General features: G+C 68.3%; 34 protein-coding genes. 13 read left to right on the plus strand and 21 right to left on the minus strand.

Features of this window, described 5'->3' with window-relative positions:
* Window positions 1-126 precede the first annotated feature (126 nt).
* Genes AUL34_RS10530 through AUL34_RS10565 form a run of 8 tightly spaced genes read right to left on the minus strand, consistent with a single transcriptional unit; the run spans window position 127 to window position 8,339 of the window.
* Window positions 127-1,506, minus strand: a complete 1,380-nt coding sequence (locus AUL34_RS10530; protein WP_082653297.1) for an FAD-binding oxidoreductase — start codon at window positions 1,504-1,506, stop codon at window positions 127-129.
* Window positions 1,503-2,285 (minus strand): nitrilase-related carbon-nitrogen hydrolase, encoded by a 783-nt coding sequence (locus AUL34_RS10535; protein WP_061933676.1) that lies wholly within the window; start codon window positions 2,283-2,285, stop codon window positions 1,503-1,505. Before AUL34_RS10535 ends, AUL34_RS10530 begins: the two co-directional genes overlap by 4 nt.
* Complete coding sequence (locus tag AUL34_RS10540) at window positions 2,285-3,067, minus strand: ABC transporter permease (protein ID WP_061933677.1); 783 nt, start codon at window positions 3,065-3,067, stop codon at window positions 2,285-2,287. Before AUL34_RS10540 ends, AUL34_RS10535 begins: the two co-directional genes overlap by 1 nt.
* Window positions 3,064-3,924, minus strand: a complete 861-nt coding sequence (locus AUL34_RS10545) for an ABC transporter permease (protein ID WP_061933678.1) — start codon at window positions 3,922-3,924, stop codon at window positions 3,064-3,066. Before AUL34_RS10545 ends, AUL34_RS10540 begins: the two co-directional genes overlap by 4 nt.
* Window positions 3,921-4,958, minus strand: a complete 1,038-nt coding sequence (locus tag AUL34_RS10550) for an ABC transporter ATP-binding protein (protein ID WP_061933679.1) — start codon at window positions 4,956-4,958, stop codon at window positions 3,921-3,923. Before AUL34_RS10550 ends, AUL34_RS10545 begins: the two co-directional genes overlap by 4 nt.
* Before the next feature lie 42 nt (window positions 4,959-5,000).
* Complete coding sequence (locus tag AUL34_RS10555; protein ID WP_156420878.1) at window positions 5,001-6,086, minus strand: PotD/PotF family extracellular solute-binding protein; 1,086 nt, start codon at window positions 6,084-6,086, stop codon at window positions 5,001-5,003.
* A gap of 22 nt (window positions 6,087-6,108) precedes the next feature.
* Window positions 6,109-7,161, minus strand: a complete 1,053-nt coding sequence (gene speB / locus AUL34_RS10560) for an agmatinase (protein ID WP_061933680.1) — start codon at window positions 7,159-7,161, stop codon at window positions 6,109-6,111.
* Window positions 7,158-8,339, minus strand: coding sequence for an aminotransferase (locus AUL34_RS10565; RefSeq protein ID WP_061933681.1), 1,182 nt, complete (start codon window positions 8,337-8,339; stop codon window positions 7,158-7,160). The genes speB and AUL34_RS10565 overlap by 4 nt, the downstream gene beginning before the upstream one ends.
* A gap of 132 nt (window positions 8,340-8,471) precedes the next feature.
* Here AUL34_RS10565 and AUL34_RS10570 point away from each other — a divergent pair, with 132 nt between their 5' ends.
* Window positions 8,472-9,401, plus strand: coding sequence for a LysR family transcriptional regulator (locus AUL34_RS10570; RefSeq protein ID WP_244492521.1), 930 nt, complete (start codon window positions 8,472-8,474; stop codon window positions 9,399-9,401).
* A gap of 37 nt (window positions 9,402-9,438) precedes the next feature.
* Here AUL34_RS10570 and AUL34_RS10575 read toward each other — a convergent pair whose 3' ends face one another.
* The 5 genes from AUL34_RS10575 to AUL34_RS10595 all read right to left on the minus strand — a co-directional run bounded on the left by AUL34_RS10575 (window position 9,439) and on the right by AUL34_RS10595 (window position 15,549).
* Entirely contained in the window at window positions 9,439-10,359 is a 921-nt protein-coding gene (locus AUL34_RS10575) for an AraC family transcriptional regulator (protein WP_192845730.1), read from the minus strand.
* Between the two features lie 260 nt (window positions 10,360-10,619).
* Window positions 10,620-11,423: an ATP-binding cassette domain-containing protein gene (locus AUL34_RS10580; RefSeq protein WP_061933684.1), complete on the minus strand. Its 804-nt coding sequence runs from the start codon at window positions 11,421-11,423 to the stop codon at window positions 10,620-10,622.
* A complete protein-coding gene (fhuB, locus tag AUL34_RS10585) occupies window positions 11,423-13,423 on the minus strand; it encodes a Fe(3+)-hydroxamate ABC transporter permease FhuB (protein ID WP_244492522.1) in 2,001 nt (666 codons plus the stop codon). The genes AUL34_RS10580 and fhuB overlap by 1 nt, the downstream gene beginning before the upstream one ends.
* Window positions 13,420-14,304 (minus strand): ABC transporter substrate-binding protein, encoded by an 885-nt coding sequence (locus AUL34_RS10590; RefSeq protein ID WP_061933685.1) that lies wholly within the window; start codon window positions 14,302-14,304, stop codon window positions 13,420-13,422. Before AUL34_RS10590 ends, fhuB begins: the two co-directional genes overlap by 4 nt.
* An 84-nt stretch (window positions 14,305-14,388) precedes the next feature.
* Window positions 14,389-15,549 carry a YihY/virulence factor BrkB family protein gene (locus AUL34_RS10595; RefSeq protein WP_061933686.1) on the minus strand — a complete coding sequence of 387 codons (1,161 nt, stop codon included), beginning with the start codon at window positions 15,547-15,549 and terminating at the stop codon, window positions 14,389-14,391.
* 190 nt (window positions 15,550-15,739) lie between these two features.
* On the opposite strand from AUL34_RS10595, the gene AUL34_RS10600 reads away from it, so the two are divergent.
* The 6 genes from AUL34_RS10600 to AUL34_RS10625 all read left to right on the plus strand — a co-directional run bounded on the left by AUL34_RS10600 (window position 15,740) and on the right by AUL34_RS10625 (window position 21,836).
* On the plus strand, window positions 15,740-16,909 hold the full coding sequence (locus AUL34_RS10600) for a zinc-dependent alcohol dehydrogenase (RefSeq protein WP_061933687.1): 1,170 nt from the start codon (window positions 15,740-15,742) through the stop codon (window positions 16,907-16,909).
* Between the two features lie 265 nt (window positions 16,910-17,174).
* On the plus strand, window positions 17,175-17,621 hold the full coding sequence (locus AUL34_RS10605; protein WP_082653299.1) for a helix-turn-helix transcriptional regulator: 447 nt from the start codon (window positions 17,175-17,177) through the stop codon (window positions 17,619-17,621).
* Window positions 17,622-17,698: 77 nt separating this feature from the next.
* Entirely contained in the window at window positions 17,699-18,088 is a 390-nt protein-coding gene (locus AUL34_RS10610) for a YbaN family protein (protein WP_244492523.1), read from the plus strand.
* Between the two features lie 142 nt (window positions 18,089-18,230).
* Window positions 18,231-19,181, plus strand: coding sequence for a substrate-binding domain-containing protein (locus AUL34_RS10615; RefSeq protein WP_061933689.1), 951 nt, complete (start codon window positions 18,231-18,233; stop codon window positions 19,179-19,181).
* Window positions 19,182-19,242: 61 nt separating this feature from the next.
* Window positions 19,243-20,826, plus strand: coding sequence for a sugar ABC transporter ATP-binding protein (locus AUL34_RS10620; RefSeq protein ID WP_061933690.1), 1,584 nt, complete (start codon window positions 19,243-19,245; stop codon window positions 20,824-20,826).
* Window positions 20,823-21,836 carry an ABC transporter permease gene (locus AUL34_RS10625; protein ID WP_061933691.1) on the plus strand — a complete coding sequence of 338 codons (1,014 nt, stop codon included), beginning with the start codon at window positions 20,823-20,825 and terminating at the stop codon, window positions 21,834-21,836. Before AUL34_RS10620 ends, AUL34_RS10625 begins: the two co-directional genes overlap by 4 nt.
* A gap of 16 nt (window positions 21,837-21,852) precedes the next feature.
* Here the strand turns inward: AUL34_RS10625 and AUL34_RS10630 are convergent, their stop codons facing one another.
* The 3 genes from AUL34_RS10630 to AUL34_RS10640 form a co-directional block, all read right to left on the minus strand.
* A complete protein-coding gene (locus tag AUL34_RS10630) occupies window positions 21,853-24,978 on the minus strand; it encodes an efflux RND transporter permease subunit (RefSeq protein WP_061933692.1) in 3,126 nt (1,041 codons plus the stop codon).
* A 6-nt stretch (window positions 24,979-24,984) separates the two neighbouring features.
* A complete protein-coding gene (locus AUL34_RS10635) occupies window positions 24,985-26,151 on the minus strand; it encodes an efflux RND transporter periplasmic adaptor subunit (protein ID WP_061933693.1) in 1,167 nt (388 codons plus the stop codon).
* Between the two features lie 200 nt (window positions 26,152-26,351).
* Entirely contained in the window at window positions 26,352-26,888 is a 537-nt protein-coding gene (locus AUL34_RS10640) for a MucR family transcriptional regulator (RefSeq protein ID WP_061933694.1), read from the minus strand.
* A 241-nt stretch (window positions 26,889-27,129) separates the two neighbouring features.
* Between AUL34_RS10640 and AUL34_RS10645 the strand changes: the two genes are divergently transcribed.
* On the plus strand, window positions 27,130-28,347 hold the full coding sequence (locus AUL34_RS10645) for an MFS transporter (RefSeq protein WP_082653300.1): 1,218 nt from the start codon (window positions 27,130-27,132) through the stop codon (window positions 28,345-28,347).
* A 180-nt stretch (window positions 28,348-28,527) separates the two neighbouring features.
* Here AUL34_RS10645 and AUL34_RS10650 read toward each other — a convergent pair whose 3' ends face one another.
* The 3 genes from AUL34_RS10650 to AUL34_RS23005 all read right to left on the minus strand — a co-directional run bounded on the left by AUL34_RS10650 (window position 28,528) and on the right by AUL34_RS23005 (window position 30,835).
* On the minus strand, window positions 28,528-29,193 hold the full coding sequence (locus tag AUL34_RS10650) for an OmpA family protein (protein ID WP_061933695.1): 666 nt from the start codon (window positions 29,191-29,193) through the stop codon (window positions 28,528-28,530).
* Window positions 29,194-29,434: 241 nt separating this feature from the next.
* On the minus strand, window positions 29,435-30,466 hold the full coding sequence (locus AUL34_RS10655; RefSeq protein ID WP_061933696.1) for an aspartate-semialdehyde dehydrogenase: 1,032 nt from the start codon (window positions 30,464-30,466) through the stop codon (window positions 29,435-29,437).
* A 243-nt stretch (window positions 30,467-30,709) separates the two neighbouring features.
* Window positions 30,710-30,835 (minus strand): hypothetical protein, encoded by a 126-nt coding sequence (locus AUL34_RS23005; protein WP_274532652.1) that lies wholly within the window; start codon window positions 30,833-30,835, stop codon window positions 30,710-30,712.
* 244 nt (window positions 30,836-31,079) lie between these two features.
* Between AUL34_RS23005 and AUL34_RS10660 the strand changes: the two genes are divergently transcribed.
* A complete protein-coding gene (locus AUL34_RS10660; protein ID WP_061933707.1) occupies window positions 31,080-32,735 on the plus strand; it encodes an MFS transporter in 1,656 nt (551 codons plus the stop codon).
* A 73-nt stretch (window positions 32,736-32,808) separates the two neighbouring features.
* On the opposite strand, the gene leuB is transcribed toward AUL34_RS10660, so the two are convergent.
* Together leuB and leuD are read right to left on the minus strand one after the other, a co-directional pair.
* Window positions 32,809-33,924 carry a 3-isopropylmalate dehydrogenase gene (gene leuB, locus AUL34_RS10665; protein WP_061933697.1) on the minus strand — a complete coding sequence of 372 codons (1,116 nt, stop codon included), beginning with the start codon at window positions 33,922-33,924 and terminating at the stop codon, window positions 32,809-32,811.
* A 46-nt stretch (window positions 33,925-33,970) separates the two neighbouring features.
* Window positions 33,971-34,576 (minus strand): 3-isopropylmalate dehydratase small subunit, encoded by a 606-nt coding sequence (gene leuD / locus AUL34_RS10670; RefSeq protein ID WP_061933698.1) that lies wholly within the window; start codon window positions 34,574-34,576, stop codon window positions 33,971-33,973.
* Between the two features lie 120 nt (window positions 34,577-34,696).
* Between leuD and AUL34_RS10675 the strand changes: the two genes are divergently transcribed.
* The 4 genes from AUL34_RS10675 to AUL34_RS10690 all read left to right on the plus strand — a co-directional run.
* Window positions 34,697-35,590 (plus strand): CoA ester lyase, encoded by an 894-nt coding sequence (locus AUL34_RS10675; protein WP_061933699.1) that lies wholly within the window; start codon window positions 34,697-34,699, stop codon window positions 35,588-35,590.
* A 4-nt stretch (window positions 35,591-35,594) separates the two neighbouring features.
* Window positions 35,595-35,801, plus strand: coding sequence for a DUF1737 domain-containing protein (locus AUL34_RS10680; RefSeq protein WP_061933700.1), 207 nt, complete (start codon window positions 35,595-35,597; stop codon window positions 35,799-35,801).
* Between the two features lie 449 nt (window positions 35,802-36,250).
* Complete coding sequence (locus tag AUL34_RS10685; protein ID WP_061933701.1) at window positions 36,251-38,236, plus strand: SwmB domain-containing protein; 1,986 nt, start codon at window positions 36,251-36,253, stop codon at window positions 38,234-38,236.
* 884 nt (window positions 38,237-39,120) lie between these two features.
* The coding region (locus AUL34_RS10690) for an Ig-like domain-containing protein (RefSeq protein WP_244492524.1) at window positions 39,121-41,377 on the plus strand (2,257 nt) is incomplete at its 3' end.

Here is a 41,377-nt window from a genome sequence, read left to right on the forward strand (position 1 = left end):
CCGGCACCGCCATGCCCTGGTGATCGACGACCATCACGCGACCTGGCCGACGGGCACGGCGGGCGGGTGACCGACCGAATCGGCCGTCGCGTCGCATGGCCTCACGCCGGAGCGGTCGTGGCCGGATCAGATGACCTTGCCGGGGTTGAGCGTGCCGCGCGGGTCGAGCGCGGCCTTCAGACGGCGCATGGTGGCGATCTCGGCGGGCTCGCGCGAATGATGGAGATAGTCGCGCTTCAGAAGGCCGATGCCGTGTTCGGCCGAGATCGATCCGCGATAGCGAGCGACGAGGCCGTAGACGAGCGCCTTGAGCGCGCCGCGCCGCTCGGTCGTCGGCAGGCCGGTCGTCAGGTGCAGGTTGCCGTCGCCGAGATGCCCGAGGACGTGAAGCGCGATGACATCGGGAATCTCGCGCCGCAGGGCGGCATCCAGCTCGCCCACGAACGCGTCCATGCGCGCGAGCGGCAGCGAGATGTCGAAATCGATCAGCACCGGGAACAGCGCCTGTTCGGCCTCGAAATCCTCGCGGATCCTCCAGAACTCGTCTCGCTGGCGCGAGGACTGCGCGATCACGGCATCGCCGACGTCGCCCGCTTCGAGAGCCGCGCCGACGAGGGCCTCGAACAGCGCGCCGTCGCCGTCCGGCTCGAAGCCCTCCGCCTCGCACAGGGCATAAAGCGCGGCTCCCGGCGGAAGGGGGCGCCGCGCCCCGAATAGCGTCGCGGCGTTCAGTTCGAAGAACGCAGGCCACATGATCTCGAAGCTCGACAGGGTGCCATGCAGGCCGCGCCGCAGGCGTCCAAGCGTTCGCGTCACGCAATCGAAGTCCGGAAAGGCGAGGAGCGCCGTGTTCACCGTGACGGGCGCGGGATGCAGCTTCAGGACGGCGCGGGTGATGATCCCGAGCGTGCCCTCCGATCCGATGAAAAGCTGCTTGAGGTCGTAGCCCGTGTTGTCCTTGGCGTAGGGGCTGAGATGCCGCAGCACCGTCCCGTCGGCAAGCACGCATTCGAGCCCGAGCACCTGATCGCGCGCCACGCCGTAGCGCATGGCCTGGAAGCCGCCGGCATTGGTCGCGAGCGCGCCGCCGAGCGTCGCGCTGCCGCGCGCGCCGAAGTCGAGGCCGAAGCGCAGGCCCCTGTCCGCGCAGCGCTCCTGCAGCGTCTGAACGACCGCCCCGGCACCTGCCTCGATCGTCAGCGCGCCCTCGTCGGGCACGCCGATCGCATTCAGCCGCTCGAGCGACAGGAGAAGGCTCGTCTCGTCGGCGCGCGTTCCCTGGTTCAGGTTGGTGCGCCCGCCCTCGGCCACGACCGCGATGCCGCGATCGTCGCAAAGGGCGAGCACCGCCGAAACCTCCGCGGTGGAGCCTGGCTTGACCAGCGCGAGCGCGATCGTCGGGTCGTCGGTCCAGAAGTCCAGCGGACGCGTCCGCAGCGTTTCGCCAGGCACCAGGTGCCGCTCGCCGACGATGGCGACGAGCTCGGAAAGGATGCCGCTCGTCACGAGGCGTTCGCGCGCATGCGGGCGAGTTCGCCGAGATAGTCGTTGGCCGCGCGGACATCCGCGAAGGCCGACGGATCGAGATCGGCGACCAGCATCTCGGCAACGCTCTCGCCGGCCTGCGCCAGCGCCCGGCCGTCCGGTGCCGCGATCACCGAAAGTCCGCCGTAGCGGAAGGCATCATCGCAACCGCACCAGTCGGCATAGGACACGAACAGGCCGTTCTCGAAAGCGCGCGTCGGCACGAGGTGACGGGCGATGAAGCTGGCCCCCTCGCTTTCGGGCAGCGCCGTCGGCACCAGCACGAGGTCTGCGCCGGCCAGCGCCAGCTCCCGCACGGTCTCGGGAAACTCGACGTCGAAGCAGACGAGGAGCCCGACGTTGAGACCCGCGATCTCCACGAGCGGCGAGGCGGCATCGCCCGGCGAGAAGGCCGCCCGCTCGTAGTCGCCGTAGAGGAAGCGCTTGGCATAGGTCGCGGGCGCATGCCCCGGACGCAGCACCACCGCGGCGTTGCGCACGGCGCCGTCCTGCAGGACGGGTAGTCCGAGCGCCAGCGCGACGCCGGTCTCGGCGACGAGATCGGCCAGTTGCGCCAGAAGCTCGGGCGCCTTTGCGGCGGTCTCGCGCAAGGCCTCGACGCCTGCGCCGTAGCCGGGCAGCGCGAGTTCGGGCAGGTGAGCGAGGTCGGCTCCCGCGTCACGGGCTTTGCGAAGCAGCGATCCGATGCGATCGAGGCGGGGCGCCTCGCCGGCGTCGAGCTGGAAGAGCGCAAGGCGCATCAGCGTCGTTCCCAGGCGCCCAGCAGCTTCGGCAGGTCCCCGAACCAAGCGACGAGGCCGAAGACCAGCGCGGCCGTCGCCACGAAGAGCACCGAGATCGAGGCCATGACCGGCGTGTAGCCGTAGCGCAGGGCGTTGAAGATCTTGATCGGCACCGTCTCCATCGTGAAGCCGACCGTCATGTAGGTGATGATGTATTCGTTCAGCGACAGGACGAAGGCGAAGGCGAAGCCGGACACGAGATAGGGCCGGATCATCGGCAGGACGATCGTGCGGCGCACGGATCGCTCGTCGGCGCCCATCGTGCGGGCCGCCTCCACGATTTCGCGGTCGATCGCCGAGAAGCCGAGCGTCAGCGTGACGAGCGGCAGGCTGGTGAAGAAGATCGCATGGCTGACGACCACGGTGAAGGACGAGCCGTAGAAACCAACCGTCGACCAGAAGGCGAGGGCGCCGAGCGCGGTGATGACCGGCGGCAGCACGAAGGGCGAGACGCCGAGCAGCTGTACCACGCGCCCGGCGACGCTCGTGCGCCGCCACAGGGCATAGGCGATCGGCAGGGCGATGAGGACGGCGAGCGCGGCCGCCAGCGCCGCGATGGCGACGGAGGTGAGGAGCGCGGCGCGCCAGTCGGCATCGGTGAAGATCGCCCCGTACCAGCGGAGCGACAGGCCCTTCGGCGGAAAGACGAGGCTCTGCTGCGCGTTGAGCGAGACGCCCGCGATGATAGCGACGGGTGCGGCCAGGAACAGGCCGACCATGGCGAAGAACACGCGGCTCATGCCGCGCTCCCGGCGCGGCGGGCGCCGAACAGGGCGGTGAGCGAGACGAGGAGGATGCTCGCCAGCACCAGGAAGACGGCCATGGCCGCCGCGAACGGCATGTTGGACTGGTAGATCGCCTGGTCGGTGATGAGGACCGACAGTGTCCAGTGCTGCGGCCGGCCGAGAAGCTGCGGCAGGAGATAGGAGCCGAGCGCGAAGACGAAGACCACGACGAAGGTCGCCGCCAGCGCCCCGCGCAGCGCCGGAAGGATCACGGTCAGGAAGGCACGGCTCGGCGAGGCACCGAGCGTTTCGGCCGCCTCGCCGAGCGAGGGGTCGAGCCGCGAGAAGGACGGGTAAAGCACGAGGACGCAGTAGGGCAGGGCCTGATAGGTCATGCCGAGGAGGACGGCCGCGAAGCTCGGCGTGAAGGCGGTCGGCGCCGCCATCAGCCCGAGGGCGACGAGAAGGTTGGAGACGCCGGCCGTGCGCGAGAGCAGCGTCGACCAGGAAAAGCCGATGATGACCTCGGACAGCGACAGGATGGCGAGAAGCGCGACGAGCCACGGCACCTGGGCGCGGCGCGGCAGGCGCGACAGGAGATAGGTGAAGGGCGCGCCCACCACGAGGCAGATCAGGGCGACGAGCGCCGAGAGCCCGAGCGAGAAGAGAAGGATCTCGCCGAAGAAGAGCGACAGGAACCGCGCATAGTTGGCCGATGTCAGGATCGGCTCGTAGAAGCCGCCCTGGACGCGCTGGAAGAACGAGACGGCGATCATCAGCCCGAAGGGGACGACGAAGAAGGCGCCGAGCATCAGCGCAGGAAAGACGAGCGCGCCCTGACCGTTTCCGCCGCGCGAGCCGACCGCGCTCATGCCGCCTCGGCGGGAAACACGGCGGCGGCTCCCGGCTTCACGCCGAGCGCCACGCGCGCGCCGACGCCTGCCACGGAGGCGCCGGCCTCGCGATGGGCGATGATCCGGGTCTCGCCCGCGCGCAGATAGACCTCGACGCCCGACCCCATGTCGCGCACGAACTCGACCTCGGCCGAGATCGGGCCCTCGCCCTCGGGCAGGAGGAGGACGTCCTCGGGGCGGATCGACAGGAGGGCCTGCGGCGAGGGAAGGGCGATGCCGGGTAGGAGCGCGCCGGTATGCAGCCGCGCGCCGTCCGCGTCCCGGGTCACCTCCAGGAGGTTGGTCTGGCCGAGGAAGTCGGCGACGAACGGGGTCGCGGGCCGGCGATACACGTCGATCGGGCGATCCATCTGCAGGACGCGGCCCCCTCGCATCACCACGACCTGGTCGGCCATGGTCATCGCCTCGCGCTGGTCGTGGGTCACCACCACCGTGGTGATGCCGAGGCGCTGCTGGAGGAGGCGCAGTTCCACCTGCATGGCTTCGCGCAGCTTGGCGTCGAGGGCGGACAGGGGTTCGTCCAGAAGGAAGAGGCGCGGGGCGACGGCGAGCGCGCGGGCGATCGCCACGCGCTGCCGCTGGCCCCCCGACAGCTGGGTGATGGCGCGCGCCTCGACGCCGGGCAGACGCACGAGGTCCAGAAGCTCGCGCACCCGGGCCTCGATCGTGCCGCGACTCTCGCCCCGCAGCCGCAGGGGATAGGCGATGTTGTCGCCGACGGTGAGGTGCGGGAACAGCGCCAGCGACTGGAACACCATGCCGAAGTTCCGCTTGTGAACCGGAACGCTTGTGATCGTCTCCGCGCCGAAGCGGATGTCGCCGCTGGTCGGCGCCTCGAGCCCGGCGATCATGCGCATCAGTGTGGTCTTGCCGCAGCCCGACGGCCCGAGAAGGCACACGAACGTGCCTTCCGGGATCGTGAGGTCGACGGCGTCCACGGCCGTGGTCGCGCCGTAGCGCTTAGTGACGCCGTCGAGCGCGAGCGCGGTCATGGGCGGGGAACTCCTGCGGGTCGGATCGGGGGCCGGGGTCGTTCAGCCGACGATCAGCTCGGTCCACTTCTGGTTCAGCCAGTCGGCCTTCGAGACGTAGAGGTCGTAGCGCGGCACGATCGGCGCGGCGGTCGAGGACACGGCGGCGAACTCGGCATCCGTGAGGTCGAGGAGCTGGCGCCCGATCACCGGCGCCGTGCCGACCTTGCGCGCCAGCAGCGACTGCGTTTCCGGTTGCGTCATGTAGTCGATGAACTCGTGCGCGAGATCGAGCTTTTGGGAAGCCTTGCTGACGGCCCAGCAGCCGGAATCCGAGATGCCGCCCTCCTTCGGGAAGGTCGAGCGCACCGGCGCGCCCTTCGAGGCGGCCAGGCCCGTCACGTCGTGGTAGTACTGGCCCATCGGGATCTCGCCGGACTTCAGCGCCGCCTCGAACTGCGCCTCGTCGCGGTACCAGAGCTGCACGTTGGGCTTCAGCTCGGCCAGCTTGTCCATGACCTTGAGGATGCCCTCCTCGGTGTCGAGGATTCCCGTTCCGCCGAAATAGGTCGTGGCCGTGACTTCGAGAAGAAACGAGTTGGAGACCAGCGCGAGGAGGCCGAGCTTGCCCTCGTTCGCCGGATCCCAGAAGGCGCCCCAGGAATCGGGCGCCGTCGGATAGGCTTCCGTGTTGGTGACGAGGTTGATGTACCAGGCGACGGCACCCACGCCCGCCACCCGCTCGTCGGGATACTTCACGAGGAAGGGCGGCAGGATGTCGGCCGCGTGCTTGATGCGCGCGAGGTCGAGCGGCGCCCAGAGCTCGGTCGTCAGGCCCTTGCGCATGGCGACCTGGCTGAGCATCGACACGTCGGCCGGGGCGACGCCTGCGCGCGCGGCCTGCTCGAGCTGCACAAGCCAGGCTTCGCCGGTTGGCTCGGCGATGCCTTCCACGGTGATGCCCGACGCCTTGGTGAAGGCCGGGAAGACGTTCTCGTCGAAGGAATCCTTGAAGTAGCCGCCGTAGACGCCGACCTTGAGGGAGCGGTCCTGCGCGCGCAGGATGCCCGGCATGGCGAGGGTGGCGGCGCCCGTGGCGGCGCCGAGAAGCACCGAGCGGCGGGTCGGATGGGCGATGGAAGTCGTCATGTCGCGGATCTCCGTTCGGGTGTCAGGGCTTATTGTTGGCACGATCGGGCGAGAAGGGCACGAGGCTCAGGATCTCGAACAGCATCTGCGCGCCGGCATGGGCGGTGTTGGTGGTGGCGTCGTATTGCGGGGCGACCTCTACGACGTCGCCGCCGACGATGCGGATGCCGGCGAGACCCCGCAGAAGGGCCTGCGCCTCGCGCGTCGTCAGGCCGCCGATCTCGGGCGTTCCGGTGCCGGGCGCGAAGGCCGGATCGAGGCTGTCGATGTCGAAGGACAGATACACCGGCGCGTCACCCACCACGGACTTCGCCATCTCGACGATGCGGGCGATGCCGAGATCGGGCATCTCCTCGGCGTGGATCACGGTCATGCCGGACTCGGTGGAGAATTCCCAGAGATAGTCCGACGAGCCGCGGATACCGATCTGGATGGTGCGCGTGGGGTCGAGCACCCCGTCCAGCACCGCCTGGCGGAAGGGCCCGCCATGGTGGAACTTGCAGCCTTCGTAGGGGCCGCTCGTGTCGCAATGGGCATCGATATGGATCATCGCCAGCGGGCGTTCGCGCCCCAGCGCGCGCAGGATCGGATGCGAGATCGAGTGGTCGCCGCCGACCGAGAGCGGCACCACGCCGGCGCTCGCGATCGTGGCGATCGTCGCTTCGATGTCCTCGTGGGAACTCGCGAGGTCGAAGCGCGAGCGGAACGGCACGTCGCCGATGTCGGCGACCGACAGGTCCATCGTCGGCATGGTCTTCAGGACGTGGTTGTAGGGGCCGACGCGCTCGATCGTGCGCAGCGCACGCGGGCCGAAGCGGCAGCCGTTGCGATTGGTGACGCCGAGATCCATCGGAACGCCGAGAAGCGCGACGTCGAGGCCGGTGAGATCCGGCGCCGACCAGTCCATCGGCCGATACGGCACGTCGAGAAGCGTCGGCACCCCGGCGAAGGGGGCGACGCGCGTGCCCTTGGCGTTGAAGAGGCGCGACGCGACGCGGGCGAAGCCCTCGTCGTAGATCATCCGCTCGTTTTCGCCGCCGAAGCGGGCGCGCAGGGTTTCGAGGTCTTGGCTCATGCGGGCGTGTCCAGTGTGTCGGGGACGAGGGCGAGGCGGCGGGCGATCTCGGCGATCGTCGGCACGTCCACATTGGCGAAGGCGATGCGCAGGAAGCGCTCCTGCCCTGGCCCGAAGAAGGCGCCGGGAAGCGTCACGAGACCGAAGGCGCGGGCGAGATGCGCGGCGACCTCGACCGACGGCGTGTCGCCGAACGGGTGCTCGACATAGGCGAAATAGGCGCCGATCTGCCGGATGCGCCAGCCGGGCAGGGCGGCGAAGGCATCGCGAAACGCCTCCGCTCGCCCCGCGATCTCGGCGGCGCTTGCCCGGCGGAAGTCGCCGAGCGACGTGATCGCCCAGGGCAGCGCGGCCTGCGCTGGGCGCGGCGCGCAGATCTGGATGCAGTCGACCACCTTCTCGATGTCGGCCATCAGGGCGGACCCAGCGATCAGCGCGCCGACGCGGTGGCCGGGGATCGCATAGGTCTTGGAGAAGGAATAGAGGGCGACGAGATGGTCGTCGCATTCCGGTCGCTCGAACAGGGCGTGCGGGCGCGCGCCCTCGGCCATGAAGTCGCGATAGGTCTCGTCCAGCACCAGCGCGACGCCGCACCGCGCGCACAGTGCCAGGATCTCGCCGAGCAGCGCCTCGGGATAGACGGCACCCGTCGGGTTGTTCGGCGAGACGAGCACCACCGCGCGTGTCCGAGCGTCGATCAGCCGCTCCAGCGCGCCGAGATCGGGCAGGAAGCCGGCGGCGGGATCAAGCGGCAGGGCACGCGCCTCGATCCCCAGCATGTCCAGCGTCATCTGGTGATTGAAGTACCAGGGCGTCGGCAGGATCACGGCATCGCCAGCCCCCGCCAGCGCCACCATCGCAGCGAAGAACGCCTGGTTGCAGCCGCTGGTGATCGCGACGCGATCCGCGGCGACGTCGGCGCCGTAGCGCTCCGAGACATGCGCGGCATAGGCCGCACGAAGGTCCGGGTCGCCGAGGATGTCGCCGTAGCGCGCGCTCGCCGGTTCCCCGGCGGCGCGGGTCAGGCGTTCGGCGAGTTCGGGCGGCGGCGGGCGGTTCGGGACGGCCTGGCTGCAATCCACCAGCGGTCCGTGCCGTCCGTCGTAGACGGCGGCCCAGCGACCGGCCTGCGCGATCGGCGGCACCGAGACCCGGCCGAGACGCGTTTCCCCGCTCATCGGGTGGCTCGGTCCAGCGGGAGGTAGGCGCAAACCGTATGCATTGAGAATGATCACATCTGGCGAATGGCGTGTTGTTGACCATACGAGCGGGGTCGACGGCGGCACCATAGGGTTCTATCAAGGTTCACCTTGACATCCCTCCATGTGAAGTCGGTTCCGATGCGTGTCTCGGGAAGTGATCTGCGGCTGCTTCAGGTTTTCGACTCGGTGGTGCGCGGCGGCGGCTATGCCGGTGCGGAAGCCGAGCTCAACATCGGCCAGTCCACGATCAGCAACCATATGACGGCGCTGGAAGAGCGCATCGGCTTCACGCTCTGTCAGCGCGGACGCGGCGGTTTCCGGCTGACGGAACGGGGCCAGGCGGTGCACGAGGCGTCGCGCCGGCTCGGACAGGCGCTCGGCGATTTCGCCGCCGACGTGGCCGCCTTGAAGGGCGAGTTGCGGGGCGAGTTGCGCGTCGCGATCCTCGATTGCGTCGCCAGCGACCCCGCCAACCGCATCACCGAGGTCATCGCCGCCTTCGGCCGCGTCGCTCCGGACGTGCGCCTCGTGCTGGTGCAGGAACGACCGCAGGACATCCAGCCGAAGATCGTGGAAGGGCTCTACCATTGCGGCATCGGGAGCCATCGCTCGCGCGTCGAAGGCATCGACTACAAGCCGCTCTACGAAGAAAGCCATGGCCTCTACTGCGGGGTGGACCATCCGTTCTTCGCGCGGCCGGACGCCGCCCTGACCGACGAGGTGCTGGCGGATGCGCCCTATGTCCATCGCGGCTACTGGCGCGAGGAGGACGGGATGCGCCGCATCCGCTGGCGCATCGAGGCGACGGTGCAGCAGATCGAGCCGGAACTCCTGCTGATCCGCTCCGGACGGTTCATCGGCTTCCTGCCCCACCACGCCGCCGAACACGACGTCGCCACCGGGCGCATGCGCCGCATCCGGCCGGACGACGTCGGCTATGTCTGCCTGTTCGAGCTCTACACGCCGCGAGCCCGGCGCGGGAGCGATGTCCTCACGGCGTTTCTGGCCAGCATGGACGCCGTCGCGTCCCCGCGGTGACCCGGTTGTGCCAGGAACCCGAACAGAAGCGGCCGGTTCAGGGGGCCCGGCGGCTCGTCTGCGAGGGGAGGCAGCCGTAGCGCTCGCGGTAGCGCCGCGAGAACTCGCCCATGTGAAGGAAGCCCCAGCGATAGGCGATCTGGGAGACGGCGAGCCGGCCGTCATTGGCCATCAGTTCGGCGTGGACGCATTCCAGGCGCCGTTCCAGGATGTAGCCGAGCGGCGTGCGTCCCGTATGCGCCCGGAAGGCGGACTGGAGCGTGCGCACGCTGACGCCGGCCGCCGCCGCGACGTGTCCCACCGTCAGGGGCTCGGCCAGATGCGCCTCGACGTAGTCGATGCCGCGCGATGCGGCGCGAGCGGTGCCGTCCGGGGTTTGGGGCTGCCTGCGCGGCCAGACCGACAGGATCTGGTTCAGGAGGAGATCGAGAAGCAGCGGAGCGGCCAGATTCTCCGCCGCTGTTCCCATATGGTCGCCGATCTGCCCGATCGTGTGCACCAGAGCCTTGAGCGGCAGCCCGTCGAGCCTCACCGTCGGCTGGAAGCGGACGAGGGGTGCGCCTTCGCACTCCAGCGTCTCGGAGCGGCTGACGAGATCCTGCGTGCGGACGGCGCAGGCCAGAACCCGCGCACCCGGTGCGAAGCGGGTCGCCAGCAACTCCACCGCCGGCAGGATGATGGCGCTGCCCGCGGGCGTCTCGTAATCCTTCCCGGGCGTTCGGCTGACGAGGCTGCAGCTCAGCGGCACGCGGATCGTGTAGACATCCGGAACATGCTCCGGAACGCTCTCGAAACCGGTCGCCGAGGTGACGTTCCAGATCGCCAGCTCCGGCGTCAGCACGCCATGAAGATCGAGCCTGGGCGCGTCCCGCCCGAGCGGACGGAAGACATGGGGGAGGTCGCCCTGGGTGGTCAGGGAATCGAGATCGTCCCGCGTCGCGACATGATGATGGAGCATGCGCCGGGGCATCGTCCAACGACCAGGATCGGGGTGCGCCGCGAGCATGGTCCGCCGCGAGCCGTCCATCTGTTCCGGGGGCGCTGCAGCGCGACTCACGACCTCACCCGCAAAAGTTCGACGGACGCCTCAAGCCATCGAAGCAAAGTGGGGCGGAATGAGGATGGCCCCGATGGCCGGTGAACATAGCGCGTCATTTAAACGCACTCGATATAAATTGGCAAATGCCCCGCGTGCCGCGCAGACGGGCATGCTTTCCGTCACAAGGGAATGGCCACCGGTTCGGGCCTGCCGGGATGGTCGAGGATGGCCATCGGCACGCCGTAGATCCGCTCCAGGGCCGCGGCGGTGACGACCTCGTCGGGGCGCCCGCGCGCGACCAGCCGTCCGCCCTTGAGAGCAACGATCTCGTCGCAGAAGCGGGCCGCCATGTTGATGTCGTGCAGGACCACGACGACCCCGACGCCGCGCGAGCGGCTCAAGGCGCGCACTAGACCGAGGACCTCGATCTGGTGCGCGACGTCGAGCGCCGAGATCGGCTCGTCCAGAAGCAGGCAGCCGGCATCCTGGGCCACCAGCATAGCAAGCCAGGCGCGCTGGCGCTCGCCGCCCGAGAGCGCGTCGACCGGCCGATCGGCGAGGGGGAGCGTGCCGGTCGCCGCAAGCGCGTCCTCGACATGGGCGCGGTCGCCCGCGGAGAAGCGACCGAACGGCCCATGCCAAGGATAGCGGCCGAGGGCGGCGAGGTCGCGCACGAGAAGGCCAGGCGCCGGCGGCGTCATCTGCGGGAGATAGGCGACGTGGCGGGCGAAGTCGCGCTCGCCCCAGGCGGCGAGGTCGCGGCCGCCGAAACTCACTCGCCCGGCCGACGGTCGCTCCTGCCGGGCGAGGAGCTTCACCAGCGTCGACTTGCCCGACCCGTTGTGGCCTACGAGCCCCACCACGCGGCCGCTTGCCAGGTCGAGATCGAGAGGATGGAGGAGCACGCGGCCGGGAACCGCAAAGGACACCGCCTCCAGTGCGAAGGCGAGGGCGGGCCGGGGCGGAGGCGAGACGAGGGTCATCAGGCGTATCTCCGGCGGGCGAGGAGCAGCATCAGGCAGGGCGCGCCGAGAAGGGCGGCCACGATGCCGGTCGGAAGGGTCCAGGGAAAGGCCACCGTGCGGCCGAGCCAGTCGGCCAGAACCAGGAGTGCGAAGCCCGAGAGCGCGCTGACGAAGAGGGCCGGCAGCGGTCGGTGAACCCCGAGAAGGCGCGCGAGATGCGGCGCCATCAGTCCGACGAAGGTGAGGGGGCCGGCGATCGGGGTCGCTGCGGCGGTGAGAACGGCGGCAAGCGCGAAGAGTGCGAGCCGCGTGCGGGCGAGCGGCACGCCCAAAGCGCGCGACACGGGAGCGCCGAGCGGCAGGACGGCGAGCGGCCGGGCGGCCAGCGCCGCGAGGCCGACGAGCACCGCGGCGGCAAGGCTCGCTGCGAGCGCGCTCGCGGCGGTGATGCCGTTGGTGGAGCCGGCCATCCAGCCGAGCAGCATGAGCGCGCGCGGGTCGCCGCTCGCCGACAGGAGGCCGACCACCGCATCGAGCAGCGCGTTGAGCGCGATGCCCGCGAGGAGCACGCGTTCCGGCTGGAACCCGGACCGGCGGCCGAACGACAGAACCGCGGCGACCACCGCGAGGCTGCCGACGACGGCGGCCACGCCGAGCACCACGGAACCGGGAGCCGGGAGCAGGAACAGCACCATGGCGGCGGCGAAGGCCGCGCCCGCTCCGACGCCCAACACTTCCGGGCTCGCCATTTCGTTGCCGGTCAGGCGCTGGAGGAGCAGACCGGCGGTCCCCAGCATCGCGCCCGCCGCGCCCGCGCCCAGCATGCGGGGCCAGCGCAGGGGCAGGAGATCGGCGAAGAGGGCGGGCGACAGGATGCCCCACCGTTCCGTGATCGGATCCGGGCCGACGAGAAGGGCAGCGAGCGCCAGCGCCGCCAGCGCCACCGCGAGAAGAAGGAGCCGCCCGCCGGCCCGCACCGGAGATCGCCCCTTGTGCCGCATGCCGGCCTCGGCCGGGATCGGGGCGCGATCGGCCGCCGCCAGGCGCGGCAGAAGCAGAAGAAGCAGCGGGGCGCCGAAGATCGCCGTCACCGCGCCGGTCGGCAGGAACACGCCGGTCGAACCCGGCACCGCCTGGAGCGCGGCGTCGGTGAGGAGCAGGAGCGCCGCGCCGAGCCCGACCGACAGCGCAAGCCGGGTGCCGAAGCCTCGCGCGCCGGACAGGCGCGCCAGAAGCGGCGCGACAAGGCCGATGAAGCCGATCACGCCGACCGCGCTGACGGTGAACGCGGAGATCGCGACGCCGAGCGCCACGGCCAGTCCCCGCAGGCGGCCGGGATCGAGCCCGCGCGCACGCGCGTTGGCGTCGTCGAGGTCGAGAAGCCCGAGCGGGCGCACCAGGAGGAGGGCCGGCGGCACGAGGAGGCCGAGGCGCAGGAGGAGGGAGAGGAACGGCTCCCAGCTCTGCTGGGATAGCGACCCAGCGCCCCATATGAAGAGGCTGGCGAGGTAGCGGTCGTTGAGAAGCGTCAGAAGAGCGGAGAGCGCGCCGGCATAAAGACCCACCACCAGTCCGGCGAGGATCAGCGAGACGGCGGCGAAATGGCGCCGGCGCACGAGCGCGAAGACGAGAAGCGTGGACAGCCCGCAGCCGGCCAGCGTGACGAGGTCGCGGCCCCAGCCGAAAAGGGCCGGCGCGGCCAGCGTGGCGAGCGCGAGCGCCAGGCGTCCGCCCGCTTCGACGCCGAGCGTCGTCGGCGACGCCAGCGGATTGCGAAGGGCCTGCTGCATGAAGGCGCCGGACGCCGCCAGCGCGCCGCCGCACAGGACCGCCATGGCGAGGCGAGGCAGGGTCGAATGCAGGAGCACCATGCGCCCGACGTCGTAGCCAGCGTCCGACGCGCTCCAGAGCGCGGCGAGCGGGCCGGACACGACGAGCGCCGCAAGCGCCAGGGCCGGCAGGCCGAGGGCGGCCAGAAGCCAGGCGCCGCGCGGGCGCGGAAGGGCGGCGGCGCTCACGCGGGCTGGTCCGTCAGGGCTTCGGTGACGAGGCGGGCGAAGCGCCGGGCGGAGGACAGGGCGCCGAAGGTCAGGACGGGGGCTAGGCGCGTGACGCGGCCGGCCTTGACGAAGGGCAGTTCGGTCCAGAGCGGGCTGCGGTCCAGCGTCGGCCAGGTGTCGGCCGGAGCGGGATCGATCGACAAAAGGGTGGCCTCGCCATAGGAGGCGAGATCCTCGATCCCCACCGTATTGAAGCCCCAGACGTTGACCGCCTCGGGGTAAGCGTTGCGAAGGCCGAGCCCTTCCAGCGTGTCGCCGAACAGGCTGGCCCGGCCGAAGACCCGGGCGTGGCGCGTGTCCATGAAGGCGACGATCAGGAGCGGGGGCAGGTTTGGCCTGAGGCGGCGGGAGAGCGCCGCGATCTCGGCGTCCACGTCGGCGATCGCCTGCTCGGCCCGCCCGGAGAGGCCGAGGAGCTCGCCGATCGCGGTCGTTACCTCGCGGGCCCGTGGCAGCGGATCGGTGCCCGATCCGTAGATCGTCAGGCGCTCCACCGGCGCGATGCGCGCGGCGGCGGGTTCGGCGAGCGACGTGTACTCGGTGGACAGGATGAGATCCGGCTTCAGCGCCGCCAACCGCTCCAGACTGGGTTCCTGGGAGGCGCCGAGGTCCATGACGCCGGGCGGCAACGGCGGCTCGCCGGTCCATTTCGGCCAGTCGGCCGCCGACATGACGGCCACCGGTTCGACGCCGAGAAGCAGGAGGAGTTCGGCAAGCGCATAGTCGAAGACCGCTATGCGTTTCGGGAAGCCGGGAGTGGCGGATACGCCTCCCGGCAGGCACGCAGCGCCCAGCAATGTCGTGAGAAAGGCCCGGCGGTGGAGGGAGGAATGGGGCATCGGCCGGTTATGTGGAGAAAAACAATCACCTTTCCCCTAGCCTCCCCGGTCCAGCGGGGCAAGACCCCTCCGGTCCCCCCTGGATCAGCCCTGCGCTTCGCCGAGCGTATCCGCCATCTTCGCGCCGCGCCGACCCATCGGCTGGGCAGGGTGCGTCGTCGAATCGCGCGACGTCTGATGCTCGAGCTCCGCGTCGATCTCGGCCCCGACCAGCACCACCATGGTCGACACCCAGATCCAGGTCATGAAGCCGATCGCAGCGCCGAGCGAGCCGTAGGTCTCGTCGTAGTTGCCGAAGTTCTGCGCGTACCACGAGAAGGCAATGGAGAAGATCACCCAGAGCACGGCCGCAATGCCGGCGCCCGGCGTGATCCAGCGCCAGCGCGCGCGCGCGCGGCTCGGCCCGTAGCGGTAGACGATGGAGAGGCCCCCCACGACCACGACCAGCAGCAGCGGCCAGCGAAGCAGCAGGAGCCAGGGCTCCACCCCGCCAAGACGCAGGAAATCCAGGACGATCGGCAGAAGCACCACGCCCGCCAGCGCGACGATCAGGAACACGATGGCGCAGAGCGTGAAGAACAGCGACACCAGCGTCAGCCGGACGAAGCCGCGCTTTTCCTCTTCCTCGTAGACGATGTTGAGGGCGTCGAAGAGCGTCTTCATGCCGGCATTGGCGCTCCACAGCGCCAGTCCCAGACCGAACACGAGGCCGAAGCCGAGCTTGGTTTCCCCCTTGGAGGCGACACGCGCCATCTGCTCGGAGATGATGTCCATGGCCCCGCCCGGCAGGAAGCTCGACAGGACGCGCATCTGGTCGCCGAAGTTCGAGGCGTCGGTGAAGAGGCCGTAGATCGACACCATGGCGGTGATCGCGGGGAACAGCGCGAGCAGGACGTAGAAGGTGACACCGGCCGCGACCAGCATCAGCCGGTCGGCGGAGAACTCCTGAACCGTACGCCAAAGCACGTCCTTCCACCCCCGGGCCGGGATCTGGCCGGGATGATCGGCCGCACGCCCCCGTCCCGCCTCGTGGGCGGCAGAGGGATGGGCGTGCGAGGCGCCTTCCGAGCGAAAGCCGCTGTCGGCCAGTTCGCCCGCGTCGTCGCGGCGCTGTGTCGTATCAGCGGAGGAGCGCCTGCGGGCGAGGGCGCCCAGCGCTCCGAGGAGGCCGAGCGACGCCAGGCCGACCACGATCTGGCCGGCTCCACGACGTTGGCGGTTTCGGCGACGGTCGGCAAAATCCATGGCAGGTCCCCTCGAAAACAACAGTTCTCCCCGCGGGCAAACGTCCGGTCCCCTCGATCCGATCCATCGCCATGCCGCAACTGCCGGGAGCCACCTAAGGTTATGCGCCTAAGCGAAGTGTGGGTCGCGCGGGCGGAACGGAGCCCGCAGCGGCTGCCTTCCCTTCCGTGAGACATCAAGGAGGCGATCGATGAAAGCCCTGACCTGGCACGGCAAGAGCGACATCCGCTGCGAAAGCGTTCCCGACCCGAAGATCGAGGACGCAGGCGACGTCGTCATCAAGGTGACGGCCTGCGCGATCTGCGGCTCGGACCTGCATATCTACGACGGCGTCATTCCCGGCATGGAATCGGGCGACATCCTCGGCCACGAAACCATGGGCGAAGTGGTGGAGACCGGCTCGGGCGTCTCCAAGCTCAAGGTCGGCGACCGCGTGGTGGTGCCCTTCACCATTTCCTGCGGCGAGTGCTTCTTCTGCAAGCGCGGCTTCTTCTCGGGCTGCGAGCGCTCCAACCCCAACAAGGAACTGGCCGCGAAGGCCTGGGGCCATTCGCCCGCCGGCCTGTTCGGCTATTCCCACCTCCTCGGCGGCTTCGCCGGCGGTCAGGCGGAGTACCTGCGCGTGCCCTATGCCGACGTCGGTCCGATCAAGGTGCCCTCGCACCTCACCGACGAGCAGGTCCTCTTCCTCTCGGACATCTTCCCCACCGGCTACATGGCCGCCGACTTCTGCGACATCCAGCCGGGCGACACGATCGCGGTCTGGGGCTGCGGCCCGGTCGGCCAGATGGCCATCAAGAGCGCCTTCATGCTGGGCGCCGAACGGGTGATCGCGATCGACACGGTCCCCGAGCGCAAGGCGATCGCCGCCCAGAGCGGGGCGATCGTGCTCGATTTCATGGACGAGGACATCTTCGAGCGCATCCAGGAGCTGACGAACGGCCGGGGCGTCGACGCCTCGATCGATGCGGTCGGCTCGGAGGCACACGGGACGGGCTCGTTCGATTCGGTGATCGACCGCGTGAAGCAGGCGACCTTCATGGGCACCGATCGTCCCCATGTCCTGCGCCAGGCGATCCACTGCACGCGCAACTTCGGCACGGTGTCGATCGTCGGCGTCTACGGCGGCTTCCTCGACAAGATCCCGATGGGTTCGGCCATCAACCGGGGCCTCACATTCCGCATGGCCCAGACGCCGGTGCAGCGCTACCTGCCGATCCTGCTCCAGCGCATCGAGGAGGGGCAGATCGATCCGTCCTTCATCATCACCCACCGGGCGAGCCTGGAAGAGGGGCCGGAACTCTACAAGACCTTCCGCGACAAGCAGGACGGATGCGTCAAGGTGGTGCTGAAGCCCTGAGGCGGGGCGGGGACCGGAGCGGGCGGCCGAGGGCCGCTCGCCGCCCGGGCCGCTTCCGCTCGACGGAGACACCGACCGCGGACACCCAGCCGATCGGGACGGGCGAGCAACCGCGAAACATCCGCGATCCCGGAACGAAGGCCAGTTAATCGCATTAAGATGTTTTGAACGCGATCGAAATCGTATATCGGAGTCGGCGAGGCTCGATATTCGCTTGTCGACCATCAAAACCCTGTAGGGCGCCGGCCGGACATGCACGTACGGAATGGATCCGGCGGCAGGTGCTGGACCGCGTCTCGTGTGTGAAGAGTTTCCGGTGACGAACAAAGACCCTGTCGATGCCCATATTGGAAACCGTCTGCGAGCTGCCCGGGAGCTCCGCCGAATGACGCTGGGTCAGGTCGGCCGAAGTGTCGGCTTGACCTATCAGCAGATCCGGAAATACGAGAGCGGCGAGAACCGGTTGAGCGCTAGCCGGCTCTACGGCCTTTCGCTCGTCCTCAAGATCGAACCTTCGTTCTTCTTCCAGGGGCTGGGCGAAGGCGGCGAGGCACGAACGACGGGCGCGTCGGGAGATCCCGCGCTCGTCGCCGCGCTGAACCGGATCGGCAATCCGGACATCCGTCATCATCTGAAGGGGCTCATCGAGGTGCTGGACAGCGATTTCGCCAACGCGTCCGCCCCTTCCCTTCCGTCCGGATCCCGATCCTGACGGAAGGGAAGGGAGCCGACGCACAAGAACGCCTTCGGGGGAGCCCACGGGCGGGATCGACTGACGGCCCAAAGGGCGTGGAGCCCGCCGGAAAGCTCGCCGGCGGCCGCCTGCGTCGGTTCGCCTTCCACATGCTGGCCTTGGTGGCCTTTGTGCTGGCGCTTGCCGGCGTGGTGTTGCCGGGACTTCCCGCAACGCCGTTCCTGCTCCTGGCAGCCTGGGCGGCAGCGCGTGGATCGCCGGAACTGAGCCGCCGCATCGAGACCCATCCGCGGCTCGGTCCGCTCCTGCGCAACTGGCGGGATCGGCGCGTCGTGCCGACGCGCGCCAAGATCCTGGCCGTCCTGTCCATGGCGCTGAGCTTCCTCCTTCTGGTTCGCTCCGACGCTCCGGCGCCCTTGCTGGTGGGGGTCGTCATCATTTTGGTCGGGGTGGCGTCCTTTCTTCTCACCCGACCGTCGCGCTGAAGCGCAAAGGCGTAGCGCTGGCACCTTTAACGTTCAATGCGCCCCTCTTGCGCGGCCAACGCCGCGTGATACCGTGATCCCATTCCCCGGACCGACCCGACGCAGAGCGGGAGGCCGGCGGTGCAAACGGGAGGGTTCCATCATGAACAGGCGTTCGTTCCTGTTGTCGTCGGCTGCGGTGGGCGTGGTCGCCCTTTCCGCCGGAAGAAGCTGGGCGCAAGCCGCTCCGCTGACCATCCTCGGCTCCGTGCCGAGCCTCAGCTTTCCGTTCTTCGTTCACATGCTGAACCAGATCAAGGCGCAGGCGCAGGAGATCGGCGGCACCACGCTGATCGAGAGCGACGGCCAGAACTCGGCGCCCAAGCAGACCGGCGACGTCGAGGCCGCCGTGGTCCAGAAGGTGGACGCCATCGTCATCTCGCCGCTCGACGTCAACTCGCTCGCGCCCGCCGTCGAGCAGGCGGTGCAGGCCGGCATCCCGGTGGTCACGATCGACCGGCGCGTCGACGGCGTGGACGGCATCCTCGCCCATGTCGGCGCCGACAACGCCAAGGGCGGCGAGGCCCAGGCCAACGCCATCATCGCCGCGAGGCCCGACGGCGCCAAGATCTTCCACCTCCAGGGACAGCCGGGCGCCGGCCCCGCGATCGACCGCAACAAGGGCGTCCATGCCGTCCTCGACGGCAAGGACAAGTACGAGATCGTCTTCGAGCAGACCGCCAACTTCGCGCGGGCCGAGGCGCTTTCGGTGACGGAAGCGGGCCTCACCGCCCACGGCAAGCCGGACGTCATCGTCTGCGCCAACGACGACATGGCGCTCGGCGCGATGGAGGCCTGCGAGGCCGCCGGGCACACCGACGTCCTGATCTACGGTTTCGACGCCCTTCCGGAAGCGCTGGCGGCCGTGCGCGACGGCAAGCTCGCGGGCACCGTGGAGCAGTTCCCGGGCGAGCAGTCGCGCACCGCGGTGCGCATCGCGGTGGACTTCGCCCGCAACGGCACCAAGCCCGCGCAATCCCAGGTTCTCCTGACGCCGATCGTGATCGGCAAGGACAACCTCGACAAGTCCGAACGCCTGAGCGAGGCCGGCTGAGGACAGGCTTCCGCGCCGACCGGCCGCTTCGAAGCGCCGGCCGGCGCGGGGCCGCACGCCCATGCTCGCGCCCTCCGCTCCCGTTCCGGCCGCGCCGGCCGCCGCGCCGCTCCTCGACATGCGGGGCATCTCCAAGGATTTTTCGGGCGTGCGCGCGCTCGACGACGTATCCCTGCGCCTCCTTCCCGGCGAGATCCTCGGTCTCATGGGCGAGAACGGCGCCGGCAAGTCGACGCTTCTGAAGATCCTGTCCGGCGTCCAGCCGCCCACCCGCGGCGAGATCCGCCTGGACGGGCAACCGGTCGCCTTCGCCAATCCCGACGAGGCGATGCGGGCCGGCATCGTGACGATCTACCAGGAGCTCTCGCTGATCCCGACCCTGTCGGTGGCGGAGACGATCTTCGTCGGCCGCGCGCCGGTGAACCGCTTCAAGCTCGTCGACTGGCGCGCCATGCGAGAGGCCGCGGCCCAAGCGATCGCGCGGGTCGGCCTTCGCCTCGACGTGCGCACGCCGGTCTCCGCCCTGTCGGTCGCCGAGCAGCAGATGGTCGAGATCGCCCGCGCGCTGTCGCTCCATTCGCGCGTCATCGTCATGGACGAGCCGACCTCCGCCCTGTCGGAAGCCGAGGTCAGCCGCCTTCTCGCGATCATGCGTCGGCTCCGCTCGGAGGGCGTCGCGATCATGTTCGTCACCCACCGCCTGGAGGAGGCCTCCGAGGTGTGCGACCGGATGACGGTGCTGCGCGACGGCCGGCTCGCCGGCGAACTCGTGCGCGGGGCCGCGCCCATTCCGGTACCGGCGGTGATCGAGCGCATGGTCGGGCGCGCCGCGTCCGAGCTCTACGCGCGGCCGACGGAGCGGGCGACGGCGGGCGAGGTCCGCCTGTCGGTGCGCGGCCTGACCACCCATCGCAACCCGGAAGCGCCGCATGCGATCGTGCTCAAGGGTGTCGACCTCGACCTGAAGGCGGGAGAGATCCTTGGGGTCGCCGGCCTCGTCGGATCGGGGCGCACGGAACTGGCGCGCGCGATCTTCGGCGCCGACCGGTGTGCGGGCGGCGAAATCCGGCTCGACGGGCGGCCGATCGCCCCCGCTTCGCCGGCCGATGCGATCGCGCTCGGGATCGGGCTCGTGCCGGAGGATCGCAAGCACCAGGCGATCTTTCCGGCGCTCGGCATCCAACCGAACTTCTCGGTGGCGTCGCTGAAGGCCTATGCCCGCGCGCTCGGCTTCATGGCCGAGGGGCGCGAGCGCCGCGATCTCGCCGCCTATCGGAAGATGCTGAACATCCGCATGGCCGGCCCCGAACAGCTCATCGCGGGGCTTTCGGGCGGCAACCAGCAGAAGGTGATCCTCGCCCGCTGGCTCGCGCGAGATCCCAAGGTGCTGATCGTCGACGAGCCGACGCGCGGCGTCGACGTCGGGGCCAAGGCCGAGGTGCACCAGATCCTGGTGGGACTGGCGGCACGCGGCATCGCCGTCCTCGTCATCTCGTCCGAACTGCCGGAAATCCTTGCGGTGAGCGACCGCATCGTCACCATGCGCGAGGGGCGCATCACGGGCGAGATGCCGGCCTCGCAAGCCAGCGAAGAGTCCCTCATGGCGCTGATGGCGCTCGGCAATCCAACGGAGCCCCGTCCATGACCGCAGTCGATGAAGCGGCGACGCGCCCCCGCGTCAACCTCTTCCGCTTGCTCAAGACCTTCGGGCCGCTGCTCTTCCTCCTGGTGCTGATGGCGGTCTTCGCGCTCGTCAACCCGAACTTCCTGAACCCGACCAACCTCTTCAACGTCCTGCGACAGATCTCGATCACCGGGCTCATCGCACTCGGCATGACCTTCGTGATCCTGACGGCCGGCATCGACCTGTCGGTCGGCTCGCTGGTGGCGCTGTCGGGCATGGTGGCGGCGATCGTGTTCAAGGGCGGGGCGGCGAACACGCTCTCGCTCGGCGGGGCCGCGGCGGGCGGCTACGGTTGGTTCGCGGCCCTCGTCGCCGCCCTGGCAGTCGGCACGCTCTGCGGCGGGGTGCAGGGCCTTGCCATCACGCGGCTCAAGGTTCCGCCTTTCGTGGTGACGCTCGGCGGGCTCACGATCTTTCGCGGACTGACACTCACCCTCTCCAACGGCGGGCCGATCTCCGGCTTCGACGCGTCCATGCGCTGGTTCGGCACGGGACTGGTGGGGCCGGTGCCGGTGCCGGTCATCATCTTCGCGGTCGCGGCCGCACTCTGTCACATCGTCCTGCGCTACACGCGCTACGGCCGCGCGGTCTACGCGGTCGGCGGCAATGCCGAGGCGGCGCGCCTGTCGGGCCTCAAGGTCGATGCCATCCTCGTCTCGGTCTATCTCATCGTCGGCTTCTTCTGCGGCCTCGCCGCCTTCGTCCTGTCCGCGCGGCTGAACTCCGCGGAAGCCGTGGCCGGCATCGGCTACGAGCTGACGGTGATCTCGGCCGTCGTGATCGGCGGCACCAGCCTCTTCGGCGGCGTCGGAACGGTGGGCGGCACCGTGATCGGGGCGGCGCTCATCGGCGTCCTCGTCAACGGGCTCGTCCTCAACAACGTCTCCTCCTACACGCAGCAGGTGGTGATCGGCCTGATCCTGATCCTCGCTGTCGCCTTCGACCGCTGGCTGAAGGCGCGGGCGCGCTGAGACCGACGTCGACGGGTCACTCCGCCGGCTGGGCTTCCCCGCCGGCGGGGTTCTCGCGCTCGAGTTTCTCGAGCTCCGCTTCCAGCGCGTTGCGCGGCGGCGAGAAGCGCGACAGGAGGACATAGAGCGCCGGCACCACGAAGAGCGTGAGGAACGTGCCGAGCGTCGTGCCGGCCGCGATCACGGCGCCGACCGTGGTACGCGCCTCGGCGCCCGCGCCCGACTCGAGCAGGAGCGGCACCGCACCGATGATGGTGGCGAGCGTCGTCATCAGGATCGGGCGCAGCCGCTGTGCCGCTGCCTCGACCGCCGCTTCGAACGGCTCGGCCCCTTCCTCGCGGAGCTGGTTGGCGAATTCCACGAGAAGGATCGCGTTCTTGGCGACGAGGCCGATCAGGAGCAGCATGGCGATCTGGCTGTAGATGTTGAGCGTCTGCCCCATCGCCCAGAGGATCAGGATGCCGCCCGCCAGCGCCGCCGGCGCCGCCATCAGGATCACGAAGGGGTGGACGAAGCTCTCGAACTGGCCCGCCAGAAGCAGGTAGACCAGCACCAGGATCATCGCGAGGATGAAGAGGACGGCCGAGCCCGTCTCCTGGAAGTCGAGGCTCTGACCGGTATAGGCGATCTCGGTGCCCGCCGGCTGGTTCTCGCGCGCGATCTCCTCCAACTGGTCGAGCGCGTCGCCGAGCGAGAGGGCAGGCGAAAGGTTCGCGCCGATCGTGATCGACGGCTGGCGGTCCAGCCGCTCGAGTTCGCGCACCGTGCCGACCTCCTCGCGGATCACGACGCTGGAGAGCGGGATCAACTCGCCCTGGCCGGAGCGCACGAACACGTTGTCGATGTCGCCGGGCGTCAACCGATCCTCGTTGCGGGCCTGGAGGATGACCTCGTACTCCTCGCCCCGCTCGACATAGCGGGTGATCTCCGCCTCGCCGAACATGATCTGCAGCGTCTCGCCGATCGCCTGCGCGTCGACGCCGAGCGCGGAGGCGCGCGAGCGATCCACCGACACGCGGATCTGCGGCTTGGTGTCGTCGTAGTCGGAATCGAGGTTGATGAGGCCGGGGATCGAGCGCCCCCGCTCGACGATGCCTTGCGACCACGCATCGAGCACGTCGCGGTCGGGGCCCTTCACCACCATCGAAACCGGGCGCCCGCCGCCCTGGCCGAGACCGTTCGGGTTGATCGCGAAGGCCCGCACGCCGGTGACCGCCGGCAGCGCATCTTGCAGCCGTTCCTGGAACGCCATCTGCGTTTCTTCGCGCTCGGCCCAGTCCTTGAGCTGCACGATCAGGATGCCGACGGTCGGCTGGCCCTGCCCGGCGCGGCCGGGCGACAGCACGGTGAGGATGGCGCGTATCGGCCCGTTCTCGCCGTTGGTCTTGCGCACCGTGTCCTCCAGGACGCGCATCTTCTCCGACATGTAGGCCGGGGAGGCGCCCTCCGGCCCTTCGGCGCGCACGATGATGGCGCCGCGGTCCTCGTCTGGCGCGAGCTCGCTCGGCACGACCGTGAAGGCGAAGACGCCGATCGCGGCGAAGGCGAGTCCGGCGAGAAGGGTCAGCCAGACGTGGCGCACGGCAGAGCCGAGCACGCGCTTGTAGGCGTTGCCGAGGCGATCGAGCTTGGCCCCGACGAAGCGCTCCATGCGCGTCGGCTCGGATCGGTCGGCGAAGAGCTTGGACGACAGCATCGGGGCGAGCGTCAGCGCCGCCGTGGTGGAGAAGCCGACGATCGCCGCCAGCACCACGGCGAACTCGCGGAAGAGAAGGCCGACATTGCCGCCGAGGAACGCTAGCGGCAGGATCACGGCGATCAGCACAACCGCGCTGGCAAAGACCGCGAACCCCACCTGCCGCGTCGCGCGGGCGGCGGCGAGCAGCAGCGGCTCGCCCTGCTGCTGGCGGCGCCGGATGTTCTCCATGATGACGACAGCGTCGTCCGTGCACAGGCTGATCGCCAGGATCACCGCGAGGATGGTGAGGGCGTTCAGGGAGAAGCCCATGGCGACGGCCACGATCGCGGCCGGAATGACGGAGGCGGGAATGGTCGCCGCCGGGATGATCGTGGAGCGCAGCGAGCCGAGGAACACGAAGATGACGACCACGATCACCGCCACCGTCTGCAGGAGCGTCGAGGCGACGTTCTTCAGGTTCTCCCGGATGAACACGGCCTCGTTGTAGCCGACGGCGATCTCCACCGAGTCGGGGATTTGGCCCCGGACCGATTCCAGTTCCCAGATTACGCCGTCGGCGATCTCCAGCGTGTTGGCGTTGGACTGGCGCACGATGCCGAGCGAGATCGCGTCCTGTCCGTCGACGCGGAAGCCGGAATTGCGATCCTCGACGCCGACATCGACGCTCGCCACGTCCCCGAGCCGCACCCGGTTGCCCCCCTGGTCGATGAGCGAAAGCTCGCGAAACTCGTCGGCCGAGGAAAAGCGCGTGTCGGCGCGAAGGGTGATGGCCTGGGTTGCGGTCTCGAGTTCGCCGGCCGGCAACTCGACGTTCTCCGCCTCGAGACGCGCCGAGATGTCGCCGGCGGTGACGCCGCGCGCGGCCATCGCGCGCCGGTCCAGCCAGATGCGCATGGCGTATCGCTTCTCGCCGCCGATCTGAACCTGGCTGACGCCGGAGACCGCGCCGATCGCATCCACCACGGTGCGGTCCACGAGGTCGGTAAGGGCGGCGGTGTCGTATTCGTCGGAGCGCACGGTGAGATACATCATCGGCTGATCGTCTGCCGAGGCCTTCTCGATCACCGGCTCCTCGACGAGATCGGGCAGGTCGTTGCGCACGGCCGAGACCTTGTCGCGCACGTCCGCGGCGGCCGCGTCGATATCGGTGCCGGCCACGAATTCGAGGTCGATGTCGGAATTCTCGTCGCGGGTCGTCGAGCGGATCTGCCGGATGCCGGCGATGCCCGAGAGGTTCTCCTCGATGATGCGCGTCACCTCGCGCTCCACCACCTCGGCCTGCGCGCCCTGGTAGATCGTGTTGACGGTGACGGAGGGCGGATCGACGTCGGGAAACTCGCGGATCGGCAGCGACAGCATGGCGCCGATGCCGACGGCGATCAGAAGGAGGTTGAAGGAAGCGGCTAGGATCGGCCGGGTGATGACGGTGTCGAGAAGCCGCATGGTGCGTCAGCCCCGCGCGGCCGGCGCGGCGGCCTGCGCTTCGCCCGCTTCGGGGCCGTCCCGTGCGGGCGGCGTGTCGCCCTCGGCCTCGTCCTTCACCTCGATCGCCTGGCCGGACGTCAGGTCCTGGAACCCTTCGACGACGACGCGCCGCCCGGCTTCCAATCCGTCCACGATCTCGACCCGGTCCGCGTCGCGCTGGCCGACCCGCACCTCGATGCGCTCCGCCTTCCCGTCTTCTTCGGCAAAGACGAAGTGGTTGGCGCCCTCGATCTGCACCGCCAACGGCGGGACGGTCACCGCGTCCTCGCGCTGCCCGGTCTGCAGCGTCACGTTCATCAGCATGCCGGGCAAGAGCTTTTCGTCGCCGTTCGGCACGCTCGCCTCAATTGTCACCGTGCGCAACGCGGGATCGACGCGGCTGGCGATCGCCGTGACCTCGCCGCGGAACGGTTCATCGGGAAAGGCGACGGAGGCGGCCTCGATCGGCGCACCCATGCGGATTTGCCCGAGATAGCGTTCCGGCACGGTGAAGCGGATCTCGATCGGGTCCACGGCGTCGAGCAGCGCCACCTCGCCGCCGGGCTGGATCAAGGTGCCGAGGCTGATGTTGCGAAGGCCGAGGCGCCCGGCGAATGGTGCGCGGATGTTGTAGTCGTCGAGTCTCTCCCGGGCGGAGGCGACCTCGGCGTCGGCGGCCTCGGCCTGCCGCTGCAGGTCGTTGGCCACGGCGCGTGGTCCCGTGCCGTCCTGGGCGAGCTGCGACGCCCGACCGAACGCCTGGCGCGCCTCCTCGGCGGCGGCTTCCGCGACACGGACCTGATCCTGCGCATCCGCGGGGTCGAGGCGAACCAGGATGTCGCCCTCCGCCACGTCCTGCCCGTCGGTGAAGGCGATCTCCGTGACGCGTCCCGAGACGCGGGCGGTCACGGTCACGCTTTCGCGAGCCACCGTGTCGCCGACCGATTCCAGCGTCAGCGCGATGTCGGCGAGGCCGGCCTCGGCAAGCACCACCGGGGTCGGCGGTTCCTCGGCGGACGCCTCCTCAGTTTTTTCGCCGCTGCCCGGAAGCATGGCCGCCACCGGCGCCGGCCAGCCCGTGAGATAGGCCATTGCGCCGAGCCCGCCGGCCACGAGCAGAAGGGCGGCGATGGCCGTGGGAAGCGGTCTCATGAAAGGGATCTTCTCCGGCCAACTGCGTCAAAGGCGCAATTGCCGGGCGAAGCGATCGTTCCCGCAAGGGTTGCGGGCGCGATGTCGCACAGGGGGCTCCGGGCGCATGGCCGAGCCGCCTGGGGAGCGGGCGTCCGCAGACGCTCCGCTAGCGATGTCCGGCGCGGGCGAACGGCAAGACCGCCCGCCCGCGCAAGCCATCACTCGGCCGCGGCGGCGGCCTTCTTGGTGGTGCGGCGGCGCTTGGCCGGCTTCTCGGCTTCCGGCTCCACGACCGGAGCGGGGGCAGGGGCCTCCTCGATCTCGACCTCGGGCTCCACGTCCGGGGCCGCCTTGCGGCCGAGCCCGATGCTCTTGGCGAGCTCGGAGCGCTTGGCGGCGTAATTGGCGGCGACCATCGGGTAGTCCGGCGCAAGGCCCCACTTCTGGCGATAGGCCTCCGGCGTCAGGTCGTAGTGCGTCTTCAGGTGACGCTTCAGCGACTTGAACTGCTTTCCGTCCTCCAAGCAGATCAAGTAGTCGGGGGTCACGGATTTCTTGATCGGAACAGCCGGAACCAGCGGAGCGGCAGGCGCGGCTTCGGGCTCCTTGGCAGCGTCGAAGTCGAGCGAGGCGTAGACCACACCGATCAACGGCGCCAGATCGTCCCGCGTCACATGATTCTTGCTGACATAGGCCTTGACGATCTGAGCGGTCAGATGTCGGCGCGACACGTCCTTGCTGTTGTCCATTTCCATCCTCTCGAAGTTTCGCGAACAAATAACGTAGTCACGTATATTGGTCTACCCAATTGTGATCGAGGAGGCGGCGCTTCCTTTTCTACAACCAAATTGTTATCGCGTCTGCTCCCGGCGGTTGTGTGAACGTGCAAACATTCCACGCGCGCGGTTGACGCATGCCTGACATGCACCGGGCGCCATGGTGCGGGCACGTGATTTCGTGTTCAGCCTGCGGCTGATTCGCTCGAGTGATTGACCCATGACCCTACCCTCCGTTCCCGCAGCCTTCCCGGCCGACCTGCCGGCGCGCGCCGGCCCCCGCGTCGGCCTCGCGCTCGCCGCCCTGTCGCTCGGCTCCTTCGTCATCGGGGCCGGCGAGTTCGGCATCATGGGCCTCCTGCCGACGATGGCCGCCGACCTCGGCGTCTCGATTCCGCAGGCCGGTCTCCTCGTCACCGGCTATGCGCTGGGCGTCGTCTTCGGTGCGCCGCTGCTTGCGGTCCTGACCTCGCGCTGGGAGCGCCGGCGCACGCTCTTCCTCCTCGCGCTCGTCTTCTTCGTCGGCAATCTCGCCTGCGCTCTCGCACCGACCTATGGCCTCCTCATGGCCGCCCGCCTCTTCACCGCGCTCGCCCACGGCGCCTTCTTCGGGATCGGCGCGGTGCTCGCGGCCGAGATCGCCCGGCCCGGCAAGGAAGCGCAGGCCATCTCCATGCTCTTCGTCGGCATGACGCTCGCCAACGTCTTCGGCGTGCCGCTCGGTACCGTGATCGGCCAGGCCTTCGGCTGGCGGTCCGCTTTCCTGGTGGTCTCCGCGCTGGCCGCCGTCACCGGTCTGATGATCTTCCTCTTCGTGCCTGTCAGCCGGCCGAGGCCCGGCGTGCGCTTCGCCGAGGAACTGCGCGCGCTCGTGCGCCCGCCCGTCCTCCTCGCCATGTCGCTCAGCGTCCTCGCCTCTTCGGCGCTCTTCGTCCTCTACACCTATATCGCGCCGCTTCTCGTTGGCGTGACCGGTCTGGCGGAAACCACCGTTCCCTACCTTCTCTTCGTGCTCGGGACCGGCATGACGATCGGCAATCTCGCCGGGGCGCGCCTCGCCGACTGGAAGCTGATGCCCTCGATCATGGGCCTCTTCGCCGCCATGGCCGCCATTCTCACCGGCATCCACCTCTTCGCCGACAGTCCCGTTCCGATGGTCGTCCTCATGCTCCTCTGGGGCATGGTCGTCTTCGGTCTGACCTCGCCGATCCAGATGCGCATCGTCGCCACGTCGCAGGGCGCCCGCAACCTCGCCTCCACGATCAACCAGAGCGCCTTCAACCTCGGCAACGCGTTCGGCGCCTGGGTCGGCGCCATGATGATCTCCGCGGGCCTCGGCTACGACACCCTGCCGCTCGCCTCCGCCGCCCTCGCGCTCTGCGCCCTCGCGGTCGCGGCCGTCAGCTGGCGGATGGACGGGCGGGCGTCGCGGGGTTGAGGCAGGGGCGCTGCCCCTGCACCCCGCCAGGGGAATGATTCCCCTGGACCCCCATCTGTGGTGACATGAAAAAGGGGGCCGCCGGCCCCCTTTTTCATGTCAAAAAGAAAGAAGGGTCCGGGAACTCATTCCCGGATGGGGTCCGGGGCAATCGCCCCGGCAATACCCCACTTCGCCCGATCAGCCCGCCTGCAGCGGCGAGATGGAGATCTCGACGCGGCGGTTCTGGGCGCGGCCTGCTTCCGTCGCGTTGGAGGCGACCGGACGGCTCATGCCGTACCCTTGCGTGTTGAGGCGGCGCGGGTTGACGCCCTGGCTCGCAAGGAACTGCGAGACGGACGAGGCGCGGCGCTGCGACAGGGCGAAGTTGTAGCCCTCGCCGCCGACATTGTCGGTGTTGCCGGCGACATCCACGATCGACTGGTCGTACTTGTTGAGGACGATCGCGACGGACTGGAGCGTCGGGTAGAACTCCGAGCGGACCTGGTCCTCGTTGGTGTCGAAGGTGATGTTGGAGGGCATGTTGAGGATGATCCGGTCGCCCTGTCGGGTGACGGAGACGCCCGTGCCCTGGAGCTGCGCGCGCAGGTCCGCTTCCTGGCGGTCCATGTAGGCGCCGATGCCGCCGCCGCCGATGGCGCCGATGCCCGCGCCGATGAGCGCGGCACGGCCGGGATCGGTACCGGTGGCGCGGCCGACGAGATAGCCGCCGAGCGCGCCGGCGCCCGCACCGATGCCGAGGCCCCCGGCGGTGTTCGAGATCTTCTGCTCGCCCGTGTAGGGATCCGTGGTGCAGCCTGCGAGCAAGCTCGCCGAGGCGACGGCGGCAAGGATGAGCTTCTTCATGACGAGTTCCAGCCTTCCGATGGTTCGGGGCTCCTCGCTTGAGTGGGATGCCCTCGATGGTCGTGAGGAAGGGGCTAGAAAACAGTCGGGGCTGGATTGGGGCTGATGGGGCGGTTTTGTGCAGCCGTCGAAAATAAAGCTCGCGGCGCGTCATTTCGGCGACGCGAGCGGGTTGCATGAAAAAGGCCGGCTCCCCGCGCGGGAAGCCGGCCTGCGATACGGGCGCGCGTGACGAGGGACGTCAGGCCGCCTTCTTCTGGCCGATCAGCTTGCGGTTGACGAGGAGCTCGGCGATCTGGATGGCGTTGAGTGCGGCGCCCTTGCGCAGGTTGTCGGCGACAACCCACAGGTTAAGCCCGTTCTCCAGCGTCTGGTCCTCGCGGATGCGGCTGATATAGGTCGCGTCCTCGCCAGCCGTGTCGATCGGCGTGACGTAGCCACCGTCCTCGTGCTTGTCGATCACAAGGCAGCCGGGAGCCTCTCGCAGGATGTCGCGGGCTTCCTGGGCGGTGATCGGGTTCTCGAACTCGATGTTGACGGCTTCCGAGTGACCGATGAAGACCGGCACGCGTACGGCGGTGCAAGTGACCTTGATCTTCGGGTCGAGCATCTTCTTCGTCTCGACCATGACCTTCCACTCTTCCTTCGTCGAGCCGTCCTCCATGAAGACGTCGATATGGGGAATGACGTTGAAGGCGATGCGCTTGGTGAACTTCTTGGCGGTCACCGGATCGGCGACGAAGACGGCGCGCGACTGCTCGAAGAGTTCGTCCATGCCCTCCTTGCCGGCGCCCGAGACCGACTGATAGGTCGAGACCACGACGCGCCGGATCGTCGCCTTGTCGTGCAGCGGCTTGAGGGCCACGACGAGCTGGGCGGTCGAGCAGTTCGGATTGGCGATGATGTTGCGCTTGGTGAAGCCCGCTACCGCGTCGGCGTTGACTTCCGGCACGATCAGGGGAACGTCGGCGTCGTAGCGGAAGGCCGAGGAATTATCGATCACGACGACGCCCTGGGCGGCGATCTTCGGGGCCCATTCCTTCGCGACCGAGCCGCCGGCCGACATCAGGCAGATGTCCGTGCCCGCCCAGTCGTAGAGCTCGAGCGCCTTCACCTTGAGGGTCTTGTCGCCGAAGGACACCTCGGTGCCCTGGCTACGGCGCGAGGCCAGCGCCACGACCTCGTCGGCCGGAAAGCCGCGCTCGTCGAGGATATTGAGCATCTCGCGGCCGACATTGCCCGTCGCGCCGACCACAGCCACCTTGTAGCCCATCTTGAAACCCGCCAGTCCTTCGCCCCGAGAACCTGAAGTCACGCTCTCATCGCCCCGTCCCGGGGGCAAGCGGGACGAGGGGTCAATTAATGATGGTGGTTTTGGTGGAGGTGAGCGCGAACATGGGCTGGCTCATGCGCTCTCGGTTCGGCGAAGTCAATCGGCAAGTTCCCCGGACCCCGACGAACAGCGGCCGGCACCAAGGGCGCCGGCCGCTGTTCGTTCAAACATGGGCGTGAAGCGTCAGACGCGGCGGTCCGGGTAGGTCCCGCCGGCCGGACGAGGCTGAGCGCTGCTGCGAGCCGCGCGCTCGGCGATCTTCTTGGTGACCCAGCCGACGAAGACGGCCTTGATGATGCTGCGAAGCATGGGGGAACTCCCGATCCATTGAGTTGGAGGGAGAATGCGAAGCCGTGCCGCCGGTTCCGCATGTCGGGTCGATGACATTCGTGTGATTGTGGCGAAACGGCGAATGCAACTTCCCTTTCCGTCAAAAACCGGTAACTTTTCCTTAAGGCGCCTCGAAAGGCGCCGCCGCACCAACGCGGCCTGGGAGGGCAAGGGCGTGACGAGTTATCCGACGAACGCCGATCCGGCGTCCGAACGCAAACCCATGACGAAACGCGAGCGAAAGGTCATCATCGCCTCCTCGCTCGGCACCGTGTTCGAGTGGTACGACTTCTACCTCTACGGAACGCTGGCCGCGATCATCGGCAAGCAGTTCTTCTCGCAGTTTCCGCCGGCGACGCAGGCGATCTTCGCGCTTCTGACCTTTGCCGCCGGCTTCCTGGTGCGCCCCTTCGGCGCCCTCGTCTTCGGGCGGCTCGGCGATCTCGTCGGGCGCAAGTACACCTTCCTCCTCACCATCCTGATCATGGGCCTGTCGACCTTCGCGGTCGGCCTTCTGCCCGGCTACGACCAGATCGGCGTCGCCGCGCCCATCATCCTCGTCGCGCTGCGCATGGCGCAGGGCCTGGCGCTCGGCGGCGAGTACGGCGGCGCGGTGGTCTATGTGGCCGAGCACTCGCCGCGCAACCGGCGCGGGTTCTACACGGCCTGGATCCAGACCACGGCGACGATGGGTCTCCTCCTGTCGCTGTTCGTGATCGTGACGTTGCGCATCAACCTCGGCGAGGACGCGTTCCAGACCTCGCAGCCGCTGTTCCTCGGGCTGACGGGCGGCTGGCGCATCCCGTTCCTCCTGTCGATCATCCTGCTCCTGATCTCGATCTACATCCGGCTGCAGATGCACGAATCGCCGATCTTCCAGAAGATGAAGGAGGAGGGCACCCAGTCCAAGGCGCCGCTGTCGGAGGCCTTCGGAAACTGGCGCAACGGCAAGATCGTCCTGATCGCGCTGTTCGGCCTCGTGATCGGTCAGGCGGTGGTCTGGTACACCGGCCAGTTCTACGCGTTGTTCTTCCTGCAGACGGTGCTCAAGATCGACCTTCTGACGGCCAACGTCCTGATCGCATGGGCGCTGATCGCGGCAACGCCCTTCTTCCTGGTGTTCGGCTCCCTGTCGGACCGGATCGGTCGCAAGCCGGTGATCCTGGCGGGCTGCCTGCTGGCGGCGGCCACGTACTTCCCGCTGTTCAACGCGCTGACGCAGGCCGCCAACCCGACCTATTCCAGCGCCATCGAAAGCGTGCGGGCCGAGGTCGTCGCCGACCCCGCCACCTGCGGATCGCTGTTCGACCCGGTCGGCATCCGAACCTTCACGACGCCGTGCGACGTGATGCGCCGGACGATGTCGCAGCAGGCCTTCCGCTATACGCAGGTCGACGCGCCGGCAGGCACGCCGGCCCAACTCGTGGTCAACGGCGGCGCGCCGATCGCCTTCACCGACGCGAAGGCCTTCACGGACGCGCTCGGCCCCGCCATGGTCGCCGCCGGCTATCCCGCCGCAACCGATCCGGCCAAGGTGAAGGTCGACGGCTTCTTCTCGGCGCTCGGCAACGGCCAGGCGCTGAAGGTGATCGCGATCCTCTGGGTCATGGTCGTGTATGTGACCATCGTCTACGGCCCGATCGCGGCGGCGCTCGTGGAGTTCTTCCCGACCCGCATCCGCTACACCGCCATGTCCTTGCCCTACCACATCGGCAACGGCTGGTTCGGCGGCCTCCTGCCGGCGACCTCCTTCGCGATCGTCGCCTCCACCGGCGATATCTTCGCGGGGCTTTGGTACCCGGTGATCTTCGCGCTTCTCACGGTCGCGATCGGCGTGATCTTCGTGCGCGAGAAGAAGGGCGTCGATCTCGCCGACTGAACTTGAACGCGGACACGAAAAAGGGCCCCGGCAGCGATGCCGGGGCCCTTCTCGTTCGATCGAACCGAAGCGGTCAGGCCGCGAGGCGGCGCTTGAACTCGGCGGCCACCACATCGCCCATCTCGGCGGTGCCCACCTGACGGCAGCCCGGCGCCATGATGTCGCCGGTGCGCGTGCCCGCTTCCAGAACGCTCGCGATCGCGCCCTCGAGCGCGTCGGCCTGGCGGGTGAGGGCGAAGGAATAGCGCAGCATCATCGCGAACGAGGCGATCATCGCGATCGGGTTGGCGATGCCCTTGCCGGCGATGTCGGGCGCCGAGCCGTGCACCGGCTCGTAGAGGGCGCGGCGCTTGCCGGTGGAGGCGTCCGGCGCCCCGAGCGACGCCGAAGGCAGCATGCCGAGCGAGCCGGTGAGCATCGCCGCGATGTCGGACAGCATGTCGCCGAAGAGGTTGTCGGTGACGATGACGTCGAACTGCTTCGGCGCGCGCACCAGCTGCATGCCGCCGGCATCCGCCAGCATATGCTCCAGCCGCACGTCGGGATACTCGTCGCGCCCGATGCGGCTCACGACCTCGTTCCATAGGACGCCCGTCTTCATGACGTTGCGCTTCTCCATCGAGGTGACCTTGCCGTGCCGCGTGCGGGCGGCCTCGAAGGCGGCGCGGGCGATGCGCTCGATCTCGTAGGTCTCGTAGACCTGCGTGTCGATGCCGCGCTTCTGGCCTTCCCCGAGGTCGACGATCTCCTTGGGGCTTCCGAAGTAGACGCCGCCGGTGAGCTCGCGCAGGATCAGGATGTCGAGCCCGTCGACCAGTTCGCGCTTGAGGGACGACGCCTCCGCCAGCGCGGGATAGCAGATGGCCGGCCGCAGGTTGGCAAACAGCGCCATGTCCTTGCGCAGACGCAGGAGACCCGCCTCCGGGCGGATCTCGTAGGGCACGCTGTCCCACTTGGGCCCGCCGACCGCGCCGAACAGGACCGCGTCGGCGGCGAGCGCCTTGTCCATGTCGGCATCCGTGATGGGAACGCCGTGCGCATCGATCGCCGCGCCCCCGACCAGCGCTTCCTCGATCTCGAACCGGTCGCCGCCCGCCCCGTTGAGAACAGACACGATCTTGCCGACCTCGGCCATGGCCTCCGGTCCGATGCCGTCGCCGGGCAGAGCCAGGAGCTTGTGGGTGGTCATGGCGGGTCCTTTCGGTGGAAACGTCGGAAGCGTGACGGGCGGGGCGTCAGGCCCAGGGGCGCGTCGAGGCGAGCGTCGTCTCGAAGGCGGCGATGCCGCCCTCCTGCTCGAGCGTCAGGCCGATGTCGTCGAGCCCGTTGAGGAGGCAGTGCTTGCGGAACGGGTCGATGTCGAACCGGACGACGCCGCCATCCGGCCGGCGGATTTCCTGGGCTTCGAGATCCACCGTCAGCCGTGCGTTGGCGCCCTTGGCCGCGTCGCCCATCAGCGCGTCGAGCTCGTCGGAGGTCACGCGGATCGGCAGGATGCCGTTCTTGAAGCAGTTGTTGTAGAAGATGTCGGCGAAGGACGTGGAGATTACGCAGCGGATGCCGAAGTCGAGAAGCGCCCAGGGCGCGTGCTCGCGGCTCGACCCGCAGCCGAAATTGTCGCCCGCCACCAGGATCTCCGCGTTGCGATAGGCCGGCTTGTTGAGCACGAACGTCTCGTCCTCCGAACCGTCCTCGCGGTAGCGGATGTTGGCGAAGAGGCCGACGCCCAGCCCGGTGCGCTTGATCGTCTTGAGATAATCCTTCGGGATGATCATGTCGGTGTCGACATTGAGGGTCGGAAGCGGTGCGGCGACGCCCGTCAGGTGGTCGAACTTCTGCATGGAAACCGTCCTTTCCTTTGTCGATGCGGCTGTCGGCGTCTCGATACACCCTTCGTCCCCCTTTGCAAAAGGCTTCGCGAGCGCGCTTGAACGCGAGGGGGCGATCGGGCAGGGAAGGGCATGACCACGGCGCCCCAACCCCTCCTGCGCTCCGCGCTCTTCGTGCCGGCCGCCAACGCACGGGCGTTGGAGAAGTCCGCGGGGCTGCGGCCCGATGCACTGATCTTCGATCTGGAGGACTCGGCTGCCGAGGAAGAGAAGGGCGCAGCGCGCGAGCGGCTGCGCGCGCATCTGGCCGGCTTGCCGCGGCGGTCGGCGAGCGATCCCATCCGCGTCGTGCGGATCAATCCGCTGACGATGTCGTGTGGGACGGAAGACCTGCTGATGGCCTGCGCCGTGCGGGCCGACGCGGTGCTTCTGCCCAAGGCCGAGAGCCCGGTCGCTCTCGCCGAGGCCGACGTCGCGCTCCAGCATTGCGATGCGCCACCCGCGCTCGCGCTCTGGGCCATGATGGAGACGCCGATGGGCGTCCTCCGCGCCGGCGCGATCGCGGGCGCTGCCCTGTCGCGCCCGCTCGGTGCCCTGGTGATCGGGCCGAACGATCTCGTGCTCGCAGCCGGCCTCGCGCTTTCGCCCGGCCGGCCGGAACTCATGCCCTGGATCGGCCCTGTTCTGGTGGCGGGCCATGCCCACGGCGTGCCGGTGCTCGACGGCGTGTTCAACGACCTCGCCGACGCGGCCGGTTTTGCCGCCGAATGCGCGCAAGGGCGCCGCTTCGGCTTTGCCGGCAAGACGCTGATCCACCCCGCGCAGATCGCCCCGGCGGACGCCGCCTTCGGGCCCTCGACGGGCGAGATCGCGGACGCCGAGGCGATCGTCGCCGCCTTCGCCGACCCCGCACACCAGGGGCGCGGCGTGATCCGCCTCGGTACGCGCATGGTGGAGCGCCTCCACCTCATCCAGGCCGAGGCCCTTCTCGCCCGCGCCGCCCTGATCCAATCGAGGAAGGACTGACCCGATGAAACTCTACCGCCTTCTCACCGGCCCGGACGACGCCGCCTTCTGCCACCGCGTTTCGCTCGCCCTGTCGAAGGGCTGGGAACTCGCCGGCAGCCCGGCCTACGCCTTCGACGCCGCGGCGGGCGTGATGAAATGCGCGCAGCCGATCACCAAGGTGGTGCACGGGGTGGATTACGATCCGTCGATGAAGCTCGGCGATCAGTAGGCGACCGATGGTCTGGTTCGGAAGCCCCAGCCGCCCATTCCGGGCGATGCGGCGACGAATCTACCACGATGATCGACCGGGTTCCCTCGATCGCCGCCCAGCTTCGGAGGTGGCGATCGCGCTTCTCGAGCATTGAGTGGCGGCGAGCGGCGCTGCGCTATCGTGACGAACCTTCGCTAAAAAGACAAGGATCGCGGAACTGCGCACGATCCGGGGTCCGAGTCGCCGATGCCCGGCCAGGGCGCCGGCACCAGCTCTCAGCAATTGAGGCAGGGTGCAACTCAGTGTCTTTTGCGCACGGAGGGACAGGTCGCGGGCTGCGTGACTGAGCTTGAATCCGCTTCAACAACAGTTCGTATCGTGCGGTTCCAAATCCAGGCTGACCAAAGGAATATATCTTAAGGTTGTGGTCCGAAGGTGTCTTCGTTTCCCGCCATCAAGGTCCTGCCATGCCGATCCCGACGATCACTCTCGATCCCCTGACGCTCGACAACATCGTGAACGCCACGGAGTCTGGCGCGCCGGTCGTCCTCAGCGGCAGGACGACGGACGCCGCGGACGGCAGCGGTGTCCAGATCTATGTCGACGGTGTCGGCTACATCAACACGACGGTTTCGGGCGACGCCTACTCGGTGAATTTGACGCCACTCCAGGTTGCGACGCTGCCGGACGGCGAAATCTCCACGATGTATCACGTGTTGGACGGCTTCAACGGGTGGTCCGCTATGGAGCATGGTTCGTTCGTCCTCGACCGCACGTTGCCCGTGGCGACGGGCGCCGTCGTGGATGGCGTACGTCTCGATGTCACCTACAGTGAAACCCTCGATGCAGCGCATACGGCCGACGCTTCGGATTTCACGGTGACGGTGGACGGAAATCCCGTCGCGATCGACCGTGTCAGCGTCGTGGGGAACCAAGTCCGGATCGATCTCCAAGATGCGGTGTTGAGCGGTCAGGACGTCAGCGTCAGTTACGTCGATCAGGCTGGCGACACCTCGAACGCGACCCAGGACGTCGCCGGCAACGACGCGAACTCTCTTCTCTCGCTTCCCGTCACCAACAACACGTTGGTGCCCGACACCACCGCGCCTGTCTTCACCTCCGCCTCGATCACCGGCGCGACGCTTACCCTTCTCTACGACGAGGATCTGAATACGAACACCGTGGACGCGAACGCGTTCGCGGTCGAAGTCGACGGAGTTCCCGTCGACATCGCCGGGGTGTCCGGTGCGTTTCCCCATAACGCGCTTGAGATCACTTTGGTGAACGCGGTCCTACCCGGCCAGACTGTGACGGTCGCCTATACCGATCCGACGGTTGCGGACGATCCGGATGCCGTGGAGGACGCTGCCGGCAACGACGCCGCCTCGTTCGCTGCAGTCAGCGTCGCCAACGACACACCGGACGTGACCCCGCCGTCATTCATGTCCGCCACCGTCAACGGCGCTGTCCTGACGATGACGTACAGCGAGGCGCTGGACGCGGCGCATCCTCCGGTGGGCGGGAACTTCCTCGTGTCGGTCGGCGGGGCAAGCAACTTCGTCGCCGTCGACAGCGTGCAGATCGTCGGTTCGACGGTGGAACTGACCCTGCACGAGGCGGTCCAGGCCGGGCAGGGGGTCGGGGTCAGCTATATCGACCCTTCGAACGTGGACGACGCGAACGCAATTCAGGACCTCGCCGGAAACGACGCCGCCACGATCTCGATGACCATGGCGACCAACATAACGCCGGCGACGCCCCCGTCGGGCGGCGGCTCGCCGGTCCCGCCGGTTCTTGGCCCGACGACGGACGGGCCGGACCTCGTCACCGGCACCGCCGCCGCCGATACCATCTCGGGCGGCCTCGGTGCCGACACGATGGGCGGAGGCCTCGGCGACGACGTGCTCTACGGCAACCAGGGTGCGGACATCCTGTTCGGTAATCAGGGCAACGACATGCTCTACGGCGGCAAGGACGACGACGCCATCTACGGCGGCCGGGACGACGACTACATCGAGGGGAACCTCGGCGACGACTATGTCGAGGGCAATCTCGGCAACGACCTGATCCTCGGTAACCAGGGCGACGATACCGTCAACGGCAATCAGGGCAACGATACGGTGCATGGCGGCCAAGGGAACGATCTCGTCCATGGTGGCCAGGGCGACGACCTCGTGTTCGGGGACCTGGGCGACGATGAGATCTGGGGCGGGCTCGGCAACGACACGCTGATCGGCGGCGAGGGCGCGGATACGTTCGCCTTCGGGCTGGGCTCCGGCCTCGACGTCGTTGCGGACTTCAATGCCGCCGACGGAGACCGCCTCGACTTCCAGGGACAGGCATATGTCGTCCAGGACGTCGGCGGCTCGGCCGTCTTCTCGCTCGCGGGCGGGGGAACGGTGGTGCTGACGGGCGTGTCTGCGGGCAGTCTCGACGCCGGCGCCTTCGTCTGAGGAGACCGCGCCTTTTGAACGCGAAGAGCCCGCCGCGCGCTGACGCGGCGGGCTCTTCGCGTTCTGTCGCAGCGTCTTCGCCCGATCGCGCGGAAGGCCGGTCCCAGGCGATGGTCGAAGGCCGGCTCGCGGCTGAAACGGCGCCTCCAGGAACCGTTGGCGCCCGCCGGATCGACCCGAAGATTGCCTGCGGTTCCGGGTGCCCCGGTTGTTCGCGCAGGCTCAAGGCTCACCGCTCCCGGCGTAAACTGGTCGCTGGAGCGTCTTGGCAGGGCACCCGACGACCCAAAGCGTTTGAGTTCATCGACCAGGAATCTTACTTCAAGCCGACGTGACGTCGGCCTTCCAAACGGCCGCATGCGACCACGACAGATTCTGTCGTCTGGAGGATCGTCTGGACAAAAAAATCGAGCGGGCGATGGGATCCGAACCCACGACCCCCTAACCTCGGCAAGGGAAACTTTGGCTGCCGACAGGGGCCATGCCGGTGTTGGGGCTGCGCTCCAATGCTCGTAGCGTCGGGGCTTCGACCCTTCAGATGAGTGGACGCGTGTCGACGGATTCCAACCGTCGCGGAGCGGTGCCGAGAGGCGCGCCCCCAATCGCACCGTATCCGGCGACGCGCCTCTCTTGTCGGCGTCCCGGAAACCGACCTTCGTCAACGTAATCCAACCGAACTGGGCCCTGCTCGAGAAACGCTTGGGCGGGCTGCATCGCCTTCCCAACAACCCCGGCATGTTCATCGAACATCCTCGACTGTGTGTTCTGGATCACGTCGGGCATCGAGATGCGCGGATGGCAGTCTCGCACACTTCTAACGGTAGTAGATAGAGGATAGAGAAATCAGAGCGTGTAGCGGGATCGCTCGTTCTGGGAGGAATGGCATGTATCGGGATATCGGCTTCGGTCCTTCGGACATCACCGATGGGGACGATAGCGACGGCATCGTTGTGGCAGGGGGGCTCAAGTTCCAGGTCTATGCCAGCGGAAACTGGTCCCTCAATTTTGATAATGGCCGTTTGAATTTTTCCGAGGACCCGACCTTCGGCGACGAACAGTTCCAGATCGTCGTGACCAACGTCAGCGGTGGGGATTTCGCTTACCGTGATTTCACGATGAGCTACGCTGCCACCGACCCTGAAACTGAAGGAGGATGGGTCTCCAATCTTCAGTTCGGCTCTCTGCTCGTTCCCGATACGACCTCTCATGGTCCCGGCGACGAGACGTTCTCCTACCAGCGTGACTTCAATAACACAGCGCCGTCGGTGACGACGTCGTCCCTGACGATCATGGATACGCCACCGAGCGGCTCCAGCAACAATCCCACCTCGAGTTTCTGGCTGGACAACTTCGTCGTGGACACGGATTTACCGCTGCCCAACGTACCGCCGGTCGTGACGAGCATCGTTCGTGCAGGCGCTGTCTCCGGCAACGTCCCTGCTTCCGCGACGTCGGTCAGCTACACAGTGACCTTCTCGGAATCCGTCACTGGCGTGGACACAACCGATTTCCGCCTGGTCACGATCGGGACGGCAACCGGAACGATCAACAGCGTTACGGGAAGCGGTTCGACCTATACCGTTACCGTGGACGCACTGGCCGGCGATGGCACCCTGCGACTGGACGTCGGGAGCAGCGGTACCGGCATCGTCGATGCCGATGGAGCCGCCATTGCAGGCGGCTACACTGCGGGACAGTCGTTCACGCTCGACAGGACGCCTCCGGCACTCGCAATCAGCAGCGATAAGTCGACGCTGATCGCGGGACAGACCGCGACGATCACCTTCACCTTCAGCGAAGATCCCGGCGCGACGTTCACAGCGGCGGATGCCGTCGTCTCGGGCGGCACGCTCGGTGCAATCAGTGGCAGCGGTCTGACGCGCACAGCGCTCTTCACGCCTGCTACAAACACGAATGACGGCACGGCTAGCATCACGGTGCCAGCTGGTAGCTACGCCGATGCCGTTGGCAACGCAGGTGGTGCCGGCACAAGCCCGTCGCTCACGTTCGACACCAAGGCTCCAAGCGCCCCCGCCGTGCCTGACCTTGCTGCTTCCGCCGACAGTGGCGCGTCTTCCAGCGACAACATCACGAGCGTCACCACCCCAACCTTCACCGGTGCCGCCGGCAGTGCCGAAGCGGGGGCCACGCTACGCCTCTACGACACCGACGGGACCACCGTTCTGGGCTCCACGACCGTGAACGGGGACGGTAGCTGGCAGATTGCCAGCACGGCGCTCGGCGAAGGCGCTCATACAATCACTGCCGAAGCGGTCGACGCCGCCGGAAATGTCGGGGCGCCATCAAGCAGCCTGACGGTGACGATCGACACCCTTGCCCCCGCCGCCCCATCGGCACCCAATCTTGTTGCGGCAAGCGATTCCGGCCGGTCCAATGCGGACAACATCACCAACGTCGTGGCTCCGACTTTCGAAGGAGTGTCCGAAGCAGGAGCCACAGTCACGCTCTACGATACCGATGGCACCACCGTTCTCGGGACGACCGAGGCCGATGGCAGCGGTCGTTGGTCCGTCACGAGCTCCACCCTGAGCGAGGGTTCGCACACGGTCACGGTCAAGGCGACGGATGTCGCCGGCAATACCAGCGCTGCATCCTCGGGGCTGGATGTCACGATCGATGCGAGCGCGCCCGCCGCGCAGGTGGACACCGCCGCGCTCTCGGCGGACACGGGTGCGTCGACAGCCGACTTCGTGACGTCGCAGGCCGCTCAAACCGTGAGCGGAACGCTATCCGCCTCCTTGGGTGCCGGCGAGCAGGTCGAGGTATCACTCGACAACGGCGCAACTTGGATTGTCGCCACAGCCACCGTCGGCGGCAGCGCTTGGTCGCTTCCGGTAACGCTGGCAGGTGCGAATACCCTTCAGGTTCGCGTTGCTGATACGGCAGGAAACGTCGGTACTGTTTTCAGCAAGGCCTATGTCCTCGATACGGTGGCGCCTGCAGCCCCATCGGCGCCTGACCTCGACGCTGGCTCGGACACCGGCGCCTCTGACTCGGACAATGTCACCTCCAGCGACCGCCCAACGTTCACCGGCTCTGCGGAGGCTGGCTCGACGGTAACGCTACGGGACGCCAACGGCGACATGATCGGCAGCGGAACCGCCATAGGCGGGACTTGGT

The organism is Aureimonas sp. AU22 (genome assembly GCF_001463745.1).
Taxonomy (GTDB): Bacteria; Pseudomonadota; Alphaproteobacteria; order Rhizobiales; family Rhizobiaceae; genus Aureimonas.

Excerpts from the sequence above, each read along its gene's own strand:
- leuB (WP_061933697.1), bottom strand. The coding sequence starts at position 33,924 with ATGACCACCCACAAGCTCCTGGCTCTGCCCGGCGACGGCATCGGACCG.
- AUL34_RS10605 (WP_082653299.1), top strand. The coding sequence starts at position 17,175 with ATGGATCCGGCGGCAGGTGCTGGACCGCGTCTCGTGTGTGAAGAGTTT.
- speB (WP_061933680.1), bottom strand. The coding sequence starts at position 7,161 with ATGAGCCAAGACCTCGAAACCCTGCGCGCCCGCTTCGGCGGCGAAAAC.
- AUL34_RS10635 (WP_061933693.1), bottom strand. The coding sequence starts at position 26,151 with ATGAGACCGCTTCCCACGGCCATCGCCGCCCTTCTGCTCGTGGCCGGC.
- AUL34_RS10685 (WP_061933701.1), top strand. The coding sequence starts at position 36,251 with ATGCCGATCCCGACGATCACTCTCGATCCCCTGACGCTCGACAACATC.
- AUL34_RS10655 (WP_061933696.1), bottom strand. The coding sequence starts at position 30,466 with ATGGGCTACAAGGTGGCTGTGGTCGGCGCGACGGGCAATGTCGGCCGC.
- AUL34_RS10640 (WP_061933694.1), bottom strand. The coding sequence starts at position 26,888 with ATGGAAATGGACAACAGCAAGGACGTGTCGCGCCGACATCTGACCGCT.
- AUL34_RS10575 (WP_192845730.1), bottom strand. The coding sequence starts at position 10,359 with ATGCTCCATCATCATGTCGCGACGCGGGACGATCTCGATTCCCTGACC.
- AUL34_RS10535 (WP_061933676.1), bottom strand. The coding sequence starts at position 2,285 with ATGCGCCTTGCGCTCTTCCAGCTCGACGCCGGCGAGGCGCCCCGCCTC.
- AUL34_RS10545 (WP_061933678.1), bottom strand. The coding sequence starts at position 3,924 with ATGAGCGCGGTCGGCTCGCGCGGCGGAAACGGTCAGGGCGCGCTCGTC.
- AUL34_RS10645 (WP_082653300.1), top strand. The coding sequence starts at position 27,130 with ATGACCCTACCCTCCGTTCCCGCAGCCTTCCCGGCCGACCTGCCGGCG.
- AUL34_RS10590 (WP_061933685.1), bottom strand. The coding sequence starts at position 14,304 with ATGCCCCATTCCTCCCTCCACCGCCGGGCCTTTCTCACGACATTGCTG.
- AUL34_RS10580 (WP_061933684.1), bottom strand. The coding sequence starts at position 11,423 with ATGACCCTCGTCTCGCCTCCGCCCCGGCCCGCCCTCGCCTTCGCACTG.
- AUL34_RS10630 (WP_061933692.1), bottom strand. The coding sequence starts at position 24,978 with ATGCGGCTTCTCGACACCGTCATCACCCGGCCGATCCTAGCCGCTTCC.
- AUL34_RS10615 (WP_061933689.1), top strand. The coding sequence starts at position 18,231 with ATGAACAGGCGTTCGTTCCTGTTGTCGTCGGCTGCGGTGGGCGTGGTC.
- AUL34_RS23005 (WP_274532652.1), bottom strand. The coding sequence starts at position 30,835 with ATGCTTCGCAGCATCATCAAGGCCGTCTTCGTCGGCTGGGTCACCAAG.
- AUL34_RS10650 (WP_061933695.1), bottom strand. The coding sequence starts at position 29,193 with ATGAAGAAGCTCATCCTTGCCGCCGTCGCCTCGGCGAGCTTGCTCGCA.
- AUL34_RS10595 (WP_061933686.1), bottom strand. The coding sequence starts at position 15,549 with ATGGATTTTGCCGACCGTCGCCGAAACCGCCAACGTCGTGGAGCCGGC.
- AUL34_RS10680 (WP_061933700.1), top strand. The coding sequence starts at position 35,595 with ATGAAACTCTACCGCCTTCTCACCGGCCCGGACGACGCCGCCTTCTGC.
- AUL34_RS10620 (WP_061933690.1), top strand. The coding sequence starts at position 19,243 with ATGCTCGCGCCCTCCGCTCCCGTTCCGGCCGCGCCGGCCGCCGCGCCG.
- AUL34_RS10565 (WP_061933681.1), bottom strand. The coding sequence starts at position 8,339 with ATGAGCGGGGAAACGCGTCTCGGCCGGGTCTCGGTGCCGCCGATCGCG.
- AUL34_RS10625 (WP_061933691.1), top strand. The coding sequence starts at position 20,823 with ATGACCGCAGTCGATGAAGCGGCGACGCGCCCCCGCGTCAACCTCTTC.
- AUL34_RS10660 (WP_061933707.1), top strand. The coding sequence starts at position 31,080 with ATGACGAAACGCGAGCGAAAGGTCATCATCGCCTCCTCGCTCGGCACC.
- AUL34_RS10540 (WP_061933677.1), bottom strand. The coding sequence starts at position 3,067 with ATGAGCCGCGTGTTCTTCGCCATGGTCGGCCTGTTCCTGGCCGCACCC.
- AUL34_RS10600 (WP_061933687.1), top strand. The coding sequence starts at position 15,740 with ATGAAAGCCCTGACCTGGCACGGCAAGAGCGACATCCGCTGCGAAAGC.
- AUL34_RS10550 (WP_061933679.1), bottom strand. The coding sequence starts at position 4,958 with ATGACCGCGCTCGCGCTCGACGGCGTCACTAAGCGCTACGGCGCGACC.
- AUL34_RS10555 (WP_156420878.1), bottom strand. The coding sequence starts at position 6,086 with ATGACGACTTCCATCGCCCATCCGACCCGCCGCTCGGTGCTTCTCGGC.
- leuD (WP_061933698.1), bottom strand. The coding sequence starts at position 34,576 with ATGCAGAAGTTCGACCACCTGACGGGCGTCGCCGCACCGCTTCCGACC.
- AUL34_RS10675 (WP_061933699.1), top strand. The coding sequence starts at position 34,697 with ATGACCACGGCGCCCCAACCCCTCCTGCGCTCCGCGCTCTTCGTGCCG.